This window comes from Pseudomonas sp. CCC4.1, from assembly GCF_035019225.1.
GTDB lineage: Bacteria > Pseudomonadota > Gammaproteobacteria > Pseudomonadales > Pseudomonadaceae > Aquipseudomonas > Aquipseudomonas bubulae.
In genome coordinates this window covers 1-57,671 of the sequence record NZ_JASJWL010000026.1, presented here as the reverse complement: position 1 = coordinate 57,671, position 57,671 = coordinate 1, and the positions used below count along the sequence as shown (strand labels likewise).

Here is a 57,671-nt window from a genome sequence, read left to right as displayed (position 1 = left end):
GGCCGGTGAGGGCGATACAGATATCCAGATAATCGGGGTACTTGAGGGTGCGTGCGCCGAGCACGCTGTTGGCGTAAACCACCGCGTTGGATTCGGCCCAGACAATCTGCTCGCCGGCCTTGGGCGCACTGTCGAGCAGATAAGGCGCGCAGGTGAAACTCAATTGTGCGCCCATGGCCATATAAGCATCGCCCAGCGCGCTGGCGGGTACACCGAGCGCCGGGTCGATACCCAGTTCGCGCCAACGGCGCTGATCCACGGAAATCGAATTGAGGGTGGTGGGTACCCGCACCTTGGCACCCCATGCCACCAGTTGTTGCGCAAAGCGCAAACTCGCCGGCCCGGTATAGATGCAGCCGTCGATATGGGCCTGGGTGATGTCCACCAGATATTTGGCGCCCTGGATATGCGCCATGCGCAAAACGATCTGCATGGCCACCTGAGCGGCCTTGCCTTGGCTGCCGTCGAGCAGTGCCCGGTCGTGTGCGGTCAGCTCGATCGAGCTGTGTGCATCTTCGGTTGGCCTGTCGTTGCGTGGTGCCGGAGTATCGTCAGGCGTTGAATCGTAAAGGCTCAAACCGGTGCCATCGACCCTGGCGAACGCCTTGCCGCGCAATTGGCCAAAGGCTTCCTTGCCGATGCACAGCACCGGCAGGGAACGTTGGAACAGGGTCTGTGCCACCAGCACGCCAAGGGTCAGGATCTCGTCGGCCTCGGCCAGCACCAGCGCAGCAGGAGCATGGCCATTGCTGATCAGTTCCATCAGCACACTGCTGCCGGTACAGGAGCCGCGCCCGCTGGGGATTGCCAGCACACGGCCGGCCAGGCATTCGCCGCTGAGCGGGTGATGGCGGTCGATCACCTCGCCGCTGAACGGGTCGACGCCGCCCCAGAAACTCAGGCCGACCTCGGCGTGCAGCAGCGGGGCGGATGCACAACCATCAACCAGGCTGCGGCCTTCAAGAGAACTTATCCCGGACATGCTGGATACCTCAGTAATAAACGTGAGGTACGGTCAGATCAGCCGGTGGAATCTCGGTCCCGACCCATTTGGTCCACAGCTCCTTGTAGCGTCCGGTGCGTACTTGCTGGTTGACGAACAGGTTCAGGTAGTTGAGCAGGCCGTACTCGTTGCGCTTGGCGCCCAGGGACACGTAATCGACCACATAAGGCGCGTTACCGGCGACCTTGAGGTTTTTGTACTTGCCTGATTTAAGGGTAGCCGCAGCCACGGTGTTGGTGACCACGGTCGCCTCGATATGGCCCTGGGCAACGGCCAGCAGGGTGTCGTTCTGCGACTGATAGGCGCGGAATGAACCGCTGCCCCAGTTTTTCACGTCTTTTTCCAGGGCGATGGCTTCATAGGTGCCGCTGGTGTTGCCCAGGGCCTTGCCCTTGAGATCTTCAAAGCTGTTGATACCGGTGTTGTCGCGGGTCAGCACCACCATCTGGAAGGCAAAGTAAGGAATGCTCAGGCCAACGGTCTTGGCCCGTTCCAGGGTGTCGGAAGTGGAGGCCACAATGACATCGGCGCGCCCGGAGACCAACGCCGGAATCCGGTCAGGGAAGGGGGTTTCAACGATTTCGGCATCGACACCGAGCACTTTTGCCAGATCGTTGCAGTAGTCCACATCAAAGCCGACGGGCTTGTTGGCCTCGTCACGGGAGCCCATGGGCGGGAAGTCCAGGGTGACGGCGCAGCGCAACTTACCCGAACCGATAATATCGTCGAGCTTGTCGGCCTGCGCCGTGGCAATAAAGGAGGTACTGAGAACAGCGCTGAGAGCTACGGCAAGTACGGGGTTTTTCATGGAAGCCTCGGAGTCGTTGAAGGGCTGTTGATTAACGGTCTTTGGATTTCGTATACGATATTTGTTTTGCAAGGCGTGTGCCGATTTTTGCCGCAGGCCGCAATAAGTGAGCGAGTGCGGTATTTGCAGGCTTGCGTGATGGCACTCTGGTACTGGAGGGGTTGAGCGGTAGCAGGGGGGTGTTACAGAAGGGAGCATTACTGTGGGAAATGCCCCACAAAGGAACACTTGCTGGCTTTTTGGCGGTATTGGCTATTTTTTGCCCTGCGGGCAGTATGGGCTAGGTACTTTTTTTGGGAGTGTGAAGCCTATGCCTATCGATGATGACTGCTGGGTGTACTACATCAATACAGACCTGATGCTCACGGCTCCGGTGAATCTGGCGCCCTTGGCACAAGCCATGGCGCCTGGAGATCTGCCCGAAGAATCAATCAGTTGCCTGCATGACAGTCAGGCTGACGGCGACCTCTATCATTCTGTTTTTGAAGCCTTTGGCCCGCAAGGCAGTTACCCCACCCCTGATGAAAGCATCAGGGCCTTGCTCGATGCCATTGAGCAATTGCCGCAAGCACTGCAGCCGTTATGGCACGCCTGTACAAAAAAGACCCTGGATATTGGCTACAACAGCGGAGTTACACCACGTTCCGTCAGCCACCCGATCCCGATCGATACGTTGCTGCGCATGCAGTCATTGGGGATCGACCTGTGTATTACGGTGTACTCGGTGGGGGAGTGAAGAACACGAAATCTTGTCGCCGCTGAGGAGCGCAGCGAGGCTGCGATCGATTGCGAAGCGGTCGTAAACCCTGAGCCCCGGATGTACTTGGCCCAACGCATTAACCGATTTTACGACTGCTGTGTCGCAGTGGCGCACCAAACCGATCGCAGCCTCGCTGCGCTCCTCAGCGACTACAAGCTAAAGCGTTGCGTACAGGCTCAATGGCTTTGCGGCAAATGCTCGAACAGGGTTTTGCACACGCCGGCAATATGCTCATCCAGCAACTTGACGGCCAGCTCAACATCGCCAGCGCGGCAGGCGTCAAGGATCTCCCGGTGTTCGTGATCGGCACGGTGTTTACCTGCCGACAAACTCATTTGCATACGCAGGTAGCGTTCCAGTTTGTCATTGACTGAGCGGATCAGGCTGATCATGAACGGTCGCTGCGCCGGCTCGTACAGGCAGGCGTGCAGTTCCCAGTTAAGCTCGGCCCAGCGGCCCACGTCATCTTCCCCGACAAACTCCTGGCATATGCGTTCGGCACGGGCAAAGGTGTCTGCGGTCATGTTGGGAATGGCCAGGCGCAGCAGTTTGTCTTCAAGGAGCATGCGCACTTCGAACATCTGCGCCAGTTCGGCCTCGGAAATGCGCGTGACCATGGCGCCGCGGTTGCGCTGGAACATCACCAGCCCTTCAGCTTCAAGTCGCTTGAGGGCTTCGCGCACGGGGATTTTGCTGACATTGAACTGGCGGGCGATATCATCCTGGCGAATCGGTTCATCTTCAGCGAAATGCCCGGCGACAATCGCATCGCGCAAATGCAGGGTGATGATTTCCGATGTGGAAGGCGAATTGCCGAGGTCGGGTGCATTGAGTTTTGGATGGGCCACGGTGGTCATCATTCGCTTGTAAAAGATATATGGTATACGAAACTCAGAGGGTAAGCCTTGTGCCAGTCGCCCTGCGGCCTGTTACCTGGCACGGGTCAGCCTGCAAATGCCAGCACATTACAGGCTAGCCTGAGCCCGACTGAAGGCTGGCGACGTAGTCGGGTTAATCCTTAACCTGCTTGATGTCCTTGCGCAGGGGTTCCCCTGCAAGGTGTCAAAAAAACACCTGATCAGGCACCGGGTCATCGCGACCTGATATGAGCTTCCAGGCCCTGTCCATTGCTGCTTTCCTGAGCCATGAGCTTGACAGCGAAGCTGTAGGCATCCGTAATAGGAGAAAATGTTAACGTTAACTTAAATAAGAACAAGAGGGACACCCATGCAACGGACGGTCAAGCGTGATTACTGGCTTATCAGCGGTTTGCTGTTTTTTTTCTTTTTTTCATGGTCTTCCAGTTACTCGCTTTTTTCCATCTGGTTGCATCAGGTCATCGGCCTCAATGGCGCGCAGACCGGCTATGTATTTGCCGCGAATGCAATCGCAGCACTGCTGATCCAGCCGTTCTACGGGGCATTGCAGGACAAGCTCGGCCTGTCCCGCAAGCTGCTGGTATGGATTGGCCTGCTGCTGTGCGCCGCCGCACCCTTCGCGATTTATGTCTATAGCCACTTGCTGGCTCAGAACGTAGTGCTCGGCGCAGTGGTGGGGGCGGTTTTCCTTGCCTTTGCCATGCTGGCCGGGGTTGGCGTGATCGAAAGTTATACCGAACGGTTGTCACGGCACGTGGGTTTCGAGTTCGGCACCAGCAGGATGTGGGGTTCCCTGGGCTGGGCTGCGGCCACCTGCATTGTGGGTGTGGTGTTCAACATCAACCCCAATATTGCCTTCTACATGAGCAGTGCTGCCGGCGTGGCGTTTTTGCTCATTCTGTTTCGACTGGACCTGAGCCGGTTCAACCAACCCGGCTGCGCCAGCGGCGCAAGTGGCGCTGCGCCCGTATCTGTCGGTGATCTATGGCAATTGCTCAAGTTGCCGCGGTTCTGGGCCTTCAGTGTCTATCTGACCGGGGTGTGCGGGATTTACATGATCTACGAGCAGCAGTTTCCGGTGTATTTCTCGTCGTTTTTTGCGACCCCGGAACAGGGCATTCAGGCCTATGGTTACCTGAACTCATCCCAGGTCCTGCTGGAGGCCGGCTTGCTCCTGGTTGCCCCTTGGGTGGTTGGCCGTACCGGTGCGAAATACGGGCTGATCCTGGCGGGCAGCATCATGTTTTTTCGCATTCTGGGTTCCGGCCTGGCTACAGAAACCTGGGCCATCGCCGTGTTCAAGATGCTGCACGCGGTTGAGGTGCCGATCCTGCTGGTCTCGGTGTTCAAATATATTGCGTTCAATTTCGACCCGCGCCTGTCTGCCTCGATCTATCTGGTGGGCTTTCACTTCGCCCAGCAACTCACCGCCATGCTGCTGTCGCCCTTGGTTGGCTACGGTTATGACCAATACGGATTTGCCGATGTTTACCTGGCCATGTCCGCTCTGGCTGGCGCCTGCCTGCTGCTGTCCTGGACCCTGCTGCGCAACGATCCACGGCAACCACCGGGCAAAAACGCTGTTGCCGAAGCGCTGGCATTACCCGCCATCACTCAATCAGTTACCCGTTATGAACCCTGACAAGGACCACCCCATGCACGCTGCACGGCTGGACATGGCCCATCGCGCCATTGAACAAACACTGCCCGAACGCGGCAACGACTATCGCCTCGCCTATCACCTGGCCCCGGCAGCCGGGTGGATGAACGACCCTAACGGCCTGGTGTTCTTTCGCGGCCAATACCACATGTTTTATCAGCATCATCCTTTTTCTGCACAATGGGGCCCCATGCACTGGGGGCACGCCAGCAGCGCCGATCTGGTGCATTGGCAGCATTTGCCCATCGCCCTGGCACCGGGTGACAGTTATGACCGTGATGGCTGCTTCTCAGGCTCGGCAGTGGTACTCGATGACACCCTGTACCTGATCTATACCGGTCACATCTGGTTGCAAGAGCCGGGTGATGACCAGCACATCCGTCAGGTCCAGTGCCTGGCCAGCAGCACCGATGGCATTACCTTTATCAAGCACGGGCCGGTCATCGACACACCGCCTGACCCGGCCATCATGCATGTTCGTGACCCAAAGGTGTGGCAGCGCCACGGGGCCTGGTGGATGGCGCTGGGGGCACGCCTTGGGGATGACCCGCAGTTGCTGCTCTATCGTTCAGATGATCTGTTGCACTGGGACTTTCTGGGCTGTGCGCTGCAGGGGCAACGTGAACTTGATGGGTATATGTGGGAGTGCCCGGATATTTTCGAGCTGGAGGGGCGCGATGTGTTGCTGTACTCGCCCCAGGGCTTGAAGCCCTGCGGATATGACAATTGGAACCTGTATCAGAACAGCTACCGCATGGGGCAACTGGACGACAAGGGTGTGTTCAAACCCGGTGGCCCGCTCCATGAACTCGATCATGGCCACGATTTCTATGCTGCCCAGACCTTGCTCGCACCAGATGGTCGTCGCTTGTTATGGGCCTGGATGGACATGTGGGAAAGTCCGATGCCCAGCCAGGCCGAGCACTGGTGCGGGGCGCTGACATTACCCCGTGAAGTCAGTCGCGACGGTGATCGACTGCTGATGCGTCCGGCCCGCGAGCTGATTGCATTGAGGCAGGCGGGGCAGGTGCTGCAGATAGGTGCGCTGAAGTCTGCCAATCAGTTGCTGGATACCTGGGGGGCGCTGCTGGAGATTGAACTTGAGCTGGATATTGCCGCCAGCAGCGCTGAACATTTTGGTCTGGCATTGCGCTGCAGCAATGATCAGCAGGAGCGTACCTTGCTGTATTTTGATGCCATGGCCCGGCGCCTGGTGCTCGACAGGCAACATTCCGGCGCCGGGGTGAGCGGAGTTCGCAGTGTACCGATCGCGGCAGGGCAGACACGTATTGCCCTGCGAATTTTTCTCGATCGCTCATCCATCGAAGTGTTCGTCGACGATGGCGCCTGGAGCCTGAGCAGCCGAATTTACCCAAAGACTGACAGCCTTGCGCTGCGGGCTTATGCCGTCAATGGCACAGGCCATTTTGGCGAGGCCCTGGTGTGGGGGCTGGCGGATCTGAAGCTATGAAGTCAGGCCTTTTGGCGCAGGGCGCGCCGTCCTTGCTCATGCTGTTCTGACGCTATCAGGCATGACATCATGCCCGGTCAGACACGTATGGCGCGTACCCATGGCTTCAGTAAAAGATGTTGCACGGCTGGCGGGGGTTTCCCTGATGACCGTTTCCAGGGCCCTCAACACCCCGGGAAAGTTGAATCAGGAGACCCTGGCAAAAGTGCTGCAGGCCGTCGAGACCCTGGGTTATGTGCCCAGTCTTTCTGCGCGCAAGACCCGCGGCGGCCACTCCAGTGGCAAGACCATTGGCATCTTTGCCCTGGATACGGCCACCACTCCTTTTGCCGTTGAAATGCTGCTCTCGATGGAGCGTACGTCCCGCGAGCATGGCTGGAACGTGTTTATCCTCAACGTGTTTGAAGCCCCGCCCTGCCAGAAGGCCATCGAGTTGATGCTCTCCCATCAACCGGACGGCATCATCTTCAGCGCCATGCAGCTTCGCCGGGTGGAAATTCCGCAGGTACTGCGCAGCATACCGCTGGTTCTGGGCAACTGCGTCAGCACCGAAACCGGCATTGCTTGCTATATATCAGACGATGAAGACGGGCAGTATCAGGCGGTACGCCAAGCGCTGCGACAGGGCTACCGCCGTCCGCTCTGCATAAACCTGCCGCAAAGCAGTATGGCCTGGGGGTTGCGCCAACGCGGACTGGCCCGCGCTCTGGACGAGGCCGGGATCAGTGCCGCGCAACTGCCTCAGTTCGACCTGCCCGACGATGACGGCTATCAGCACACCCTTGTGGTGCTGGAGCAACAGCTGCTAGCGGGTAATGGAACTCCGCCCTTTGACCTGCTGATTTGCGGCAACGACCGGATTGCCCTGGTGGCGTATCAGTATCTGCTCAGTCGCGGCTTGCGTATTCCGCACGATGTGGCGGTACTGGGGTTTGACAATATGGTGGGGGTTGCCGAGCTGTTTTACCCACCCTTGAGCACCGTGCAGTTGCCGTATTACGAAATGGGTCGCCGCGCGGCACTGCATCTGATCGAAGGCCGGGACGACTGCGCCATCCACAAGATTGCCTGCCCGCTGGTTGAGCGCGACTCCTGCTGACCCGTTCGGGGGGTAAATCCAGGCATGAAATCTGGTAAGGCCAATTCATTAAAAAAATAATTGGTCTTGCCAATATTTTTTCCTCCGTGTAGTTTTCGAGCCGCACCCATTGTGGTCTCGCCAATACCCGGTAGCCCTTGCGCTATCGACGGAGAATAAAAAATGCTGACTGTGATCTGTAACGAACCCCGCTTGCTCACCACCCTCGAAAGCCCTATTCCCGAGCGTCGCCCCGGTGAAACCCTGATCAGGATCAAACGCGTGGGTGTGTGCGGTACCGACTTGCACATCTTTACCGGTAACCAGCCGTATCTGGAGTACCCGCGGGTGATGGGCCACGAATTTTCCGGCATCGTCGAGGCCAGCGAAGAGGGCAGCGCCCTGGTGCCGGGCGATGTGGTCTACGTGATGCCTTACATTTCGTGTGGTACGTGCATCGCCTGTCGGCAGGGCAAGACCAACTGCTGCTCGCGCATCCAGGTGCTGGGTGTGCACTGTGACGGTGCCTTTACCGAGTACCTGAGTGTCGCCCATCAGTTCATTCACAAGGCCGTCGGGGTGACCCTGGACCAGGCCGCAATGATCGAATTCCTGTCCATTGGCGCCCATGCGGTGCGCCGTTCGAACCTTCAGGCCGGGCAACGCACGCTGGTAGTCGGTACCGGTCCGATCGGCATGGCCGCGGCGATTTTTGCCGGCTTGCGCGGAGCGCAGGTCACGGTGCTGGATACCCGTGACGACCGTCTGGATTTTTGCCGCAAACATCTGAATATTCACGCAGCGGTGAAGATTGGCGACGGCGATAAAGATGCGCTCGCCGACCTGACCGATGGCGATTTTTATGATGTGGTTTTCGATGCTACCGGCAACGCCCGGGCCATGGAGCGTGGCTTTGAATTTATCGCCCACGGTGGCACCTACGTGATGATCTCGGTGGTGCGTGACACGATCACCTTCTCCGATCCCGAGTTCCACAAGCGCGAAGCCACCCTGATGGGCAGCCGCAATGCCACCGTCGAAGATTTCCGCTATGTGGAGCAATGCCTGCGCGACGGCCTGATCCCCGATCAGGCGCTCAACACCCACCGTATTCCCCTCAACGAAGTGGCCAGCCGTTTCTCCACGCTGCTGGATCCGCAGCAGGGCGTGGTCAAGGCCATTATCGAGTGCTAGCAGCGCACCCTAACCGTTGAGGAACCAGCATGAAAATGAGCAACCCTGGATTACTTGTACTGACTGGCGGTGATGATGTGGCGGTGGCGCGCGGCGACATTGCCAAGGGTCAGCAACTGTTTGCCGATGGCCTGAGCGTGACTGCGTTGGCCGATATCCCTGCGGGGCACAAAATCGCCCTGCGTGCCGTTGCCCAAGGGCAGTTGGTGCGCAAATACGGGCAGTCCATCGGCCAGGCGAGTGCAGCCCTGCACCCTGGTGATCATGTTCACGTGCACAACCTGCAGATGCCGCAGACCAGCACGAACCACACGCTGGCCAACGTGTACCAACCCACCGTCCAGGATGGCGGCGGTGCCCGCTTTGCCGGGTATGTCCGTGCAGACGGGCGTGTCGGTACGCGCAACTACATCGGGGTGATTTCCAGCGTCAACTGCTCGGCAACCGTATGCAAGCAGATTGCCGCGGCATTTGATGCGGGCTACCTGCGCGACTATCCCAATGTGGACGGCGTAGTGGCAATCACCCATGACAGCGGCTGCGGTATGGGCGCCAAGGGCGAGGGCATCGAGATTCTCAAGCGCACCCTGCGTGGCTATGCCGATCATGTCAATTTCGCCGGTGTACTGGTGATCGGCCTGGGCTGTGAAGTCAATCAACTGGCCCCGCTCATGGAACAATTGGCCGAGCGCAACGCGGTGCTCAAAGCAGGCCTGGTGATCCAGGACGCCGGCGGTACCCGCGAAACGGTGCAACGCGGCAAAGAGCTGGTCAACGCCATGCTCGATCAGGTCAACAGCCAGCAACGCAGCAGCGTGTCGGCCAGCCACCTCACCGTAGGCCTGCAATGCGGTGGCTCGGACGGTTATTCGGGGATTACCGCCAACCCGGCGCTGGGTGCGGCGGTCGACCTGTTGGTGCGCCACGGCGGTACCGCCATTCTCTCCGAAACACCGGAGATCTATGGGGCAGAGCATCTGCTGACGGCCCGCGCAGCGTCAGCGCAGATTGCCGACAAACTGATGGGCCGTATCCACTGGTGGGAGGCCTATGTACGCCAGCATGACGGCGACATGAACAACAACCCTTCACCGGGCAACAAGGCCGGAGGCATAACCACCATCCTCGAGAAGTCCCTGGGTGCAGTGGCCAAGGCGGGGTCTACCGGCTTGATGGCGGTCTATGAATATGGCGAGACAGTCCAGCGAAAAGGTCTGGTGTTTATGGACACGCCCGGCTATGACCCGGTGTCTGCCACTGGCCAGGTGGCGGGTGGTGCGAATCTGATCTGCTTTACCACTGGTCGTGGTTCTACCTATGGCTATAAACCGACGCCATCGCTGAAAGTTGCCACTAATACCCGCCTGTTTGAGCGCATGGCGCTGGACATGGATTTCAATGCCGGAACGATTGTCGATGGCGAGGAATCGGTGATCGAGGCGGGCGCACGCCTGTTCGCACTGATGCTCACAACCGCGTCAGGCGGCAAAACCTGCAGCGAGGAAAACGGCCTTGGCGACAACGAATTTGTGCCCTGGCAAATTGGCGCGGTGATGTAACACTCACACGTCCAAGGGCTGGCTCCAAGCTTTGTGCAGCGCACCCGGGCCTGTGTGGTAGCCTTTGGCATCATTTTTTGGACGCTGCCTCGATGGTCTCCACCTTTGCTCCTTCAGAGCGCAAGCTCTATCAGAAAATCGCCGACCGATTGCGCGACTACATCGTCCAGGGTGACTTCAAGGTGGGCTCGCGCCTGCCTCCCGAGCGCGATTTGACCCAGTTGCTGGGCGTCTCGCGCCCGTCGTTGCGCGAGGCCCTGATTGCCCTGGAAATCGAAGGCAGCATCGAGATCAGAATGGGCTCGGGGGTCTATGTGGCTGCCCGACCGAGCGAAGGCGGCGCCCGTACCGGCACTCATGGCGAGAGCCCGACTGAACTGATGCAGGCCCGCGCGCTGATCGAGGGCGAAGCGGTGGTGCTGGCCTGTATGCACGGGAAAAAGAGCGACTTCCGCTACCTGAAGGAGTGCATTGATGCCATGCGCGCGAGCATCGAAGCGAACCGTCCGCCGCTGGAAGACGACCGAAAGTTTCATCATCGCCTGGCAAAGATGACCGGCAATGGTGCGTTGGTGCGCATCATTACTGCGCTGTTCGATGAGCGTCACAGCCCGATTTCTGCGCAGTTGAGCGAGCGTTCGGAAAACCACGGCACCTGGGATGCCGCGGTGGTCGAGCACGAGGCCATTTTGCAGGCCCTGGAATGCAAGGATGTGATTGCTGCCCAGACTGCCATGCGCCAGCATTTGCTGTGTTCCCAGGCGCGCTGGCTGGGAACGCTGGAAGCCCGGACAGGGGATTAGAGACAGACCGCAAAGCCGTGTAGAACCCAGGCGCGCAGTTTTACTGAAACACCGCAAAGCTCTTCAGCGACTACAACGTCTTAGTCCGGTAATGCATAGGCAATGATGTAGTCACCCACATCAGGCGAGTGGCTCATGCCGCCCGCCGAGATAAGCACATATTGCTTGCCCGTGGCCGGCGACTTGTAGATCAACGGCGCTGCAACCGCACCCACCGGCAAACGTGCCTTCCACACTTGCTCACCAGTTTCTGCGTATTGAGATCAATCGCACTCATGCTGCCGAACGTTCGGATGTTTTTTGGGAGAAATCCTCAGGCCTGAGAAACATTGTTGGTAAAGCAGCAATAATCCGGTGTGGCTACAAGGCTATCGACGAACATGAAATTTCGTCCGAGTGCGCAATCGGCCACAGAAAATATCCTATGCAGGCCTTAATCTTGACGTTTTTGTCGTGTACGCGGATTGCTCATGTCTTCAGTTGTCGATGGTTTGCCCAGTAACAAACGCCTGCCTGCCGTGATCGCGATCTCCCTGGGGATTGGCATGGCGACCCTCGATACCGCCATCATCAACACCGCCTTGCCAACCCTGGCCGAAGGCATCGGCACTGACTCCGCCTCGGTCATCTGGGTAGTCAACGCTTACCAACTGGCGACCATTGCCGCGGTGTTGCCGTTTGCTTCCCTCAGTGACGTGTTGGGCCATCGCCGGGTTTTTCTCGGCGGCCTGCTGGTGTTTATCCTGGCCTCCCTGTTCTGCGGGCTGGCGTGGTCGCTGCCCACGCTGACTGCCGCGCGGGTGGTGCAAGGGCTGGGCGCTGCGGCGATCATGAGTGTGAATATCGCGTTGTTGCGCCACATCTATCCGGCAAAAATTCTGGGCAGGGGGCTGGGCTATAACTCGCTGGTGGTGGGGCTGGCTTTCACTCTGGGGCCAACGGCTGCATCGGCCATCCTGTCGGTGACGACCTGGCATTGGCTGTACCTGATCAATGTGCCTTTGGGGCTGCTGGCCGTTGTACTGGGCTTGCGCTCGTTGCCGGAGATTCCCAGAAGCGGACACGCGTTTGACCGGCTGGCCGCGATATTGTGTGCCGGGCTGTTTGCCTTGCTGGTGCTGGGGCTGGGTTCGGCGGTACATGGCGCCGAGGGCGATTTAAGCCTGGGGCTGATCGGCGTGGCGCTGGTGTGCGGGGTATGGCTGATGCGCCGTCAGGCTGCGCATCCGGCACCGATGCTGGCGATTGATCTGTTCAAGCGGCCACTGTTTGCCTTGTCCTCTCTGACCGCGATCTGTGCGTTCAGCGCCCAGGGGCTGGCGTTTGTTTCGCTGCCTTTTCTGTTGCAGACGGCGCTTGGCCACAGCCAGGTGGCTACCGGTTTTTTGATGACGCCGTGGCCCGCGGTGGTGGCGATCATGGCGCTGATTGCCGGGCGTCTGGCGGACCGCGTATCGCTGGCACTGCTGTGCGGCATCGGCCTGTTGATGTTGAGCGCAGGCATGGCAGCGCTGGCGTTATTGAACGAAGGCGCTTCGACCTTTGATATTGGCTGGCGCATGGCGTTGTGTGGCGCCGGTTTCGGGTTTTTTCAGTCGCCCAACCTCAAGGCGATCATGACCAGTGCGCCGCTGGCCCGCAGTGGTGGAGCCAGCGGCATTGTCGCCACGTCGCGGTTGCTGGGGCAGACACTGGGCGCGTCACTGGTGGCGCTGTGCTTTCACTTGTCTGCGGTCGGCGGCCCGTACCATGCATTGTGGCTGGGCTGCGCTTTTGCCCTGGCGGGTGCGTTGACCAGTGGCCTGCGTTTGATGCAGCAGCCCGGACAGGCTTGAGGTGCGGCAGAGTCAAAAGTAGGACTCTCGCGGTGGGCTATTGATCCGGCAAGCTTTCTCAGCCGTCAGAGCGCCATGAGCATTTCATGCCAGGCCATGCCGCCATGCCCGGAGGGCGATGGCTGGACGTACTGATAGTCCATGCGGGTATAGAGAGGCACATGCTGTTGTTTGCACATCAGATGGATCGAGTGCTTGCCCTGGTTGCTCATCTGCCTGACAAACTCATTCATGAGCAGCCTGGCAAAGCCCTTGCCCTGGTGTGCGGGGGCAACCACTACGGACATGATTACCACATTGGGTGCAACAGGGTCGTGGCCGATCAGCTCCTTGAAAGCCTCATCCGACATCACGACGTTGTAGGCACAGCCGCTATTGATAAACCCGACGATTTCCCCAGCCTGCTCAAGCACAAGAAACCCTTGGGGATACTGGGCGATTCGCGTTCGGATCTTCTCCAGGGTGGCTGCTTCATCGCCTTCATAGGCCGAAACCTCGATCTGATAGCAGGATTCGGCATCCTGGGGCGTTGCCTGCCTGAAGAGGGGCTCGGGCATGACCATGGCTTAATCCCCGGTGGTTGTTGTGGTGTCCTGCTCCGATTGCTCGGCCAGCTTCAGGCGGTCAGCCTTGCTGATGTACGGGTTCTTGTTCTTCGGGGCCAGCTTGGCGTTGGCCTTCTTGGCATTGGCCTTCAATATCTGGTTGATTTTTTTACGACGATTCATGGTTGCTGCTCGGTGTGTGGGGCGTAGGGCAGCGATTTTACAGGGGTTATGCAGCGCTCTGAGTATTATTGTCTGAAAATTTGTTCAATGGCCGCAATTGGGTATGCGTAACGCAAGCATGGGCTCGCGTGACTATAAATAACTCATCGTAAAGGTCATGGACGTATTGGCGGTGCCAAACCCCAGCGTTTGATCTTCGAGGTGAATATAGGCGGCGCTCAGCGGGATCTTGAAGTTGCCGCCCTGTACATCGTAAGCGCTGAACACATGCGCCTTGTCCAGAGCCAACGGGGTGCCATCACCATCCATTATCCGTAGCCCGACGCCCTTGGCGCCGGACGCGCCGTCCAGCGCAACCAGGCCATTTTCCCTGTCGATAACGGGGGTATTGGCTTGCAGCGAATAGGTCACCTTGTCGATGCCTTGGGGGCATGCATTGAGGGCAATATCGAAGTTTACGGGGTGTGTCTGGCCTCGACTGCCTGTGACTTCACTGGCCACATAATCGCCCATATTCACTGAGACATCGGGGGTTTTGCAGGATGATGCGGAGATGATCAGGCTGCCGGTCATGGTTACGTTATGAGTGACCAGTGTCCCGTAATTGATCGTACCGACTGTAAAAGGACCTATAACCGAGCCGTGTTTGATGGTGCCGATTTTCACAAATCGGTAAATAAACCTCACCCCGTAAGCACTCCCTACGTTTGTCGGACGGTGGGTTCTGTCGCCAAACACATTGATTGTGTATTTGGGGTCATCGTAGGAACTGAACATCTGCAGTGCAATGCCGCTGTTTTTTATCGGGAATATATACCCGCTCGCCGGCGCCGGCCCTAATGCAGGATTTGGAATCAGGCCGATGGGCGTAATGCTGTCACACGTTATATTGTTGGTTTCACGCGCTATATAAGAGCTTTCATAGACCGTACGGTCATGTTCCAGGTCGGCAGGGATACTGATAATACCAGGGCCTTTGAGAAGAACTTCAGCTGCTGTGAGCGGGTTGTTTCCGCGATTGAAATGGCAGTCAGCGAATGAGTCTGTGTACCCGAAGAGTAAAAGCAGGGCCAGTAACGGCAAGAGCTTTACATGACTTGTTTTTTGTATTGCACCTGAGAGGATGCGTGTTGTTGCATGTGTGTGGATATATGTTTGTCTGCGCTGCACAGTAGCTCCAGGGTAGTTCATTCAGATCGCAGGATGCGAGTTATAAATAGCTGATCGTAAACGTCAGGGATGTATTGGCGGTACCAAATCCCAATGTTTGGTTGTCAAGTTGAATATAGGCGGCACTCAGCGGGATTTTGAAGTTGCCGCCTCGAACATCATAAGCGCTGAAATCATGTGCCTTGTCCAAAGCCAGAGGTGTTCCATCGCCGCCCATTATTCGCAGCCCGATGCCTTTGGCGCCGGACGCACCATCCAGTGCGACGAGGCCAGTTTCCCTGTCGATAACAGGCGTGTTGGCTTGCAGCGAGTAAGTCACTTTGTTGATACCGTCGGGGCATTCATTGAGCGCAATATCAAAGCTTACGGGTTGGGTCTGGCCTCGGCTGCTCGTCACTTCACTGGCCACGTAATAACCCATGTTCACCGAAACATCGGGGCTTTTGCAGGATGATGCGGAGATAATCAGGCTGCCGGTCATGGTCACGTTGTGAGTGACCAACGTTCCGTAATTTATCGTCCCGACCGTGAAAGGGCCGATTACGGTGCCATGCTTGATGGTGCCGATTTTTACAAACCTGTAAATAAACCCTGTCCCGTAAACGCCCCATGAGTTTGTCCGGTACACGGTTCTGTCGCCAAACACATTGATTGTGTAATCGGGTTCTGCATAGTTGTTGAATATCTGCAGAGCAACGCCGCTGTCGTTAATCGGGAATAGATACCCGCTCGCCGGCACCGGCCCTAACGCAGGATTTGGGATCAGGCCGATGGGCGTAACGTTGTTACAGCTAATACCGTTGGTGCCGCGTGCTATATAAAAGCCTTCATATATCGTACGGTTGTTTTCAAGGTCGGTGGGTATGCTGATAACGCCGGGGCCTTTTAGCAGAACCTCAGACGGCGTGAGGGGATTTCTACCTTCATTAAAACGACAGTCTGCGAATGCGTCCGTGTGGGTAATGAGTAAAAGCAGGGCAAGTAACGGCAGGAGCTTTATAGGTTTTATGTGTGTGTTGTACATAAGCGTGCCTTTTCCAGTTTGAGAATCAACGCCCCTCGGTGCCGGGCAAGCAAATCAGCTTGAAGCGTTCGTAGTTCACCTTTTCCTGCTTTGGTGCCAGTGCATAGGCCGCCTGGCATTGCTTGCCTTGCCATTTGATGGTCAGCGTGGCGCTGTCGTCCTCGACCATGGCCAGGGCTTTGCCCGTAGGGTCGGAAATCGCCAGTTGCACACCCTTGGCGTCTTCCACCGAGGCACCGAACGGGATTGAGCGGTTTTGTGCATCGACCAGTTCAAACTGAATCCGCCGGCCCTTGCGGCCCTCGAAGCGTGCCACCACCACCGCGCCTCGGCGCGGCACCAGTTGTTGGGTGGCGCTATCAAGTTCAACGTCACCGCCCAGGTTACGGGTGTCCAGGCTCAACCAGTTCACCCGGTATGGCTGGGTGTTGGGAATAACGGCGTAACCGTTGTTGCCGGTCGTGACCCCCGAGTGCGTGCTGATCTCGACGCCGGATATTCCCGCGACTTCGACCAGGGCGAAGGTTTCACCTACGGTTTGCCCAAGGTTGACCCCGCCGCCGTGGGCGATTACCGAGCCGGAGACGTTCACGTTTTGGGAGTCAAAGCCCCTGCCTTTGCTGTAGCCGACACTGATGTCGGCTATCGATGTGCGGGTGTTCACACTGAGAGAGCCGGATTCACCACCCTGACTGCTGTCACCGGCCTGGACTGAGTAAAACGAATCACTGTTGTCCGACAGATAACCACTGACCCCTAATTGTGTGCTGTTGCCGCTGCGGTCACTTGTGGTGGACACAAAGGCCCGTGGCGACCGGGGGCGAGAGCCCAGCGGGAAAGAGACCGAGAGGTTGACCTGATTGTCCGTGTTCGACACGCCGCGTTCATCAATATCCAGGCTCCTGCTCGCACTCAGGCTGTAGTTGAGTTCGCCCCAGTTGTTGCTGTAACCCGCAGAGAAAGTGCGTGAGCCACCCCGGTTCCAATAGCGCTGGTCGGTGCCGTTGATATAGAGCGAACCATATTGTCGTGTCCCACCCAGGGTCTGGTTGACGGTCAGGTCGGTGCGGGTTTTAGAGCTGCCACTGCGCGGCCTGATGCCCTCACTGATGTCTTCAACATGATCGCTGAAGCTGCGATAGCCTTCTGTGGAGTAGCGATAGGCGGCCAGGGTGAAGCTGGTATCGGTGCCGGTGAATGTTTTTGCATAGAGCGCCCGCACGCTGTTGCCCTGGGTGGTTTTACCCTGGGCGCGGCTGGATGACTGGGTGAGATCGAATGAGACCGCGCCAAGGGAAGTGTTCTTCGCGGCTCCGAGCGAAAACGCCTGGAAATTTTCACTGGCTTGCAGGCCCGCAATACCTGTCAGGTTGCTGTTTATGCCATAGGCGGCGGTGCTGCTGACAAAGGAGGGCGATGCTGCGCCCTCGGCGTTGCTGGCGTATTGGCCAGCAGACACACTGTATTTGAGCTGCCCTTCGCGAACCATCGTGGGAAGCGCGGAAAAAGCCTGTTTGCTGATTCTGCGACGACCGTCGGCTTCGATAATCACCACCTCCAGATCACCGTTGGAACCCGTAGGGTATATATCGCTGATCTCGAACGGACCAGGCGGCACGATAGTGGTGTAAAGAATGTAGTTGTCCTGACGAATCTCGACCACCGCATTGGAATCGGCGACACCGCGAATGATCGGCGCATAACCCCGTTCGCTGTCGGCACGCATGCCTTCATCCGAGGCCAGTTTTACCCCGCGATAACGCACGCTGTTGAACAGCTCGGTATCGGAGAAGATCTCCCCGGCACTGAACTGCCCCTTGAGAGCGGTAACGTCACGCTGCACGTAACTGCGATTACTCTTGAATGTGTTTGCATGACCGGTGCGGGTGCTCAGATTCGACTCGTTGCGCAGGCGCCATGCGCCCAGGTTGATGCCATTGCGCATGCTCAAGTTGTTGGAGACCTGTGTGCTGAACTCAGTGGAGCTGCGGTTGCTGTTGAACTGATAGTTGATAAACCCGGCCGGAACACCTTCGTCCCATAGTTCTGGGTCCACAAAACCACGCAAGCCTCGAGCCATTGCCAATTGCGGCACGCTGAAATAAAGCCGTAAGCGGCTGGAGTCGTAGCGCCACGTAGCTTTATCAATCATGGACGTCAGGTCATGGCAGGCTTGCGGTAACTCGGGATCAAGCAACCCCTGGTCTTGCAGCTTTTGTAGATCAACGCCAAGTTGTTGAATCAGATCAACCGTCATGCACGGCTCGACCTTGCCGTTGTGCGCGTTGGGCGCGAACTCGATATCCCTGCGACCCACCAGTACGTCATTACTGTATAAGTCGACCCGGTATTTTCCTGGTAATACACGGTGGGTGCTCAACAGTGTGTGCAGGTCCACCGAGGCTCCACCCTGGAAAAAAGTGGTGTTGTAAACTTCTTCTTGTGGCTGTGCCGGTTCTTCGCCCCAAGCCATGCTCGACAGTGTGATAGTAACGACCAAATACAGCGGGTGAATAGTGCTGATTGTAGGGGAGGCATCTGTGCGGGCGCGTTTTTCTACGCAACTATCATGCGTGTGATTATTGGAGAAAAACATATGGATAGCCTATGTCGTCAATATGACGTATGCCGTCATAAAGTGTGCGAATAATAAAGCTCGAGGCATAGCCGTTGGGGCAGGTGATTTATTGTTGATCTTGGACTTCTGCTGGGGTTGCCGAACTCATTGACTGGAAGTTCACGGTTGTTTCAAATTTCTGCAGGGCGCCATAATCATTGATGCTTGCAAATCGCAATGAAGGCGATAAAGACAGGGGCGCAGCTTTTAACTTGAACGTTCTGTCCTCGCCAGGAGCGATCATGGTGGCGCCGATAATCAATTCGGCTTTATCGCTCTTGCCCACTTCAAGGTCAGCTAATGACACATGGTAATGGCCAGGATTATTGACCTTTAGAAGGGTTTGCCCGCCCTCGTTTTGCAGTTTCCATTTTAGTTGCGCAGGCGCTTTGGCTGCTTCGCCAGGTAAATCCGCTGGCCGAAAAAAAATTTTGACCCGTTGACGCACGGCTAATTGCAATATGTTGGCGTCGCTTGCACTGGCTTGCGGTATTTCCTGAACGTTGAGCCATACGACCGATTCTTTGTCGATCGGCATGCCTCCACCTTCGTAAAGAATACGCAGTAATTGTTGTTGATTGGCCGCGACACGGGCCAGCGGTGGAGTGATAGCAAATGGCAGCGATGTATTTTCAGCCAGGTCGCTATCGATCCATGACTGCACCAACACGTTTTGCCCCCCATTGCGTACCGTGATATTGGCTTCTTTGCGTGAGCCATCAAATATCACCCGTGTTGCACTTAACGAAATGCTCGCGAATGCTTCAGTGGTGACAAACAGACTGATAGCACTTAGAAAAACAGGGATTGAACGTCGCATCATAGGTGTGGCCCAAAAAATGTAAGTGGGGGAAGGGGAGGCCCGACAGCCTCCGCCCTGTATCCAGATTTATTCGTACTGAAGTACAAATGGCAGTGTTGCGTTACCTGTACCGGCAACGGCGGTTGCTGCATCACCCGTGGTGACGTAGGCAGCGGCGAATGACAAGGTGCCGTCACCACCGACGGCTTTCTCGCCGCTAAGACCGGTTGTGACCAAGGCAGTGGTGTCTGAGGTCAGGTCTATCAAAGCACCATCACTGTCAAGCAGGGCGATACCCACCCCTTTGGCCGCATCTGTGCCTTGCAGCTTCAACACTTTTTTACCTGTAACCAGGCCAGAGCCGCCGTTGAGGCTTGGTTTGAACACCATTGATACTTTGGTGCCAGCATTACAGTTGACCTTCAAGTTAAAGTCATTGGCGCTGATGCGCCCGGCGTTAGGGGCTGTATCGCTGCCCATGTCCTTGATCGATACGTTGCCCATATCAACAGAAATAACTTTGTCTTTACCGGTGCTGCCGTCAACAGAACAAGCATCATTGTTAATGAAGCCCATAAAGTTGATCTGGCCACTGCCACCTTTAACTGTAACAGGCTCTGCAAAAGTAGCGCCGGAAGCGGCGAGAGCCGACAGGCTGAGAATGGCAAGGTAGAGATTTTTCATGTTGATATCCTTAAGGTTGTAGTGTGTTCAGCGAACTGCGGAGTCCATGTTAGGGGGGCGTTCTGCTGCTGTCTTTGAGGATTGCCTTAAAATAATATTTCAGGCGGGGCACAACTTTATATATAAGCAAGGTGCCGTGCAGCCATGATCGTTTTGAGGCAAATCCTAGTGTGTATTCCAGGTGCGCTCGTTATATTGATCTATGCGTCGCAGGCGCTGTCCGATCGTCGACGTGCATTAGAACAGGCGTATCAGAAACCGCTTTTATGAATATTAAAATTATCTTTTGAAGTTTTCCTTCTGTCTGCTCCAGTCAATGCGGCGGGCAAATTGGCTGATAGGTTATGGAGCCTTGCAATGTTTAAGTCCATCAGGGTAGGTGTTCTGGATACCCATGAGATAGCCCGTTATGGCTTGTGTTTGCATCTTTTCGAACAGCCGTGATATCACGGTTGTTGGTTCCTATGGACGTTGCGATATCGCTATGCGTGGTGTTTCCGAGGATGAGTTTGACTTGCTGCTGATAGGGCACTTGTCAGAGGGGAATGATACGGTTGCGCTTATCAGGGCACTCAGCATAGAACAGTCGACACTGAGAATTCTGGTTTTGCTGGATCAGCCGCATCTGCCGACAGCTGTATTGCTCATGGCATCAGGGGCTCACGGCATTATTTGCAAGACACAACCACTGGATAGCTATGTAACAGCCATTCGCAGCCTGGCCAACGGAGAGTTTTATTTCTGCTCCAGGTTGATTTTGCAAGCGACCTTCGACATGCCGGTCGGTACCCATGCAGGTGATGGAAGTGCAACGCGGGTGTGCCTGTTGGATCGCGTAATGTTGACGTCACAAGAGCGAGAAGTGCTGCATTTGTGTGTGGCCGGATTGACCGACACACAAATAGCGGCGGGCTTCACAAGAAGTGTCAAAACGATCAACGCTCAGAAACGTGCAGCCTATAAAAAGCTGGGCTTGAGAAATGATCTTGATTTGTTCCGGCGTCTGCCCCTGCGTTTCTCTTGAACAGTTGTATTTCAAACGGGAAAGATGTTTTGAACACACTGCGTTTGCTGATGTTTGAGCGTCACGATTTACAGCGTGCTGTTGCAGTCAATACGTTGCTTGATATGGGGTGCATTGATGTCTTGCAAGCCTCTTGCGGGGAGGCCGCCCTGTCATTGCTGCACCTGCACGGAGGCGTTGATATCGTGTTATGTGATTTGCAGACCCTGGCAACCGATGGGTTGTGCTTTTTGAGTCAGGCACGTGAGGCAGGTTTGGTCAATGCGGTGATTATCTGCAGTTCGATACCCGATGAGCTGGTGTATACCGTGGAGCAAATCGTAAGGCTGCAGGGCTTGGAGTGGCTGGGCAATGCAGTCCGGCCACTCGTGGCAGAGGAGCTTGCCCTGTTGTTGCAAGCTTACTGTGCAAGCGGTCGAGCCAGTCAAACCGGTATTGGACAGCCCTGTGACTCGGGATCTGAACCTGATGATGAGGACATACTCGAAGGCATCGATCGGCAAGAGTTTTGTGCCTGGTTTCAGCCAAAATTCCATCTGGGCAGTGGATTGATCCAGGGTGCCGAGGTGTTGCTCAGATGGCAGCGGGCGCAGGGTGACATGTTGTCGCCGGAGGCATTTCTTCCCGCTGTCGTTCAGTTGGGGTTGCTCGATAAGGTCTTCTTCAGAGTATTTGAGCAAGGGCTGCGTTTGCAGCAGTTTATGCAGGCGGGTGGAAATGGGTTCAACCTTGCGTTCAATCTGGATACAACGCAACTGGAATGCCCGCGCTTCGTTGACCGGATCAGGCAGGTGCTGAATAAACACCATGCAGCACCGGCAAGCCTGACGTTTGAACTTACGGAAACCGGTCTTTTGCTAGCCCCCGGGAGGTGCATGGCGAGCATGTTTGGGCTGCGCATGTTGGGTTGCAACTTGTCGATGGATGACTTTGGTGTCGGCTACTCATCGCTTGAGCGGTTGTGCCAGTTGCCGTTTAACGAGGTGAAACTGGATGGCGGTTTTATCCGCGACTTTAAGCGCAATCGCTCAGTTGCAGTGATCAGGAGTGTCCTGCACTTTGCGCGGTCGTTGGATATGCAGGTGGTTGTCGAGGGGATAGAAACCGTAGCGCAATTACGCTGCCTGCAAGGCATGGGTTGCCAGTTGGGGCAGGGGTATTTGTATGCCCGACCAATGAGCGAGGCAGAGTTGATGACCTGGACCTTTTCAGGCGATCCGTCGATATGGCGCGCAGCTTTGCACCCTGCGGGGTGAACTATTTTTACGCCGAACCCTCTCAGCGGCTGATTTTGAGGCAATCCCTATATGCATTGTCTTGTGCATCGTTCAGACTTTTCCTATGTTTTTAATGATTAAAACGTGAGCGATCCGGAGACAAAGAATGCAGTTTTCTGTTGTCACACCCTTACGTGTTGCCGTGCTGGATGATCATTCTCTTATTCGACTGGCCTTGAACTCGCGGCTGAGCCGGGAGACTGACCTGGCGGTGGTCGGCGTGTACAGCGCAAGCGCCGAGTTGATTTCGGCCCTGCGGGTGCAGACGATTGATCTATTGGTACTGGACTATCAATTGCATGATGGCGAGCTGGATGGTCTGAACCTGATTCGCTTGCTGCGAAAGCAATATCCGCAACTGCTTATCCTCATTTCTTCTTCGGCGGAGAAGCCTGCAATAGTCAAGCTAGCCATTGGCGCAGGCGCGAATGGTTACTTGGGGAAGTCTCAACCGGTTGACGATCTCATCCTGGCCATTCGCACCGTGGCATCGGGGCAGTTGTACCTGTCGTCGATGATGGCCCATGAACTCGACAAAAAGCCGATTCCTGGCCATGAGCGCCCCTGTGACACGGGCGAAGACCCGGCTGGCGATACCTTGCTCGTCGGTAACGTTGCGCTTTCACCCAAAGAGCGTGAGGTGCTGCGGTGTTGCCTGGAGGGCATGCAGGTTTCGCAGATTGCACTCAAATTCATGCGCAGCCCTAAAACCATCAGCGGGCAGAAGCAGGCGGCCTTCAGAAAGCTGGGTATACGCACCGATCTTGAATTGTTCAGGTTGCAACACAACCTCGATCAGCAGTGATTGCACCCTGGTTGATACACAACGGAGTTGTAACAGGGGTTGCGGTATCACTTGGCGCTGCCATTAAACGCGCGGTGTTAGCGATCGTTGTGATGCATTTTTTTCCATATGATCCGCTGCTTGCAGCCACCGACGAGGGGCTGCTGCGGCTGGAGGAACGTGATTACTGCCCAGCGGCGCAAGTCTCTCTTGCCAATGATGACTGGCAGTGGCTCAGGCAAAAGCGTGCATTGGTGATTGGCGTCGCCCAACCCGATTACCCGCCTTTTGAGATGACCGCGGGTTCCCCGTTTTACGAGGGTATTACTGCAGACGTAGTGTGCTATTTGGGGCAAACACTTCATATCGATACAAAGCTTCGCCGCTTTGCTGATCGGGGCAGTGCGTTGGCCGCACTCGAACGTGGCGAAATTGATCTGTTGGGCAGCTCCAGCGCTCTTGAGGTGCTTGGCAATAATGCGCTACTCAGTAAACCTTATGTGCAAGACCAGCCAGCCCTGTTTGTCCGTTACGCAGATCAGCAACCGTTGCCGTCCAACCTGGCAGGAAAGCGCATAGCGGTAGCTGCGGACTATCTCCCCTACAGCCAGCTTGCAATACGGTATCCCGATGCCCGGTTTATTGCTTACGCATCACGCAACCTGGCTTTGGCTGCGCTCGCGTTCGGCGGTCTTGATGGTTACCTGGGAGACGGCTTGTCGAGCAACTATCTGATCAACTTGAATTATTTCAACGATGTGCGTCTTGAGCGTTTTGTCGATGTGCACAGTGGCGGCTTCGCGTTCGCCATCCAGCCTGGCAACACACGGTTGAAAACGGTGCTGGACAGTGCAATCAGCGCAATGGACGAAAATAGTCTGCAGCAGATCGTGAAACGCTGGTCCGGGGGTGGGGCCATGCTATCGGCCCGGCAAATTGACCTGTCCATCAATGAGCAACGCTGGATAGAGCGTCACCCGGTTGTGCGTTTCGTGGTTAATGATGACTTGGCGCCTTTTGCTTTCTTTGATGCCGAGGGGCGTTTTAGTGGAATGAGTTCGGAACTGCTGGAGTTGATTAACAGGCGCACGGGGGTGCAATTTGTAGCGGTTCGCACTGACAGTTTTGCCAGCCTGCTCAGCTCTCTGTCGGATAACAGCGCGGATCTGACCCTGGCTGCGCACACGGCTGAGCGTGAGAGCAGCCTGCGGTTCAGCAAGCCCTTTATGTTCAGTTCGTTTGTGATTGTCACCCGTGACGTGGCCGACCCGCCTTCAAGTCTTCAGGGTTTGCGTGGCAAGCGGGTCGCTGTGCCGATGATGGCGGCCGAGCGCAACGTGCTGGGTACCTACAAGGATATCGAAGTCATTGACTCATCTACCATTCTCGAGTCCCTCGCGATGGTTGCCGATGGGCGGGCAGACGCGACCTTCGCCACACTGCACGGCGCCCGCTACTACCTTCAGCATCTGTACCCAGGCAAGTTGCGCATCAGCAATATCCTGCAAGGTGAGTATGGCGCCCTGGCCTTTGCGGCCCAGCGCGGTGAGACCGAATTGATCTCAATTATCGACAAGGCGCTTCGCAGTATTACCCGTGACGAAATTAATCTGGTACTTAATCGCTGGCGTCCCGTTGCAGTGTTTGAGGTCATGAAATGGAGAAACTATAAAGCCCTTATTTACCAGATGGCTGGAGTCGCCTTCCTTTTCGTTTTTTGCTCATTGGTCTGGAATATTTACATCCGCCGACAGATTCGCGAGCGCAAGCGTGCACAGTTGGCCCTCAGTGATCAGTTGGCCTTTATGGAGGCACTGATCAACGGCACTCCGCACCCGATCTACGTACGTGATCGTCAAGGCGTAATGGTGACTTGCAACACTCATTACCTGAAAACATTTTCTGTCGCCCGTGAGGAGGTTATCGGCAAAACCGCGCTGCAAAGCGCCAAGCACAACAGCGACGAGGCCATGCAGTTCCACGCCGGTTATATGCGGGTCATCCAGCAGGACGAGCCCTACGTGGTCGATCGCACGTTACACGTGGGTGACTCGAAACAGATCATTTACCATTGGATTCAGCCATTTCATGATACTGGCGGGCAAGTTCAGGGTGTTATTTGTGGCTGGATCGATATCAGTGAACGACGCGAACTTATTGAGCAATTACGTGCGGCCAAGCACCAGGCAGACAATTCAAACAGGGCCAAGACCACCTTCCTGACGACCATGAGTCATGAGATTCGCACCCCGATGAGTGCCGTCATCGGCATGCTTGAGCTCGCATTGAAGCGTGCCGAAAAAGGCGACTTCGATCGTGGCTCCATCGAGGTGGCATACACCTCGGCCAAGGGCATGCTTGAACTGCTCGGCGATATTCTGGATCTCGTGCGGATTGAATCAGGGCATGTCAGTCTTTCGCCCAGAAGGGCGAATTTGCGGGAGCTCGTCGAGTCGGTTGTGCGAGTGTTTGAAGGTCTTGCCAGGCAGAAAAACCTGATCATGAAGCTGGATATCGACGCCAGTGTCGGCTGTGACGTGCTTGTCGATCCAGTGCGCTTCCAGCAGGTGCTTTCTAACCTGCTGGGTAATGCGATCAAGTTCACGGACAGCGGAGAAGTCCGCATTTCGCTTCGCGTCGAGCAGATCGTAGATGAGCGTCTACAGGTGATACTGAGGGTTGAAGACACCGGAATCGGTATTGATGCTCAAGATTTGCAGCATTTGTTCCAACCTTTCTCTCAGGCCAATCATGGCGCAGCTTCCAGGGGTGGCACGGGGCTTGGGCTGGTTATCTCGCGCTCATTGTGCGAGCTGATGGGCGGTAGCCTGCAAATCTGCAGTGCAATAGGTCAGGGGACGACACTCGAAGCGTCATTCTTATTCAATAAACTAAGTGCTGTGCCTCTTTCGCCGCCACAGCGCGAACAAGGCCTTGGGGCTGCTCGCGCCTTGAAGGTGCTGGTGGTAGATGATCAGCCTGCTAACCGTTTACTTCTGGTCCAGCAATTGACGTTCCTGGGCCAGTCGGCAAGCGATGCCGGGGATGGGGTGGTTGCGTTGCAGCTTTGGCGGGCAGGGCACTTCGACATCGTCATCACTGACTGTAATATGCCGTTGATGAGTGGCTACGATCTGGCTCAGCAGATCCGTCAGGATGAAGCACAGCGGGGTATGGTTGCTTGCCTGATAGTGGGCTTTACAGCGAGCGTCCAGCCAGAGGAAAAGACCAGGTGCCTAAAGGCAGGCATGAATGATTGTTTATTCAAACCTATGAGCCTGAAAGCGTTGTCGACACTTTTGTCGAGTTGGCAAGCGCCACTGGCAGAGAGTTTCGTTTCCGGGCATGACATTCAGGTTTGTGCCGATCAGGTATCCATCACGGCACGTCTGCATGAGTTGACTGGCGGTGATGATGAGGCAGTCGCGGGGCTGATTCATGAGGCGCTGCGCAGTAGCGAAAAAGATATGGCAGAGCTTCGCGATCTGCTGGCCAGGCATGACACGTCAGGATTTGCGGCCCTGGCCCATCGTATCAGGGGGGCGGCGCTTATCGTGAACGACCCGCTTGTTATCAAGTGCTGCGAAATGCTGGAACAGGCTTGCAGTGCATCGCTGGTTGTACCTGCACAGGTGCTCCACTGCGCCGGATTACTTGAACAAGCACAGGAAAAGCTGGTGAAAAACTTGCGTGAAATATCCCATGCCTCTTGCGTGTGATTAGCTTGCTTGCAGCGACATATTGATGTCGTTGAGAGCTTTGGCCAGATCCTTTACGGCCTGACGTATTGATTCAGGTTCGCCATTATTGGCAGTCAGTTCTTCCAGGGTGATGCACAGCAACAGCAAGCCCTGCGAATTGAGTACGTAGGCAGTGCCTTTGAGCTTGTGGGCAATACGTGCCAGTGCATCGCAATCGTTTTGGCCCAGGGATAGTTCCAGCGCCAACAATTCCTCATTGTTGCTGGTGATGACGTGTTCAGCTATCTCAAGCTGTACCTCTTTCGCCAGGTCGGATTGTGTCTGCGTTTGCTCTTTGTCATCACGGTTGAGTGTGGGAATAAATCGATTGAGCCCGGCAAGGTTGATGGGCTTGGCGAGCGCTTCATCCATGCCTGAAGTCAGGCATTGTTCGAGCGCTTCACGCTGTGCATCGGCAGTGATGCCTATGATGATGCAGGCTTTTCTGCACAGGCTGGATTCGAGGTCACGAATGGCGCGCGTCATTTCATAACCGTTGAGGTGCGGCATGTTGCAGTCGGTCAACACGATGTCGATGTCGTGTTTTTGCCACAGCGCAATACCTTCCTGGCCATTGTTGGCAATGACCGCATGGTGCCCCAGGTAGCTGATTTGCTGTTCAAGCAAGTACTGGCTTGGCAAGTGGTCTTCGACTATCAATATGTTCAGTGGCGAATCGATAGGTGCCGGAGCGTGTGTCAGAACCTCATCGCTCCCTGCGCTGTCCGCGCTCACACACTGAAAACGTGCATTGAAGATCATCGAGGTGCCAACACCCAGCTCGCTTTCGACACTTAGATGGGCATCCATCAACTGGCTGAGCACCTGGCTGATAGACAAGCCGAGACCGGCACCGGCATTGGGGGTGTTCACTGCGCTGTCGAGTTCAAAGAAAGGCGTAAATACCTTGTCGATTTGTGACGCTGCAATACCTCTGCCGGTGTCGGTGACGCTGATACGCACTTGCACTGCGTGTTCGCCCTCGTAGTTGCCGCGACAACGGATCACGATGCCGCCTTTATCCGTGAACTTGATTGCATTACTCAACAAGTTGGACAGTACCTGTTTGAATTTCAGTTCATCGATCCACAACCGCTCTTCAGCCGTTTGATCCAGCTCCAGGCAGATACTAAGATGCTTCTGGCGTGCCAGACCGATGAATACGGCGGTTACCGATTCGATCAACTGCTTGAGCGTGGATATTTGCGGGCGCAGGGTCAGCTTGCCTGACTCGATGGTGGATATATCGAGGATTTCGCCGATCAACCCAAGAAGACTGTGTGCGCTATCGTAAGCAATATGCACTGACCGGGTATTGAGGGAGGGATCTTCTTTACGGGTCAATACCAGCTCCAGCATGCCGATAATTGCGTTCAGCGGTGTGCGAATTTCATGGCTCATGGTCGCCAGAAAAACCGACTTGCTGCGGTTGGCCTTTTCCGCAGCCTCTTTGGTGACCTCCAGTTCATCAAGAATAAGCTGGCGCTGATGCAGGTCTAGCTGCTTGCGTATGATCCGCCGCCGTTGGGCGACGATCAGCAATGCCGCCACGATGAGCAGCACGCACAGTGCGCCCAGGGTACTCCAGGTGGTGGAGGCTAAACCTTCCCAATGTTTGTCGTCAGTTGCCGCGTTGGCCCGCCAGCGACCGGTTATATGTATGACTTGCTCCGGGGTTATTTCAGCCAGTGCTTTGTCTAGAATCGACATTAGCAAAGGGGCTTTCGACGGTGTGGCGAAGGTGACCTGTGCATCATTATGGTTAATCACACCGTTTATTTTCAGGCTGTTCTCATACTTATAGGACAGGTAGTAGCGCGCCATATTAGCGGGTACCAGGGAGAAGTCCGCTTCGCCGCCGCGCACTCGATTAAGTGCATCGGCGGTCGTAGTCGCCTCTATCAAGCGAAGGTGTGGATAGTTGTGGAGCAACTCGGGCGGCACTTGGTTTTTGGCTACCGCCAGTGAGGCAGCAGTGTGTGCGTGCAGTGCGGTGAGTGAAGTGTCTTCTCGTCGGGTGACGATCAGGTAGGGGGCGGTCACGAAAGGCCGGCTATACAGATAAGCCCCCTGTGTTGCACTGGTATGGAATAAAACGCTGAGGTCAGCTTCACCCTGGCTGAGCAAACCCAGTGCATCACTCAGGGAACTGACGCGAATGATCTCAAAGCGGATGCCGGTTTTACGTCGCACGATATCCAGAAGTTCTGAGGCAATACCGTTGAGTCTGCCCCTGTTGTCAAAAAAACTGTAAGGCGCCAAATCTTCACTGATGGCCAGCTTGACCACACTTGCCTTGTCGAGCCAGGCCACTTCGGGCTTGCTGAGGTGCAGGCGAAAGCTGCTCATGTCGCATCCCTCTGAGTCACCCCAGATGCGCATGGCAGCGACCAGGTAACATCGCGAGAGGCCGCCCAGTGTTTGATTCAACACAGAACCGAGCATTGTGTTGGAGGCGTTGAAGGCAAAGCCCACTGGGATTTCTGCCAGGCGGGTACTCTGATTGACAACCAGCTGATTGCTGAACAATTGGGCAGACAGATAGCGACTGGAGAAAGTATCACCTATAAAGGCTTGGGACTTTCCGCTCAAGACCGCTGACATGGCATCGCGAATTGAAGGGTAAAGGGTAGTGGTACCCTGACCGCCAGTCTGTTTGTACAACTCCTGGAACTGTTCGTCGGCGAAGGCAATTTGGGTGGCACTCGCCTGCATGTCGTAGTCGTGCAGATCTCCGGCTTCGGTGAACAATGCCAGCTCGGTAAACGCGTAGGGCGGGCTTGATTGCACCTGATAGTGTTTGGCCTCAGTCGAAGTTGCGACGGCCACCAGGTCTATCTGGCCTTCGCGCAAGGCTTGGTACAGCGCATCGGTTGAAGTGAAGCGGCGAATGACCAGCTTCAGCGCCAACTCACGCTGCAAGGCCGACAGATAGTCGGCGGCAATGCCTTCCAGCTCATCGCGCGCCGTAATGATTTTGTAGGGTGGATAATTGCCCTCTGACACGCCGACAATCAGGGTGTGCTTCTCCAGTACCCACGCTTTTGTCGCCGCATCCAGATGCACCTTCAGGCCCTCCAAGGGCTGTCGCGCATGGATTCCAAGGGGGTTGCCATCGGCCAATGAACTGCATGAAACCAGTAACAGCAGAAACATCCCGAAAACGTGTTGCAGTGGCAGTGATTTCAAGTTGTCACTCTTGGGCAGGATTGTTCAACTGAGCCAGGTTTTCTCTGGCGGCTGAATGTGCGGGCACAGACAGTTCTGATCGTTGCGCTTATCCGCAATTAATACACAATAAAACTGTACTCGGTAACAGAAAACCTCAGTGTTATGAGGGTTAAATTCGGTTTGAAGCGGGCATCTGTGCCAGAGATGAGTATGTGATATGCCGCTGAGGGTTAATGATCGTTAGCGCTGATTTGCCTGCGATGGGCACGTCACTGCCTGCCAAACGCAACCAGACCCAGCTCGCCGGACGCCGCTTTGGCTGTAGTCCGGGGTAAATCGGTTCAGGCATGGCTGGACGTTTTTGTCAGGCAGTACCGCGGAACGTCGAAGAACTCGCCCGGCGTGTCGATTACTGCCACGGTGATTGATACCCGCAACGACAGGAAGCGCCTCTACAGATTGCTCTCATCCACATCCAGCGCCTGGCCGATAGCGTAGTAATGTCCTCCGGCGATGTAATGCAGGCTGCGCAAGGTCGGGGCGGCCGTTTCAAAGTGCCAGTGACCTTCGCTGAAAACGCGAGTGTCGGCCCAGGCCCCAACCACTTCCCCGATAAACAGGTCGTAAGTTTGTTGGTTGTGCGGTTCGGGGATCAACTTGCAGGCCAGCCAGGCTGAGCAACCTTCAACAAATGGCAGGTCATGGGCAGGCATCTCGAACAGTTGCACCGCGCAATGCTCGAGTTTGTCCGGGTCATCGACCAGGCTGACGCTGCCGACCAGGCTGGTCAGCCTGATTTGGGCTACGGTAGGTACCTGGATCACAAAGACCCCGCTGTTTTCCACCAAGGCGCGGGTTTTCACGTTTTTATCCAGCACCACGGTCAACTTGGGCGGGTCGAAGTCCAGGGCGCATGCCCAGGCTGCTGCCATGACATTCTGCACCCCTGCATGGCGGGACGAGACTAGAATCGTCGGGCCGTGGTTAAGCAGTCGGTAGGCTTTGTCCAGAGGGACGGCTGCAATATGTTCGTGCATTGTGGCTCCGCAATCGGGCAGTTTTAAAGTGCGGTCAAGGCCGCCGGCTTTGACTTATCGCCAGAAGGATACGACGCTGGATTCTTTATCTGAAGCGTCTTTGAACAGGAATAACCATGGCCAACCCTTACCGCGAACTTCTGGCAATACCTGGCGTCATGGGGTTGGTGGTGGCAAGTTCGATTGCCCGTTTGCCGCAGGCAATGATCGGCATCGGCATCATCACCATGCTGGTGCAGCAAACAGGGCTTTACTGGCTGGCCGGGGCGGTGGCCGGAACCTTTACCCTGGCCAATGCCCTGGTGGGGCCGCAGATATCAAAACGCGTCGACCGGTTGGGTCAGCGCCGGGTGCTGCCGGTGTTCACCGCATTCAGCATCGCCATGCTGCTGGCGTTGATCGCCGCAGCACATCTGCGTGCCGACGCACCGTTGCTGTTTGTCCTGGCGGCACTGGCAGGCACCATGCCAAGCATGCCGGCCATGACCAGAGCGCGCTGGACCCAGCTTTTTCGCGGCAAGTCGCTGCTGCATACCGCGTTCTCCCTGGATACCGTGCTAACTGAAATGGCCTTTATCCTGGGGCCGCCCCTGGCGATTGGCCTGAGCACCGGGCTGTTTGCCGAAGCCGGGCCCCTGGCGGTGGCCGTACTACTGGCGGTGGGCGTTACGGCGTTTGTGATGCAGCGCCAGACTGAGCCACAGATCATCAAGTCGGCCAGCACTCATACAGGCTCGACCTGGCGTCTTGCGGGCCTGCCTACCATTGTCCTGGCCTTGCTGGGCATGGGCGTTATCGGCGGCTCCGTCGATGTGGCCGTGGTTGCCTTTGCCAACGCCCATGACTGGCCGGCATCTGCCAGTTTTATCCTTGCCGCCTATGCTCTGGGGTCATTGATTGCCGGTCTGGCCTTTGGCGCTTTCAGAATTGCCATGCCCATGGCACAGCAATTTTTTATCGGGATTCTGGTCACGGCCATCACTGCGGTATTGCCGATTTTTTCATCCGGTGTCTATGTCCTGGCCCTGTTGCTGTTTGTTTCCGGGGTGTCTTTCGCACCAACCATGGTGATTGTCATGAACCTGGGCACGCTTATATTGCCGCCGCAGCGGGTCACTGAGGGTCTGACCTGGATGTCCACTGGCATCAGCATCGGCGTGGCATTCGGCGGGGTGGTGGCAGGCCTGGTGATCGACGCCTGGGGCGCCCGCGCCGGTTTTGCCGTTCCTATTGTCGCCGGAGCGGTGATGGTGCTGATTGTATTGCTTGGCCTGCGCACGCTGAATGTTGCAGCACAGGCTCAGTCACAGCAGGATTTTGCCAGGTGAGTGGTAATTGCTCCTGCGCCTTGCAGGTGTCAAAGGCTGTCCGGATCTCCGAAAAACATCTGAATCCGTGATCGCAACCAGCGCTCCCCGGGATCGTTGTCCTGGGCGCCGCGCCAGGCCATATGCAGCTCGAAGCTTTGGGTGTCCAGCGGCGGGTCTTCGGCGCGCACGCCACCCGCCGCGGTAAGGGCTTCGGCCGTATAGTCGGGCACGGTGGCGATGATATCGGTTCCTGCCAGCAGGGTGCTCAGGCCATTGAACTGCGGTACGGCGAGCACCACATGACGCTTGCGGCCCATTTTTTCCAGTTCGGTATCGATAAACCCGCTCAGGTCACCGGCGAACGACACCAGTGCGTGGGGGCGTTCGCAGAAGTCGTCCAGGCTCAGGGGGCCGGGCATGGTGTCGGCACGTAACAGTTTGGGACGGCTACGGCGCAGTACTTTGCGCTTGGCGTTGGCAGGCAGGTCGCTGGTGTAGCTGACGCCCACCGAAATCTCGCCCGAGGCCAGCAGTGGCGGCATCAGTATGTAGTTGACGCGGCGGACAACCAGGACGATACCCGGTGCTTCTGCACGCAAGCGCTTGAGCAGCAGCGGCAGCAGGGCGAATTCGACATCGTCCGACAAGCCGATGCGAAACACTGAGGTGCTGGTCGCCGGGTTGAACTCTGAAGCGCGGCTCACCGCCGTGGAAATCGAGTCAAGGGCAGGCGAGAGCAGGGCAAAGATCTCGATCGCCCGGGCAGTCGGCTCCATGCTGCGCCCGGTACGGACAAAAAGCGGATCGTCGAACAGATTGCGCAAGCGTGACAGCGCCGCACTGATGGCCGGCTGGCCCAGAAACAGCTTCTCGGCTGCACGGGTCACACTGCGTTCATGCATCAGGGTTTCAAAGACGATCAGCAGATTCAGATCGACGCGACGCAAGTCGTTACGGTTCATCGGGCAGGCTTCGCAGTCGGTTCAACAGGTAGTGAGGTAACGGATCTTACTGGCAAAACTGTTTTTTCGTCACTCGGTAGATTTTCTTTCTTGCTTGACTGTAGGAGGTTTAACTCCTGTTTATGGTGGTTTCCCCGGTTTTTCAGGGCTTCTGCTCGCTGTAAACCTGTCGGCGGATCAATGCCAGGCATGTCGACTATTAATGCTGTCTGTTAGTCTTGCGCACAAAGCCCGGATAAAGTCCCGTGGTATTAGCGATTAATTAGGCGAGGTTGGTAATGTCGCGCACGATCCGTTTTCACAAGTTTGGTCCGGCCGAGGTGCTCAAGTGCGAAGAGCACGAAGTCGCCGCGCCTGCTCCCGGCGAAGTGCAGGTCCGTGTTCAAGCCATTGGCATCAGCTGGTATGACGTGCTCTGGCGGCAGAACCTGGCCCCCAGCCACGCCCGTTTGCCTGCGGGTATCGGCCATGAAATGGCAGGTATCGTCACCGCCGTCGGTGCCGGGGTTGATGATCTGGCGATTGGTGACAAGGTCGCCAGCTTTCCGGGCCAGAGCGCCAATGACTACCCGACCTATGGCGAGCTGATTTTGATGCCACGCTCCACGCTGACCCGCTACCCGGACGTATTGTCTGCGGTAGAGGCCAGCGTACATTACACACCGCTGTTGATCGCCTATTTCGCATATGTCGATCTGGCCCAGGTCAAGCCCGGGCAGACCGTACTGATCACCGATGCCAGCCATTGCGCCGGTCCTTCGTTCGTGCAGTTGGGCAAGGCGATGGGCCTGAAGGTGATTGCTGCGACCAAGGACGCCAGTGAGCGCGAGTGCCTGCTGGCACTGGGTGCCGACAAGGTGATTGTCACCGAAGAGCAGGACTTGCTGATGCAGATCAACAAGATCACCGACAACAAGGGCGTGGATGTGGTGCTCGATGGTCTGGGTGGCCCGCAAATGTCAGTGCTGGGTGATGTCCTGGCGCCTCGTGGCAGCCTTGTTCTGTATGGTTTGCAAGGCGGTAACCAGACAGGGTTTCCGGGCTGTGCGTGCTTTCAGAAGAACATCAAGTTCTTCGTGCACTGCATCGGTAACTTCACTGGCAAGCCCGAGCTGGGTATCGCACAGGACGAAGAGGCGATGAAACGTGCCTTGCGTGATATCAACCAGCTAACTGCTGACCGGGTGCTCACACCGTTGGAGATCAAGGTGTTCCCTTTTGAGGACTTTGTAGAAGCCCATCGTTATATGGATGGTTGTCCGTGCCGGGGGCGAGTTGCTTTGCAAGTGTCAGCGACCTGAAGCCTGACAAGGCTGCGCAAAACGTCCCGTCTCATAAACGCGGCCCTGAACATAGTGTTCAGGGCCGCGTTTTTTATTGCCTGATCCCAGCGGACTTTTGGATTGCTTTATCCAGAAAGAAAGTGCGACTGAAGAACATGTCATAAGAGTGCAGCATAAGAAAGTATGTATTCTATTGAGTGGTTTTTGTAGGTTTGTTCCTGTGCGTATGTGCGTCTCGTCTCTTCCGGGTCCAAGAGTTGCAGTAAATCTGGGCGCGTCTAATTGGGCGTGCTGATAATAAGAAGCTCGATCCGGAGGATAATCCATGAACAACTTTCATGAACAGGCCATGGGCTTTGTGTATCAACAAGTTCTGCATCGGCTTCTGGGGTGTTTCAGTCGTCCCGAGCGCATTGCATTGCAGTTGTTGATTCAACGTTTATTAGTGGCGGCCGGTGGCGTGGAGCGCATAGGGAATTACCGGGTAATGGTGGTTCATGAGGGCGGCAAGGAGTGTGCCTATACATTGGCTTTTTTACGCGCCGCACAACTGAGTATTGCCGGGCGCTCGCCAGAGACGTTCAAGTTGCGCATTGCGATACTGCGCCAGCCACGCATGACCGCCAATGTGATGGAGCGAATTCAGACCCAGTGCAACGAGTTGTTTATCTATGAAGATATGCGTGTCGAGTTGTTGATTGTCGATGAGCAGAGTACAACCAGGCTGCATAAACAGACGGTTTTCGAGAGCCTGCCTTCGGTGATGAATCGTACTCAGGTGCTGATGTCAGGACACCTGACCCAAGGCGACGCCAGAGCGACATTCTTTTATTCCGACCTGCTGGCCCGGGCCAAGCTGTACCGTCAGGCTTGCAGATGGGGCGCCAGGGTGGACGCCCTGATTGACCGGCGCCCGCCCAGCCATCTGGGGCAATACGTGACGTGGATCCAGCAGGTTGCAGAGCAGCACGGGCATGCACCGCCGGGTGATGACCATGAAAGCTTTGAAAACGCAGTCAAGTTGTGCAGCAAGCTGGATGATGACTATAAAGAGTTCTTGAAATTGCCTCCCGCGTATCGGGGTGAGTTTTCTGCAATCAGTGGCGGCAGCAATGATATTGACGTGATCAATATTTTTGATTGTTTATGCCACGAAGCGGACGTGTTGAGTTCTCAGGTACTGATGTTTGTGGAGGGGCCATGGAATATAAAAATGCTGGACATTGAAGAGCCGCAAGCGGCGGTCGTGTTAGTGGCTGCCCACCTCCAGGGTTTGCGTGGCACTTACCAGTACGGGGTGGAATACAGTGTCGGTGCGGATGCTTACTTGCGCCGTGCATCGCTGGAAAATCAGTGCAATGAACGGTTTAAAGGTCAATTGATAAAGAGGCTCGGCGCTTCGTTCAATACACCGAAACGAATTAGAAAGTTGCACGGTGTCGCCACTCAGTACCTGGGTGAACTGCACGGTGTCAATAATGAACAGTTGGGCTGCTTTATATGTTCGCCTTTTGTTAATAAAGCCGATGACCTGGAGTCCTTTCTACAAAACTGCTACCCCGAAAAATTGCAATACATCCACGAGTTTCGACGGGTACTGATGGACCCGGACAGCTCTTCGCAGGTCGATATCGCCTGGCTGGAGTCTGTAAGCGGGCTGCCCCTTGCATCGTTGCAAGCGCTTTATCAAATGGAAAAAACAGACGTGAGAACAAGCAACACCCTGATTGCCACATTGTGCGCTCACGACCCAAGCAAAAAACCCTGGCACCCAGTACTTGCGGGCTAAGGCAGGTGGTTTGGGGGCGGGTGAGTACCACCCCGGCCTGCTGGCGAGGACCCGGCGAACGCACCGCTCATCCAATAGCATTTGCCAGAGCCCCGGGCAAACTGATATCTGTACGCATATCCAGTATTCATGCTCAGTGGTTAGTTCTGCCTGTGATTTCCAATCCCCTCGAAGACCCGTTTTACTACCTGAAAAACTTCCGGCATGTGCTTGACTGGATCGCTGCCCGTTATGAAGACGTGCTGACTGTCGACGAGCAACGGTTTATCGCAGGTTTTGCCCAATTACCCGGCCCCTCGCAAGCGCTGTGGGTGCGCATGATCATGCGCAAGGGCGATCACTTCCGGGCCGGCAGGCTCAATTACCCGGAAATCGGTGATACCGCGCTGGCGGCGGCCCCCTTGCTGGCCCTTGGCTGGCTGGATAATCAGGCGCCCTTGGCCTTGGCCGACGTGTTTGACGTACTGCAAAAAGCGGAAATCCTGGCCTGTTTCAGTGCCCGTATCACGCAACCCAAGGGTAAAAAAACGGACTGGTTCGAGCAACTGGCTGCCGACTTTACCCAGCGCCAACCCCTTTCCCAATGGCATCCCGGCCTTACCGAGCCGCTTTACACCCTCAACCACCGAGCGCTGTGTGACCGCCTGCGGCTGATGTTTTTTGGCAACCTGGGGCAGAGCTGGTCCGATCTGGTACTGGCCGACCTCGGCCTGTTTACCTATGAGAAGGTCGATTTCAGCCACGAGTCCCGTGCTCTGGGGTGCCGGGCCGATATAGAGGGCTATTTGCAGCTCCATGCCTGTCGCGAGCAATTTGAGCTCAGTGGCGATGCCGCTGCCGTGCTGCAACAGGTGCTCGACTACCAGGCAGGCAACCGCTGGCTGCAACGGCGCCGCGGGCGCTTGTTGTTTCAGCTGGGTCAGCATCTGGAGCGGGCAGGGGATCTGACGCGGGCACTGGAGGTCTATCAGCACAGCCTGCACCCCGAGGCACGCCAGCGCAGCATTCGCGTGCTCGAACGTCAGGCGCACTATGCACCGGCATTGCAGCTGGCCGAAGACGCGCAACAGGCCCCACTGACTGATGCCGAGCTTCAGCATCTGCGACGAATCATCCCGCGCTTGCGCCGCAAGCTGGGCTTGGCGCCATTGCCCGTGGCCCAGGCAATGGCACCCGACCGGCTCGACCTGAGCCTGCCACGGGACGAAGCGGCCAGTGTCGAGCTAATGGCTGCCGCGCACTTGCACAGCGCTGCAGCGCCTGTGCATTACGTGGAAAACACCCTGGTTAACGGGCTCTTCGGTCTGCTGTGTTGGCCGGCGATTTTCGCACCCTTGCCGGGCGCCTTTTTTCACCCGTATCAGAGTGGTCCGGCAGACATGCTGGAAGATGATTTCTATCAGCAGCGTGCCGACAGGTTCGAGGCTTGCCTGGCGCAGCTCGATGATGGCCGTTACCTGACCACTATCCGCGACACCTATGCTGCCAAATTTGGCGTGCAGTCTAACTTCGTGGCCTGGAATCACCTGAATCAGAACCTGCTGGAAGAGGCATTACGGTGTTTGCCCCCTGCGCACTTGAAACTTTGGTTTCGCCGTCTGTTGCTGGATATCAGGGCCAATCGCAGCGGTATGCCCGACCTGATCCAGTTTTTTACGGCGCAACACACCTATCGCATGATTGAGGTCAAAGGCCCGGGTGACCGTCTGCAGGACAACCAACTGCGCTGGCTGGCCTTTTGTGAAGAGCACGGGATGCCGGTGACCGTGTGTTATGTGCAATGGCAGGAGCTGCAAGGGTGAATTATCGCGTTGCAGTGCGTGCCTTGTGTGAATTCACCGCCAAGACTGGCGATCTGGACTTACGATTTACCCCTTCGCCCACGGCGCAACAGGGCATAGCCGGGCATCGCACGGTTGCCTCGCGGCGCAGCCCGGAGTATCAGGCGGAGCTGAGCCTGGAAGGACAGTTCGGCGCCTTGAGCGTACGCGGTCGTGCAGACGGTTATGACCCCGCAGCCAATGTCCTGGAAGAAGTGAAAACCTTTCGCGGCGAATTCACTGCAATACCGGCCAACCACCGTCAACTGCATTGGGCTCAGGCGCGGGTCTATGGCTGGTTATTGTGCCAGAGCCTGCAGTTGCCACAGGTTGACCTGGCGCTGGTGTATTTTGACATTATCAGTGAAAAGGAAACCCGCCTGCAGGAAACCTGGTCAGCATCGGACCTGCAGCAATTTTTCGAGCTGCAATGCGGGTTGTTCCTGGCCTGGGCCGAGCAGGAAATGGCCCATCGTGCGGCCAGGAATGCTGCCGCCCGTGCCCTGGCCTTTCCCCATAAGCAGTTTCGAACCGGGCAGCGGACTTTGGCAGAAGCGGTATACAAGACCGTCAGCACCGGGCGCTGCCTGATGGCCCAGGCACCTACCGGGATCGGCAAAACCATCGGTACCCTGTTTCCGTTGCTCAAGGCCATGCCCGGCCAGCAGCTCGACAAGCTGCTGTTTCTGACGGCCAAGACGCCGGGGCGCAAACTCGCCCTCGATGCGATGCAGGTGCTTTTTCCCGAAGGGCAGGACGCTCCGTTGCGTGTGCTGGAGCTGGTGGCGCGAGACAAGGCCTGTGAATACCCGCAAAACGCCTGCAATGGTGACTCTTGCCCTTTGGCCAGAGGCTTCTACGATCGTTTACCCGCTGCGCGAAGGGCTGCGATTGGCCAAACCCCCCTCGATCAGAAGAGCCTGCGCAATGTCGCGTTGGAGCACGAGGTCTGTCCTTATTACCTGAGTCAGGAAATGGCGCGCTGGGCTGATCTGGTGATTGCCGATTACAACTATTACTTCGACTTCAGTGCCTTGCTTTATGGTCTGGCCCAGGCCAACCAATGGCGGGTCGGGACCCTGGTGGATGAAGCCCATAACCTGGTCGAGCGGGCGCGCGGGATGTACAGCGCAAGCCTCGATCAGCAGACCCTCAACAGCGTACGGCACACGGCTCCGGCACCGCTGGACGTACCCTTCAAACGCCTTGACCGCGAATGGAGTGCCCTGCACAAGGCGCAGGCGGGCCCCTATCAGGCATACCCGCAACTGCCAGCCAAATGGCTGAATGCCTTGTCTTCCTGCATCACCGCCATAGGCGATTACCTCAACGATCACCCCCATGGCCTGGCGGGAAACCTGCAGGCGTTCTACTTCGAAGCCTTGCAGTTCAATCGGGTGGCGGAGTTGTTCGATGACAATTTCCTGTTCGACGTCAGCCTGGTTGAAGGCGGCAAGCGGCGCCTCTCGCAACTCAATCTGCGCAACATTGTGCCTGCCGGTTTTATCGGCCCGCGTCTGGCGAGTGCTCACAGCAATGTGCTGTTTTCCGCCACCCTCAGCCCGCAAACCTATTACGCCAATCTGTTGGGCTTGCCGGAGGATGCGCTGTGGATGGATGTCGAATCGCCATTTGGCGCAGAGCAACTGGACGTGCAGGTGGTGAGCCGCATATCCACCCGTTTTGTCCATCGTCAGGCTTCGCTGGAGCCGATTGTGGAGCTGATTGCCAGGCAGTTCGGCCAGCGTCCGGGCAACTATCTGGCGTTTTTCAGCAGTTTTGATTATATGCAACAGGTTGCCGAACTACTGGCCGAGCGCCATCCGTCGATATCACGGTGGCTGCAGGCACGACGAATGGACGAAGCAGCACGTCAGGACTTTCTCGACCAGTTCACCCTGACCAGTCAGGGCGTCGGTTTTGCCGTGCTGGGCGGCGCATTCGGTGAAGGCATTGATTTGCCTGGCGCGCGGCTGATCGGTGCTTTTGTCGCCACCCTCGGTCTGGCCCAGTTGAATCCGGTCAATGAACAGATCAAACAGCGCATGGCGGCACGGTTTGGCGCCGGTTATGACTACACCTACCTTTATCCGGGTGTGCAGAAAGTGGTGCAGGCAGCCGGCCGGGTAATTCGCACCCAGAGCGATCAGGGGACGCTGTTTCTGATTGATGACCGTTTTGCCGAGCCGAAGGTGCAGCAACTGCTGCCGCGCTGGTGGCGACTGCAGTGACCGAAATCTCGAGTACCCCAAACCCTGTCTTCGAGGGTGCCGTCAGAGGGCAGGGGGCTGTTCAGTCGCGGTAAAAGACTTGCACCAAGTGATAGCCGAACTTGCTCTTGACCGGGCCATGCACCACCCGCAGCGGTTTTTTGAAGATGATCTGGTCAATGATGCCAACCATCTGCCCGGGCCTCACTTCGCCCAGATCGCCGCCGCGTTTGCCTGACGGGCAGGTGGAGAATTTTTTCGCCAGCACATCGAAGGCTTCGCCTTTGGCGATGCGTTGTTTGAGCGATTCGGCCTCTTCGGCTGTTTTCACCAAAATATGGCGGGCTTGAGCTTTCATGTGATCTGTACCTTGGAACAGTGGGGCATAGTGCGCGGTCGCGGATTATGCCTGAGTTTTCGCCTCCGGGTGATGATGGCGCGGCAGGTACAAGCACACACGGGTGCCGCATCCGCTCAGGCTGTTGATGCTGACATGCCCGCCGGACTGCTGGGCAAAGCCGTAAATCATCGATAGCCCAAGCCCGGTTCCCTGGCCCACGGGCTTGGTGGTGAAAAACGGGTCAAAGGCCCTGGCGAGGACCCGCGGGCTCATACCGGTGCCGTTGTCACTAACCTCGAGCATGACGTAATCCCCGGAGCTGACTGATTCCAGAGTGCCGAGATCGCTGGCATTGAGGTAATGATTGGCGGTTTTGACTACCAGGGTGCCACCGTCGGGCATCGCATCCCGGGCATTGATCATCAGATTGAGCAGGGCACTTTCGAGCTGGCCGCTGTCAGTATTGACCGGCCAGATGTTTTGCCCCAGTTCCAGGATCAGGTCGATATTCGCGCCTTTGCTGCTGCTGAACAATTCCTGCAGTGATTTCACCAGCTGATTGGGGTCCAGCGGCTTGCGATCCAGCGACTGGCGACGGGAGAACGTCAGCAAGCGGTTGGTCAGCGCGGCGGCGCGCTGCGCAGAGTTGACGGCGGCATCGGCAAAACGCTCGACCTCATCAATACGGCCTGCCGCGATGTAGCGTTTCATCAGGTCCAGGCTGGCGATAATGCCAGTGAGCATATTATTGAAATCATGGGCGATGCCGCCCGTCAATTGCCCTACCGCCTCCATTTTTTGCCCGTGGCGCAGGGCTTCCTCAGCACGGGCCCGCTCCTGTATCTCGAGCTGCAATTGCATATTGGCCTCGGCCAATGCCCGGGTACGCTCGGCCACACGCTCCTCAAGGGTTTCGTTAAGCTCAAGCAAAGCTTGTTCGGTGGCGCTGGCCTGCAAGCGTTGGTGGCGCCTTGAACTCTTGATTGGCATGGTAGGTCCTGAATTTGAATCTGTAAGTCGGTCTGTTTAAGGCCGCATACCGGTACAAGGCTGTCAGCCTTGCTGCAAAGCCCGGTCTTGACCGTGCGACTAAGGTCGAATGAGGCTCCAGCTTAGCCTTTCGTACAATTGCGCCCCTTTTTTTGATTGAGGACGCTCACTTTGTATCCGAGCGTGTCTTCGGTCGTTTTCACCCTGCCAATGATTGGCTGCTGGAGCTTGTACATGGTTCATCCTTTTTCATTGTTGGCGCATCGCCGGGTAGCACACTTGGGCGCGCTGGCAGTGTGTGCCGGCTTTGCCGCACCGTCACAGGCCGGCGGCTTTTTTGAAGACAGCAGCGCCAGACTGGAAGCACGTACGGTGTACTTCAATCGCGATTTTCGCGATGGTAGCAGCTCAAACCCCCAGGGCGCCTCCAAGCGCGATGAAACGGCGCAAGGGTTTATCCTCAATCTGCAATCGGGCTATACCGAGGGCACCGTCGGTTTTGGCCTGGATGCACTGGGCATGCTGGGCCTGAAGCTGGATTCCAGCCCGGCCGACAGCAATAGTGGCCTGCTGCCTTCGACCGGCAGCGACCCGCGTCGTTCCAAGGATCAGTACGCCAAATTTGGCCTGACAGCAAAAATGCGCGTATCCGACACCGTGCTCAAATACGGCGCGCTGCTGCCTGATCTGCCGTTGCTCAAATACAATGATGGCCGTTTACTGCCAAACATGTTCAATGGCGCCATGCTGGTATCCCAGGAAATCAGGGATCTCAAGTTCATGGCCTCGCGCCTTGACCGTTATACCGCCCGGGACTCCACCGACTCCCAAGACCTGCGCCTGAACTGCAAAAACAAGCGTTATGGCTGCAATATCACCGCTGATCACTTCAGCATGTACGGTCTGGATTACAAGGTTAACGAGCATCTGACTGCGCAATACCACTACGGTGAATTGCAGGATATCTATCGCCAGCAGTTTGTCGGTTTGCAGGCCAATCAACCGGTCGGTCCTGGTGTGTTGTCCGCCGATGTGCGCTTGCTGAAAAGTGATGACTCGGGTTCGGCCAAAGCTGGCACTATCGACAACCGCGCATTGGGCGCCATGCTCGGCTATGCACTGGGCGGGCACAAGATCAGTGCTGGCTGGCAGCGCATGAACGGCGATACTTCAATGCCGTACCTGGATGGCAGCAACCCGTATCTGGTCAACTACCTGCAGGTCAACGACTTTGCCAACGCTCAGGAGCGTTCCTGGCAACTGCGTTACGACTACGACTTCAAGGCCATCGGCATCGACGGTCTGTCGTTCCTGACCCGTTATGTCAACGGCGACCATATCAAGGTGGTGGGCAGCAGCGAAGAGGGCAAGGAGTGGGAGCGTGACAGCGAGCTGAAATACATCGTGCAAAGCGGTACGTTCAAGGACGTCAGCCTGCGCTTGCGTAATGCCACCTACCGCACCAACTACTCCCAGTTTGCCCGTGACGTGGATGAGACCCGTTTGATCGTCAGCTATAACCTGTCGATCTGGTAAGGGCTGTAGCCGCTGAGGAGCGAAGCGAGGCGGCGATGGGTTGCGCAGCGACCCTGAAATATTGAAGGTCCTGCGGCCCTTATCGCTGCCTCGTTCGCTCCTCTGCGGCTACAACGGTTATAGCAGCTGTTCGCGGTAGGGCAGGTCCGGGCCGGTTTTACTGCAGGTCAGGGCTGCGGCACGGCTGGCGAAGTCGAGCAGGGCGTCCAGTTGCACCGCACTCAGGCCCTGTATGCCTTCGATCGAGTCCAGCCCATGTCCGGTCAACCATGCAATCACTGCGGCCTGGAAGGTATCCCCCGCGCCCACGGTATCGGCTACATCCACCAGGCTGGCGGGCACCGAACGCTGCCCATGTTCGCGACTGAACACACTGGCGCCCTGACTGCCCCGGGTCAAAAACACCAGTTGGCAACGATGGTTGAGCCATGACCGGGCAATCTCCTGCGCGTCCTGTCCCGGGTACAGCAGCTCCAGGTCTTCATCACTGACCTTGATCACATCGGCATAGGGGATCAGTTCCTTGATCCGCTGACGCCAGCGTTCGATGTCCGGCTCTGGATTAAGGCGCACATTGGGGTCAAGGCTGATCAGCCGTTGCCCGCTCTCGCGCTTGACCAGTGCCAGCAACGTATCGCCCACCGGCTGCACCACCAACGAAAAAGACCCCACATGCACACCCCGCACCTCGGGCCCCAGCAGCGGCAGGTGATGGGCGTGCAATTGCCGGTCGGCGCAGCCCTCACCGCGAAAGCTGTAGGCGGGCGAGCCGTTGGCATCCAGCGCGACCATGGCCAGCGTGGTGGGCGCGTCCAGATCATGCAGGTATCGCGTGCTCACGCCTTCATTGACCAGCACCTGTTTCAGCCGCTGGCCCAGGTAGTCGGTCGACAGCCCGGCAAACAGTGCGGTGTCGACGCCCAGGCGACGCAGGCCCACCGCCACGTTGAAGGGTGAGCCGCCAGCAATGGCCTTGAAGTCCACCTGGCCCGTCGGCGTACTCTCAGGCGACCGGGCAAAAAAATCGAATAAGGCTTCTCCGCATACCAGATACATAACATTTACTCGGTTAAGGCTGCGACCTGTAGTCGGTAGCGTTGATAGAAGTGTTCGTAGGCCCGGACGTTATCGGCCTCGGGCCGGGTTTCACCCGCAGGATCCAGGCGCACGCAACGCCGGCACAGATCAGCCAGTGTCGGTGAGTCAGCAGCCACACACCAGGCAGCCTGAATTGCAGCCCCCAGTGCGGCTGCTTCGCTCTGCTCAGGGCAGACTACCGGGGTGGCCATGATATCGGCCACTAACTGGCGCCACAGGGGGCTTTTTGAACCGCCGCCTACCAGGCGGATGACGTGGCTTTGCAGGCCGTTGCGGCGCAGCAGATCGAGGCCATAGCGCAAACCATAGGTGGTGCCTTCAATGGCTGCGCGGCACAGATTGGCCTGGGTCATGTTGGTCAGTGTAAGGCCCTGAAAATTGCCGGTGGCATCGGGCAGGGCAGGCACCCGCTCGCCGTTGAGGAAGGGCAGCAGACTGACGCCCTCTGCGCCTGCGGGTGCCTGCCTGGCCATCTGGTTGAAACCCTCCACAGACAAGCCGAACAGCTCGCGCACGGCACCGGTGACATTGGTCAGGTTCAGGGTACAGATCAGCGGCAGCCAGCCGCCGGTGCTCGAGCAGAAGTTGGCCACTGAGGCCTCAGGGCGGGCCTGTGGCTGCGGGTCAAAGGCATACACCGTACCCGACGAGCCCAGGCTCATGGTGATGATTCCGGGTTCGATATTGCCGGTGCCGATGGCTGCCATCATATTGTCGCCGCCCCCGCTGGATACCACGGCATCGGGGTTCAGTCCCAGCAGCTGCGCGATAAGCGGGCGGATACGCCCGACCGGTTGGCGGGGCTCGATCAGCTCGGGCAGCGCCTGCTCCAGATGGCCGTCGGGATCGATATGATGCAACAGTTCGCGATCCCACTGGCGAGTGCGCACGTTGAAATAACCGGTGCCGGACGCATCACCGTATTCGCTGCAGCAGCGTCCGGTCAGCCAGAAATTCAGGTAGTCATGGGGTAACAGGATATGGGCAGTGCGTGCCAAAATCTGAGGATGATGGTGTTTTGTCCAGAGCAGCTTGGAGACCGTGTAGCCTGGCGCGATCACCAGGCCCAGCCGCTCCAGGGAGCCGGTTTCGCCGCCCAGCCATTCTAACAGTTGGTTGTTTTCGCCAGTTGACTCGGTGTCACACCACAGTTTGGCCGGGCGCAATACATCGCCTTGGCTATCGAGCAGCACCAGTCCGTGTTGTTGTGCGGACACGCCTATGCCCTGAATCTGCTGGCCGCTGATGCCGGCTTGGGTCAGGGCCTGGCGGGTGGCGTGTTGCAATGCATCCAGCCATTGCCCGGGATCCTGCTCGCGCCGCCCCTGTGCGCCCTGGATTAACGTGTGTGGGGCGCTGCCCAGCCCGAGCACCTGGCCGGACTCGCTGTCGAGGATCAGGGCCTTGGTGCCCTGGGTGCCGCAATCGATGCCCAGGTATAAGTGGGTTGTGCTCATGGGAACCTGCTCTTAGCCAGATCAAAAGCCTCTAACAGACCCTTTCCGCAGGGATAAGGGACTGATCGGGGATAACGGTGCACTTGCGACTGCTCAATTCAGCACCCTCTGCCAGAGAGGGCTGGGGTGGGCTTCAAAGATGAAGCAGATTTTCCAGGGTTTTGCTCACCCCGACATCACGCAAGCTGTTCAGGCACCACTCGAACGCAGCCACAAACTCGGCAGACCGGGGAATGGCGCTGCCAAAGATCTCTTCAACGCTCAATAATCGCTGCACGATCAACTCATCATCCGCCACCAGGGCCTGACAAAACTCCGCTCGCGGGTCGGGAATGGCATAGTGCAGCCCATTTTCATCAACTCCCTTGAGATACATCGCCCAGGCTGCAACCACCAGTGCCGCACGTTTCAACTCGCCACCATCGCTGATCAGCCGGTTGATGGCAGGCACGGTGAACTTGGGAAGCTTCGACGAGCCATCCGAGCACACGCGCTCCAACTGGTCGGCGATGGCCTGATTGGAAAAGCGTTCCACCAGGGTGTTCTTGTAGGCCGTCAGGTCAATGCCGGGCACCGGCGCCAGTTGCGGCGTTACGTCCTGATCCATATAGGCACGCATATACGTCACGAACAGGGGATCGCCCATGGTTTCGTGAACAAACCGATAGCCCTTGAGAAACCCCAGGTACGTCAACGCCAGATGACTGCCATTGAGCAGTTTGATTTTCATCTCTTCATAAGGCGTGACGTCGTCGGTGAGTTGTACGCCCACGGTTTCCCATGCCGGGCGGCCGCAGGCAAATTTGTCTTCGAGTACCCACTGGATAAACGGCTCGCAGACCACCGGCCAGGCGTCGTCTATACCCAGTTGGTCATGCAGTTGCAAACGATGGGCGTTACTGGTCATGGGCGTGATGCGATCCACCATGGCATTTGGAAAGCTGACATTGGCAGCGATCCAATCATGTAGTTCAGCACCGCGCAGCGCGGCAAAAGCCAGCAGGGCCTTGCGCGCGACAGCGCCGTTGTGGGGCAGGTTATCGCAGGACATCAGGGTAAAGCCCCGGATACCGCTGGCCTGGCGTCGGGCAAGGGCGGCGCATAGCACACCAAACACGGTTGTCGGTGCTTCGGGGTGGGTGAGGTCGTGCTGGATCTGTGGCAGTGCAGACATAAATTCGCCGCTGCTGTCATCGATGCAATAGCCGCCCTCGGTGATGGTCAGCGAAACGATGCGAATGGCCGGGCTGGCCAGCTTGTCGATCAGTGCATTGATGCCGTCTTCGGCCAGCAGCATGCCGCTGATAGAGCCGATGATGCGGCTTTGGGTGTCGTCGCTGTCGCCCAGTTCGAACAGGGTATAGAGGTAGTCCTGACCGGCCAGAGCGTCGCGCACCTTGCGGTCTTCGCCCCGCAGACCGATGCCGCAGATGCTCCAGTCCAGATCCTGGCCCCGGTTCATCAGGGCATCGGTGTAGTACGCCTGGTGGGCGCGATGAAATCCGCCCACGCCGATGTGGGCAATGCCCTGCCGGGTATCGCTGCCAAGGTAGGTGGGTTTGGCCACCAGGTTGGTAAGGGTGTCGAGGTTTCGGCGATTGAGTTTCATGGGGCAATCTCGTGGGTTCAGGCAGCTGCGCGCAATGGACGGGTCAGGGCCAGGCCCCCGGCATCGAATAAATGGCAATGTTCACTGTCCAGGTGCAACTGCAACTGCTCGCCATAGCGGCTGGCCATATCACCGCGCACGCGCATGGTCAGCGGCTCACCGCAGGCAGTATTGACGTGGCAATAGGTGTCGCTGCCCAAGCGCTCGCCGACATCGGCAGTCACGCTCAGGGTGCACTCACCGGGTTTGGCCAGGTTCAGGTGCTCCGGACGAATGCCCAGGGTGACCGGGCTGCCCAGGCTCAGCGCAGGGCTGCTCAGGGGTAACTGGATACGGGTGCCAGCGTCCAGCTCGACTTCGCAACCCTGGCTGTCAACGCGGCTGATCCGGCCTTTCAAAAAGCCCATTTTCGGTGTGCCGAGAAAGCCTGCAACAAACAGGTTGGCGGGGTGGTGATACAGCTCCAGCGGTGAGCCAACCTGTTCGATCCTGCCGCCATTGAGCACCACCACCTTGTCGGCCAGGGTCATGGCTTCGACCTGATCGTGGGTCACGTAGATCATGGTTGCTTGCAGTTCCTGATGCAGGCGTGCCAGTTCCAGACGCATTTGCACCCGCAGCGCGGCATCGAGGTTGGACAACGGCTCATCAAACAGGAAGATCTTGGGGTTGCGAACAATCGCCCGGCCAATGGCCACGCGCTGACGCTGACCACCGGACAGGTGTTTGGGCTTGCGCTCAAGTAAGGGTGCCAGTTCCAGAATGCGGGCGGCTTCGTTGACCTTTTTTGCCACTTCGGCCTTGGGCACGCCTGCCAGGTCGAGGGCAAACGACATATTTTTGCGCACGCTCATATGCGGGTACAGGGCATAGGTTTGAAACACCATGGCCAGGTCGCGCCTGGCCGGGCTGACTTCGGTGATGTCGCGACCGTCCAGCTCGATGGTGCCGTGCGTCACTTCCTCAAGCCCGGCAATCAGGCGCAGCAGTGTGGATTTACCGCAGCCCGACGGCCCGACAAATACCACGAACTCACGGTCGTTGACCTCAAGATCAATGCCTTTGATGATCGAGAAACCTTCAAAGCCCTTGTGCAGATTGTTGATTCTCAGGTTGGCCATAGTGGGCCTCCAATCAGTATTTTTATTTGACTGCGCCGAAGGACAAACCGCGCACCAGTTGCTTCTGGCTGATCCAGCCAAAAATCAGGATCGGTGCGCAGGCCAGGGTCGAAACGGCCGACAACTTGGCCCAGAACAGGCCCTCGGGGCTGGAGTAGGACGCGATCAGTGCAGTCAGAGGCGCGGCGCTGGAAGAGGTCAGGTTCAGTGACCAGAACGCTTCGTTCCAGCACAGGATCAGCGACAGCAGCAGGGTTGAAGCCAGGCCGCCCTTGCTGATCGGCAGCAATACGCGCACCACCTCCTGCCACAGCGTGGCGCCGTCCAGCCGTGCGGCTTCGAGGATGTCTTTGGGAATATCCTTGAAGTAGGTGTAAATCATCCACACCACGATCGGCAGGTTGATCAGGGTATAGATGATGATCAGTGCCGCCCGTGTATCCAGCAGGCCAAAGCTCTTGGCCAGCAGGTAGATGGGCATCAGTACACCCACTGGCGGCAGCATCTTGGTGGAGAGCATCCACAGCAGCGTGCCCTTGGTGCGCTTGGTTTCGTAGAACGCCATCGAGTAGGCCGCCGGGATAGCGATCAGCATGCACAGGGCCGTGGCAGTGAACGAGATCACCACCGAGTTCCAGGCGAAGTGAAAGTAACCGCTGCGCTGTTCGATATGCAGGTAGTTCTCCAGCGTGGGCGTGAAAATGAACTGGGGCGGCGTGGCAAAGGCGTCGAGTTCGGTTTTAAAACTGGTCAGGAGCATCCAGAAGATCGGGAAAAAGATCAGGATGGCGATAGCCCAGGCCAGGGTGCCCAGCAGCAGGCTTTGCAGGCGGCGCGATTGTTGAAGTGTCATCACTGAGCCCTCACGGCTTGTCTGTCAGGTTTTTGCCGAGCATGCGCACCAGAATGATGGCGGCAATATTGGCGATGACCACGGCGATCAAACCGCCGGCCGAGGCCATGCCCACATCGAACTGCACCAGCGCCTGGTTATAGATCAGGTACGCGAGGTTGGTGGATGCATAGCCCGGGCCGCCGTTGGTGGTGGTAAAGATTTCGGCGAACACCGACAACAGAAAGATGGTCTCGATCATCACTACGACGGCAATGGGGCGCGCCAGATGGGGCAAGGTCAGGTGCCAGAAAATCGCGGTGGGGCCGGCACCGTCCAGGCGCGCGGCTTCTTTTTGTTCCTGGTCCAGAGACTGCATGGCGGTCATCAGAATCAGGATCGCAAAGGGCAGCCATTGCCACGACACAATGATGATGATCGACAGCAGCGGGTAGTGCGCCAGCCAGTCCACCGGCTGGGCGCCAAACAACTTCCACACGGCGGCCAGGACGCCGGATACCGGATGGAAAATCAGATTTTTCCAGATCAGCGCGCCCACGGTCGGCATGATGAAAAACGGCGAGATCAACAGCACCCTTACGATGCCGCGGCCCATGAATTCGCTGGCTTCGAGCAGGGCGCTGATCAGTACGCCGAGCACCACGCTGATCAGCAGCACACTGCCAACCAGCAGCAAAGTGTTGGTTGCGCCGGGCAGGAAGCCCGAATCGGTGAGGAAGTAGGTGAAGTTCTCCAGCCCCACGAACTGGTTTTCGCCGGGATAAAGCAGGTTGTAGCGGATCAGTGAAAAGTACAAGGTCATGCCCAGTGGCACGATCATCCACAGCAACAGAAGCGCCACAGAGGGCGTTACCAGAAACCAGCCGGGATTGAACAGGCGCGGACGCCGCCCCGTTGGCGGGGCGTCGAGCGCGGCAATAACAGTCGAAGTCGTCATCGTCAATACACCTGAATTGCTTTGCGTGGGAGCGAGCCTCCTCGCGAAGGAGTCGACGCGCTATTCGCGAGCAGGCTCGCTCCCACAGACCAGAGTTTGGTGTTGGCAGTGCTACTTGGGATAACCCGCCCGCTTCATTTCACGCTCGGTGCTCTGCTGGGCCGCGGCCAGAGCCTGGTCCACGGTGGTCTGGCCAATCAGCGCGGCACTGAACAGCTTGCCAACCTGGGTGCCCACCGCCTGGAACTCCGGGATGGTGACCAACTGGATACCTACATAAGGCACGGGCTTGAGGGTCGGGTCCTGAGGGTTGGCAACTTTCAAGGACTCGAGGGTGACCCTGGCAAAGGGTGCAGCTTTCAGGTACGCCTCGGTATAGGTCGAGGCCCGGGTGCCCGGGGGGACATTGGCAATGCCGTCTTTTTCCGCTACCAGTGCACCGTATTCTTTGGACGTGGCCCAGGTGCTGAATGTCCTGGCGGCGTCCTTGGCTTTGGAACTGGTGGGTATGGCCAGTGCCCAGGAGTACAGCCAGGCACTGCCTTTATCGGTCACAGCATGGGGTGCGAAGGTAAAGCCGACATGCTCGGCGACCTTGCTCTGGCTACTGTCGGTGACAAACGAGCCAGCAACACTGGCATCGACCCAGATCGCACATTTGCCGCTGTTGAACAGCGCCAGGTTTTCGTTGAAACCATTGCTGGTCGCACCCGGCGGGCCTGAGGCTTTCAGTGTGCCGACATAAAAATTCAAGGCATTTTGCCACTCGGCCCCGTTGAACTCCGGTTGCCATTGCTCATTGAACCAGCGCGCGCCGTAGGCGTTGGCGATGGTGCTGATCAGCGCCATGTTTTCACCCCAGCCCGCCTTACCGCGCAGGCAGATGCCGTATTGTTCCTGGTCAGGTTTGTTGAGGGTGCGGGCAAAGCCGGCGATCTGCTCCCAGGTCGGATGCTCGGGCATGCTCAGCCCGGCATCCTTGAACAGGTCGGTACGGTAATAGGTCATCGAGCTTTCGGCATAAAACGGCAGGGCATAGAGCGTGCCCTTGACGGACAGGCCGTCGCGAACCGCCGGGAACACATCGTCGATGGCATAGGTGGCGGGCAGGTCGGTCATGGGCTCGAGCCAGCCCTTGGCACCCCAGAGTGCGGCTTCGTACATGCCGATGGTCAGCACGTCAAATTGTCCGCCCTGGGTGGCAATGTCCGTGGTCAGGCGCTGGCGCAATACGTTTTCTTCCAGCACCACCCAGTTGAGCTTGATCTCGGGGTGCTCGCTCTCGAAGGTTTTCGCCAGCTTTTGCATGCGGATCATGTCGCTGTTGTTGACCGTGGCGATGGTCAGGGTTTGCGCGCCTGAACTGATGCCGCTCAGGGTCATGCACGTGGCGACACATAACGCTTTGACAGGGATATTCATTGAGCACTCCACTTCAGCGGCCTGGCGGCTTTTGAAGGACGGTTATTGTTTTTATAGCGGCTCGCACGGGGCAAGCGCCTGGGCCGATTACAGCCCTCAATCACCGGCGTGACAAATCACTGGAAGCACATCAATCGATACTATTTTGCACTGCGCAGGCGTTCACCCGGCGCACGCTGGTTTTGCTCGGTCAAACGCTGCACCGCCAGGCGACGATAGTGTGACGGGGTCATTCCTTTGAGTTGCTGAAAGCGACGGTTGAAGTTGGAAATATTGTTGAAACCTGACTCGAAACACACATCTGTGACGGGCTTTTGACCATCGGCCAGTAACTCGCAGGACTTGCTGATGCGCAGTCGATTGACGAACTCGATGAAGCAGCGCCCTGTGGCTTGCTTGAATACGCGGGAAAAATAGGTGGGCTTCATGCCCATGTAGTCGGCGACTTCTTCTAGCGGCAGCTCGCGGGTGTAGTGGCTGAAGATATAGTCGACAGCCCGGTTGGTGCGGTCGATGGTTTGCTCGTCGGCCAGATTTCCGGCGGTGACCCCAGACAGCAGCTGGTAGTCATCACAGCCGGCCAGCAGTTCCAGCAGGATCAGGAAATGGCCAAGCCGGGTGATGCCGCTGGAGCCGGCAATTGCCTGCATCAGGTCCATAGCCTTGCGGATCGTGGCTTTACAGCGGAACTCGATCCCGTGGCGCGCCCGTTCAAGCATTGGCGTGAGGGACTTGAGTTCGGTGAGTACCGAGGCGGCGTTCTCAAGCAGTTCATCGGTGAAGTTGACCAGCATGTCGCGGGTGGGCACCACCTCGTCACCGGCCACCTGGCTGATCCAGTTATGAGGCAGGTTGGGCCCGGTGAGGAATAATGTTTCAGGGTGGAAATTACCGATATAGTCGCCCACAAACACCTTGCCGCTGCTGGCAACGATCAGATGCAACTCGTATTCCTTATGGAAGTGCCAGCGCACCAGCGGACAGGGGAAGCCATGCTGGCGATAGATGATCGACAGGCCATTGTGGTCGTCCATCAGTTCGTAGGACGGGTCTGTGGCGCGGGCGGGGCGGGTCATGGGCTGGGCCGTCGTCAGTCTTGTTATGGCGTGGATCATGCCGGTTCCTGCGGTTAAGTCCAGTCAGATTTGAGGGTATTACAGGATGAAAACACTGTTGTTGATCGGTATCGGCGCCGGAGACCCGGAGCACATCACCGTCCAGGGGATCAACGCGCTGAATCGCGCCAATGTGCTGTTTGTGCTCGACAAGGGCCAGGCCACCGAAGACCTGGTACGCATGCGCCTGCAGATCTGCCAGCGCTATATCCCTGAGCCGGGCTACCGTGTGGTGCAGGTCAACGACCCGCAGCGTGACAGCTCAACGGCGTGCTACACCGATGGCGTCGAGGATTGGCACCAACAGCGGGCCGAAGTGTTTACCCACTTGATCGAAGACCAACTGGCCGATGGCGAATGCGGGGCTTTTCTGTTGTGGGGCGACCCGGGGCTGTATGACAGCACCTTGCGTATTCTCGACCGTGTCCGGGCCGGGGGCTGCAGCGACTTCGAGCATGAGGTGATCCCCGGTATCAGCAGTGTACAGGCCCTGGCCGCGCGCCATCGCATTGCGCTCAACACTATCGGCCAGCCGATCCGCATCACCACCGGACGCAAGCTGGTGGCCGAGGATCTGGATAATGTCGTGGTCATGCTCGACGCACATTGTGCCTTTGAAGCCTTTGTCGATGAAAATGTCGATATCTATTGGGGCGCCTATATCGGCACTGCGGACGAGATTCTGATCGCGGGCAAACTGAGCGAAGTGTGCGAGCAGATCAAGCAGGCCCGCAGTACTGCCCGAGCAAGCAAGGGCTGGATAATGGACACGTATCTGCTGCGCAGGCGCACCCGCCTGAGTGAATAGGCAGTTGCGTCGAAGTCTTTTTCGTACATGTTTTGTAGAATTAGATTATGGCGTCAAGTTGATACAGCTGCCTACAGTTCGGCTCCTGTATTGCGTCGTTTACATGAGTCAGCTATGAAAGCCCATCTTGCCTGTTTGCGTTGTTACCGTGGGTTCTTGTGTGTCCTGCTTTTTGCAGCATGGGGGCTTGTGATGCCGGGCCCTGCCAATGCCACTGGCAGAGCCAGTTTTGCTGTCGCTCAGGGTACCTTCGATGTGAACCGGGCAACCCTTGAGGTGTTCTTGCTACGGCCCGGCAAAGCGCCCTTGTTGCTCAGTGGCGGTGCATTCAGGCAGGACAGCGAGGTCACTGAACTGGCTTCCGACAGCTGGACGATTAGCGAGGAGGGGAATCAATACCGGGTCGACATCAAGGTTGAGGACGACAGGTTGCGCGTTTCGATACAGGCGTCCCGCCCTGCAAGCTTGCGTTGGCCGCGCCTGCAAACCGACATTCGCGCCTACGCCATTCCTTTTGGCGAGGGTAGCTATATACCGGCCAATGACCCCGGCTGGCTTAACTGGCTGGTCAAGCGCTACTCCGGCGGGCAGTTGCTGGGTGAGTTGAGCATGCCGTTCTGGACTCAATTGCACGAGGACCTGTCGGTCACCTGGATAGTAGAAACGCCCTTCGACACCCTGTTTAGTATCAAGCGAGTCAAAAACACTGCGGTGCCGCAATTGCAGCATGACTTCAACCGGCTTGCACCTGATGCGCCCTTTGTGATCAGCATCGCCCCCGGCCCCGCACAACCGTTATATGGCGCAAGGCTATATCGCAACTGGCTCAAGAGCAACGGCCAGTTCGTTTCACTGACAGATAAAATTCGTGCGGTGCCGCAAACTGCCCTGCTCGGCGGTGCACCCCATATCTACGTTTGGGACGCAGGGCCGCTGAAAACCACAGACGTCCTCAACTGGGCAAGCTTTATCACGGCTTTTGACCGGGCGCGCCGTACCCCCGGGCATCTGGCTGCCAGTTTATGGGCAAGCTTTGATCCGCAAACCCGCAGCGTATTTGACATGAGTTTGTCGAGTACGCGCTCACGGCTACGAATGGTTTCACCGTTCAATCAACTGCAACTGGTTCGTGCCATCAACCAGGGAATGCGGCAGGTTGTAGCGGTACCCGCCAAGGAACCTCTGGACGGGGGGCATGATCCGGCTGGCGAGGTGCTGTGGGGGCAGGCAGCCAGAACTCAGCTGGTCGAGGCTTTCGGGCCTTACCTGTTACCGGCCGAGCGCTGGGGAGGAGGGCTGTCTGTGGATACGGTCAACGCGCTCAAACAAGCCGGGCTCACCCGTGCCTGGCTGGGTGCCAAGGACTGGCTTGATGCATTCTGGCACCCGCAGGCTGTGGCATTGGCCAAGCAAGCCGGGTTTCTGGTGGCGGTGTACGACAACTACGCAGACGCTCATGCACCCGCCGAACCGGAAACCTGGGCCGCTGCGCAAATGGGCGCGAACCTGGCCAGTGCAGGGCAGCATGATGCGAGCGGTGCTTCGAGCAAGGGGTTTAATGGCATTGGCGTCTTTGCCAATCCCCGGGAGGCCCAGGACTATGCGCGCCAGCGCATCAAGGCTGTGGCAGGTGCTGCCAGGCTCAACAGCTATTTTCTCGATGTCGATGCTGCGGTCACTGCACAGGCGGACTACACCCCCGGCCGGGAAACCAGTGAAAGTGAAAATGCCCGGGTGATTGCCCGGCGCCTGGGTTACCCGGGCGAGTCGTTGGGGCTGGTCACGGGCAGCGAGGGGGCGGTTTCTACGTTTGCAGCCAATATTGCCTACAGCCACGGCATTGCCACACAACCATTTGACTGGACCGACCCTGACATGTCCGGTAATCAACAGTCACCTTTCTTTGTAGGGCAGTACTGGCCCCCGGAGACGCCAACACTGTTTTTCAAGACTGTTCCGATCAAACGGCAACTGGCAACTTATGTCCGCTCCTGGAAGTACCGCTTGCCGCTTTACCAAATGGTGCTTCACGACAGTCTGGTCAGCACGCATCACTGGGCCTACCCATCGTTGAAATTTTCCAATGAGCAGCAGAACACGGCACTGCTGCAGCTGTTGTACATGACGCCGCCCATGTACCACCTCAATGCCGCCGTGCTGGAGCGCGACTTGCCCTTTATCGCGGCCTACAACGAGGTTTTTTCGCCCTTGCATCAACGGCTTTTTACCCAGGCACTGGTTGATTTTCAGGTGCTCAGTGCAGACCGGAGCCTGCAGCGCACGGTGTTTGATGATGGAACCCGAATTACGGTCAATTTCAATCCAGACAAGGCGCAAAGTGCCGACGCCATGCAATTTGCGCCAATGTCGGCAAGCGTCCAGATACCGGGCGAAAAAGACCGCATCATCATGATTGCCGAGATGTTCAAGGCGACGCGACTGGCACAGCCCTAGTCAAACCGTTCGATTCTTTGCCTCGATCCACTGCGACATGTACTGGGTACTTTTATGCTGGTGATGGCGCAGCATGGCACCGGTGAAGTTGTTGCGCCGATGCTGTTGCAGGCCGGCGCGGCAGGCTTCGATGCACTCGACCAGTGCCGGGCCGTGGGCACTTTGCATATAGCGCTGCGCCAGTAGTGCCGTTCCGTGCTGCTGGGCCTGATGCCAGGCGTCAGGGCTCTGATACAGCTGCACCGCAGCGGCAGCAATCGCACTGGCACTCTGTTCGATGGCACCTGCCCACGGCAGGTCGCCATGCATGCCTTCGGCGCCTACGGGAGTTGTGACGTTGGGCGTGCCGCAGAGCATGGCATCGGCGATTTTGCCCTTGATTCCTGCACCAAAGCGCAGGGGGGCCATGCAGATCCGCGCATTGCTCATCACCTCAAGCGCATCTTCGGCCCAGTTGAGCACGTGAAAACCCTGTGCCGGGTTGTGCAGCGCAGTGGCCTTGGGCGGGGTGTAAGCACCATAGACATGCAATTGCGCCGTGGGCAGTTGCTGACGGATCAATGGCCAGATCGCGGTTTTCATCCAGAGCACGGCATCCCAGTTGGGGGCATGACGGAAATTGCCGATGCTCAGGAAATGCTGGCGCTGGTCAAAGGGTACGAACTGCGCAGGTACGCTGTCGACCATCAACGGGCACCAGTGCAGCAGGGCTCGGGGCACCTTGAAGTGCTCTACGAGCAGATCGATTTCGTATTCGGAAATCATCAGGTTCAAGTCGCATCGATAAATCGCCGCGATCTCCCGTTGCGCCAGATCGGTAACGGCCATCTGCTCGAAGGTCTCCCGTTGTGCCGGGGCGAACAGGCTGCTGAAATCATCAGTGTCGGCGTCAAGTTTGAGGCGCGCCTTGAGCTGTTGCTGGCGGGCGTCGCGCAGGCTTTGCAGGTCGGAGGTTTCCAGTACGCGCAGGGCCTGCGGGCAATGCTTCTCCACGCGCCAGCCGAACTGCTCTTCCATCATGAAGCGGTCGAACAGCACGATATCCGGGGCCAGCTCGGTGATGAAGGTATCGAAGCTGCTGTTATTGAGCGCGATACTGACTTCATCAATGCCCAATGTCGCCAGATCAGCCTTGTGTTCGCCAATGCCTGCCGGGCTGCTGAAGGTGATGTGCCAGCCTTGCTGCAAGAAACTTTCGATGATCTGCATCATGTGTCCGCCCGCCGCCGAAGAGCGGGGCTCGGGCCACACGTAGCCAATAATCAGGACGCGGGTTGGGCGAGTGGACGGCATGGGCAGATCCTTGAAGCGCTGTGGCTGATAAAAGGCGGCAATTAGAACACAAGTTGCCTACAACACCTGTGGTCGCTGCCTCTTACCTTGTGAGCGGCTACAGGAATACTGCACCTGTGGGAGCGAGCCTGCTCGCGACTGTCTCTTATACACATCT

44 protein-coding genes and 1 pseudogene (1 of these 45 running past the window's edge) are annotated in these 57,671 nt (G+C 57.3%); 20 read left to right on the top strand and 25 right to left on the bottom strand.

Annotated elements, in window-relative coordinates; all coding sequences use genetic code 11:
* Together QN377_RS12655 and QN377_RS12650 are read right to left on the bottom strand one after the other, a co-directional pair.
* Positions 1-982, bottom strand: partial view of an aconitase X gene (locus QN377_RS12655; protein WP_095017988.1) — the 5' portion only. 785 nt of this gene lie to the left of the window's left edge; the window shows 982 of its 1,767 coding nt (coding positions 1-982); the start codon lies at positions 980-982; its stop codon lies off the left edge, out of view.
* Between the two features lie 10 nt (positions 983-992).
* Positions 993-1,811 carry a transporter substrate-binding domain-containing protein gene (locus QN377_RS12650; RefSeq protein WP_095026449.1) on the bottom strand — a complete coding sequence of 273 codons (819 nt, stop codon included), beginning with the start codon at positions 1,809-1,811 and terminating at the stop codon, positions 993-995.
* 310 nt (positions 1,812-2,121) lie between these two features.
* Between QN377_RS12650 and QN377_RS12645 the strand changes: the two genes are divergently transcribed.
* Positions 2,122-2,547, top strand: a complete 426-nt coding sequence (locus QN377_RS12645) for a hypothetical protein (RefSeq protein ID WP_179291882.1) — start codon at positions 2,122-2,124, stop codon at positions 2,545-2,547.
* Positions 2,548-2,747: 200 nt separating this feature from the next.
* Here QN377_RS12645 and QN377_RS12640 read toward each other — a convergent pair whose 3' ends face one another.
* Complete coding sequence (locus QN377_RS12640; RefSeq protein ID WP_086797300.1) at positions 2,748-3,428, bottom strand: GntR family transcriptional regulator; 681 nt, start codon at positions 3,426-3,428, stop codon at positions 2,748-2,750.
* Between the two features lie 370 nt (positions 3,429-3,798).
* On the opposite strand from QN377_RS12640, the gene QN377_RS12635 reads away from it, so the two are divergent.
* From QN377_RS12635 to QN377_RS12610, 6 genes are all read left to right on the top strand, one after another.
* A complete protein-coding gene (locus tag QN377_RS12635) occupies positions 3,799-5,091 on the top strand; it encodes an MFS transporter (RefSeq protein WP_095019982.1) in 1,293 nt (430 codons plus the stop codon).
* A 13-nt stretch (positions 5,092-5,104) separates the two neighbouring features.
* Positions 5,105-6,580, top strand: a complete 1,476-nt coding sequence (locus QN377_RS12630) for a sucrose-6-phosphate hydrolase (protein WP_322212947.1) — start codon at positions 5,105-5,107, stop codon at positions 6,578-6,580.
* Positions 6,581-6,680: 100 nt separating this feature from the next.
* Positions 6,681-7,679: a LacI family DNA-binding transcriptional regulator gene (locus tag QN377_RS12625; protein ID WP_095019980.1), complete on the top strand. Its 999-nt coding sequence runs from the start codon at positions 6,681-6,683 to the stop codon at positions 7,677-7,679.
* A 162-nt stretch (positions 7,680-7,841) separates the two neighbouring features.
* Positions 7,842-8,852 carry a zinc-binding alcohol dehydrogenase family protein gene (locus QN377_RS12620; RefSeq protein WP_095000323.1) on the top strand — a complete coding sequence of 337 codons (1,011 nt, stop codon included), beginning with the start codon at positions 7,842-7,844 and terminating at the stop codon, positions 8,850-8,852.
* Positions 8,853-8,881: 29 nt separating this feature from the next.
* Complete coding sequence (locus tag QN377_RS12615) at positions 8,882-10,411, top strand: altronate dehydratase family protein (RefSeq protein ID WP_322212946.1); 1,530 nt, start codon at positions 8,882-8,884, stop codon at positions 10,409-10,411.
* 92 nt (positions 10,412-10,503) lie between these two features.
* A complete protein-coding gene (locus QN377_RS12610; protein WP_095017984.1) occupies positions 10,504-11,214 on the top strand; it encodes a FadR/GntR family transcriptional regulator in 711 nt (236 codons plus the stop codon).
* An 80-nt stretch (positions 11,215-11,294) separates the two neighbouring features.
* Here the strand turns inward: QN377_RS12610 and QN377_RS12605 are convergent, their stop codons facing one another.
* Entirely contained in the window at positions 11,295-11,450 is a 156-nt protein-coding gene (locus QN377_RS12605; protein ID WP_153326233.1) for a hypothetical protein, read from the bottom strand.
* 234 nt (positions 11,451-11,684) lie between these two features.
* Between QN377_RS12605 and QN377_RS12600 the strand changes: the two genes are divergently transcribed.
* Positions 11,685-13,049, top strand: coding sequence for an MFS transporter (locus tag QN377_RS12600; protein WP_146540931.1), 1,365 nt, complete (start codon positions 11,685-11,687; stop codon positions 13,047-13,049).
* Positions 13,050-13,114: 65 nt separating this feature from the next.
* On the opposite strand, the gene QN377_RS12595 is transcribed toward QN377_RS12600, so the two are convergent.
* From QN377_RS12595 to QN377_RS12565, 7 genes are all read right to left on the bottom strand, one after another.
* The gene (locus tag QN377_RS12595) at positions 13,115-13,606 is read right to left on the bottom strand and encodes a GNAT family N-acetyltransferase (protein WP_322212943.1); all 492 of its coding nucleotides are present in this window, start codon (positions 13,604-13,606) and stop codon (positions 13,115-13,117) included.
* A gap of 9 nt (positions 13,607-13,615) precedes the next feature.
* On the bottom strand, positions 13,616-13,777 hold the full coding sequence (locus QN377_RS12590) for a DUF2986 domain-containing protein (protein WP_095031598.1): 162 nt from the start codon (positions 13,775-13,777) through the stop codon (positions 13,616-13,618).
* A 132-nt stretch (positions 13,778-13,909) separates the two neighbouring features.
* Positions 13,910-14,947 (bottom strand): fimbrial protein, encoded by a 1,038-nt coding sequence (locus QN377_RS12585; RefSeq protein WP_257011942.1) that lies wholly within the window; start codon positions 14,945-14,947, stop codon positions 13,910-13,912.
* 40 nt (positions 14,948-14,987) lie between these two features.
* Positions 14,988-15,971 (bottom strand): fimbrial protein, encoded by a 984-nt coding sequence (locus QN377_RS12580; protein WP_153326238.1) that lies wholly within the window; start codon positions 15,969-15,971, stop codon positions 14,988-14,990.
* A 25-nt stretch (positions 15,972-15,996) separates the two neighbouring features.
* Entirely contained in the window at positions 15,997-18,444 is a 2,448-nt protein-coding gene (locus QN377_RS12575; RefSeq protein ID WP_322212940.1) for a fimbria/pilus outer membrane usher protein, read from the bottom strand.
* 211 nt (positions 18,445-18,655) lie between these two features.
* Complete coding sequence (locus QN377_RS12570) at positions 18,656-19,411, bottom strand: molecular chaperone (RefSeq protein ID WP_133144570.1); 756 nt, start codon at positions 19,409-19,411, stop codon at positions 18,656-18,658.
* Positions 19,412-19,477: 66 nt separating this feature from the next.
* Positions 19,478-20,074, bottom strand: coding sequence for a fimbrial protein (locus QN377_RS12565; protein ID WP_314491765.1), 597 nt, complete (start codon positions 20,072-20,074; stop codon positions 19,478-19,480).
* Between the two features lie 484 nt (positions 20,075-20,558).
* Between QN377_RS12565 and QN377_RS12560 the strand changes: the two genes are divergently transcribed.
* From QN377_RS12560 to QN377_RS12545, 4 genes are all read left to right on the top strand, one after another.
* On the top strand, positions 20,559-21,098 hold the full coding sequence (locus tag QN377_RS12560) for a response regulator transcription factor (protein ID WP_322212937.1): 540 nt from the start codon (positions 20,559-20,561) through the stop codon (positions 21,096-21,098).
* 29 nt (positions 21,099-21,127) lie between these two features.
* Positions 21,128-22,354 (top strand): EAL domain-containing protein, encoded by a 1,227-nt coding sequence (locus tag QN377_RS12555; protein WP_240043213.1) that lies wholly within the window; start codon positions 21,128-21,130, stop codon positions 22,352-22,354.
* Positions 22,355-22,481: 127 nt separating this feature from the next.
* Positions 22,482-23,180, top strand: a complete 699-nt coding sequence (locus tag QN377_RS12550) for a response regulator transcription factor (protein ID WP_271351140.1) — start codon at positions 22,482-22,484, stop codon at positions 23,178-23,180.
* Positions 23,177-26,878 (top strand): transporter substrate-binding domain-containing protein, encoded by a 3,702-nt coding sequence (locus tag QN377_RS12545; protein ID WP_322212936.1) that lies wholly within the window; start codon positions 23,177-23,179, stop codon positions 26,876-26,878. Before QN377_RS12550 ends, QN377_RS12545 begins: the two co-directional genes overlap by 4 nt.
* Here the strand turns inward: QN377_RS12545 and QN377_RS12540 are convergent, their stop codons facing one another.
* Positions 26,879-30,088: a transporter substrate-binding domain-containing protein gene (locus QN377_RS12540; protein WP_322212935.1), complete on the bottom strand. Its 3,210-nt coding sequence runs from the start codon at positions 30,086-30,088 to the stop codon at positions 26,879-26,881. It lies immediately after the preceding gene.
* Between the two features lie 434 nt (positions 30,089-30,522).
* Entirely contained in the window at positions 30,523-31,107 is a 585-nt protein-coding gene (locus QN377_RS12535; RefSeq protein ID WP_095017978.1) for a flavin reductase family protein, read from the bottom strand.
* Between the two features lie 116 nt (positions 31,108-31,223).
* Here QN377_RS12535 and QN377_RS12530 point away from each other — a divergent pair, with 116 nt between their 5' ends.
* A complete protein-coding gene (locus QN377_RS12530; RefSeq protein ID WP_095017977.1) occupies positions 31,224-32,435 on the top strand; it encodes an MFS transporter in 1,212 nt (403 codons plus the stop codon).
* A 29-nt stretch (positions 32,436-32,464) separates the two neighbouring features.
* Here QN377_RS12530 and QN377_RS12525 read toward each other — a convergent pair whose 3' ends face one another.
* Complete coding sequence (locus QN377_RS12525) at positions 32,465-33,379, bottom strand: LysR family transcriptional regulator (protein WP_095000309.1); 915 nt, start codon at positions 33,377-33,379, stop codon at positions 32,465-32,467.
* 278 nt (positions 33,380-33,657) lie between these two features.
* Between QN377_RS12525 and QN377_RS12520 the strand changes: the two genes are divergently transcribed.
* The 4 genes from QN377_RS12520 (at position 33,658) to QN377_RS12505 (ending at position 40,502) form a co-directional block, all read left to right on the top strand.
* Entirely contained in the window at positions 33,658-34,680 is a 1,023-nt protein-coding gene (locus tag QN377_RS12520) for a zinc-dependent alcohol dehydrogenase family protein (RefSeq protein WP_095017976.1), read from the top strand.
* Positions 34,681-34,987: 307 nt separating this feature from the next.
* A complete protein-coding gene (locus QN377_RS12515; RefSeq protein ID WP_322212932.1) occupies positions 34,988-36,451 on the top strand; it encodes a hypothetical protein in 1,464 nt (487 codons plus the stop codon).
* 152 nt (positions 36,452-36,603) lie between these two features.
* Positions 36,604-38,253 carry a VRR-NUC domain-containing protein gene (locus tag QN377_RS12510; RefSeq protein WP_095019974.1) on the top strand — a complete coding sequence of 550 codons (1,650 nt, stop codon included), beginning with the start codon at positions 36,604-36,606 and terminating at the stop codon, positions 38,251-38,253.
* Positions 38,250-40,502: an ATP-dependent DNA helicase gene (locus QN377_RS12505; RefSeq protein ID WP_322212931.1), complete on the top strand. Its 2,253-nt coding sequence runs from the start codon at positions 38,250-38,252 to the stop codon at positions 40,500-40,502. Before QN377_RS12510 ends, QN377_RS12505 begins: the two co-directional genes overlap by 4 nt.
* A gap of 61 nt (positions 40,503-40,563) precedes the next feature.
* Here the strand turns inward: QN377_RS12505 and QN377_RS12500 are convergent, their stop codons facing one another.
* Positions 40,564-40,839, bottom strand: a complete 276-nt coding sequence (locus QN377_RS12500) for a peptidylprolyl isomerase (protein WP_083369510.1) — start codon at positions 40,837-40,839, stop codon at positions 40,564-40,566.
* 72 nt (positions 40,840-40,911) lie between these two features.
* Positions 40,912-41,763: pseudogene (locus QN377_RS12495) on the bottom strand (sensor histidine kinase); the annotation flags it as partial.
* Between the two features lie 282 nt (positions 41,764-42,045).
* Here QN377_RS12495 and QN377_RS12490 point away from each other — a divergent pair.
* Positions 42,046-43,347: an OprD family porin gene (locus QN377_RS12490; protein ID WP_095000303.1), complete on the top strand. Its 1,302-nt coding sequence runs from the start codon at positions 42,046-42,048 to the stop codon at positions 43,345-43,347.
* A 117-nt stretch (positions 43,348-43,464) separates the two neighbouring features.
* Here QN377_RS12490 and QN377_RS12485 read toward each other — a convergent pair whose 3' ends face one another.
* The 8 genes from QN377_RS12485 to QN377_RS12450 all read right to left on the bottom strand — a co-directional run bounded on the left by QN377_RS12485 (position 43,465) and on the right by QN377_RS12450 (position 52,920).
* Positions 43,465-44,403 (bottom strand): carbohydrate kinase family protein, encoded by a 939-nt coding sequence (locus QN377_RS12485; protein WP_095024700.1) that lies wholly within the window; start codon positions 44,401-44,403, stop codon positions 43,465-43,467.
* A gap of 5 nt (positions 44,404-44,408) precedes the next feature.
* Complete coding sequence (xylB, locus tag QN377_RS12480) at positions 44,409-45,902, bottom strand: xylulokinase (protein WP_322212927.1); 1,494 nt, start codon at positions 45,900-45,902, stop codon at positions 44,409-44,411.
* Between the two features lie 133 nt (positions 45,903-46,035).
* Positions 46,036-47,511 carry a mannitol dehydrogenase family protein gene (locus QN377_RS12475; RefSeq protein WP_322212926.1) on the bottom strand — a complete coding sequence of 492 codons (1,476 nt, stop codon included), beginning with the start codon at positions 47,509-47,511 and terminating at the stop codon, positions 46,036-46,038.
* Between the two features lie 17 nt (positions 47,512-47,528).
* Entirely contained in the window at positions 47,529-48,632 is a 1,104-nt protein-coding gene (locus QN377_RS12470) for an ABC transporter ATP-binding protein (protein ID WP_095019970.1), read from the bottom strand.
* A 22-nt stretch (positions 48,633-48,654) separates the two neighbouring features.
* Positions 48,655-49,488, bottom strand: coding sequence for a carbohydrate ABC transporter permease (locus QN377_RS12465; protein ID WP_095000298.1), 834 nt, complete (start codon positions 49,486-49,488; stop codon positions 48,655-48,657).
* Between the two features lie 7 nt (positions 49,489-49,495).
* Complete coding sequence (locus QN377_RS12460; RefSeq protein WP_322212925.1) at positions 49,496-50,422, bottom strand: sugar ABC transporter permease; 927 nt, start codon at positions 50,420-50,422, stop codon at positions 49,496-49,498.
* 111 nt (positions 50,423-50,533) lie between these two features.
* Positions 50,534-51,844 (bottom strand): ABC transporter substrate-binding protein, encoded by a 1,311-nt coding sequence (locus QN377_RS12455; RefSeq protein WP_095019968.1) that lies wholly within the window; start codon positions 51,842-51,844, stop codon positions 50,534-50,536.
* A gap of 140 nt (positions 51,845-51,984) precedes the next feature.
* Complete coding sequence (locus QN377_RS12450; protein WP_169916403.1) at positions 51,985-52,920, bottom strand: AraC family transcriptional regulator; 936 nt, start codon at positions 52,918-52,920, stop codon at positions 51,985-51,987.
* 85 nt (positions 52,921-53,005) lie between these two features.
* Here QN377_RS12450 and cobF point away from each other — a divergent pair, with 85 nt between their 5' ends.
* Together cobF and QN377_RS12440 are read left to right on the top strand one after the other, a co-directional pair.
* Positions 53,006-53,767 (top strand): precorrin-6A synthase (deacetylating), encoded by a 762-nt coding sequence (gene cobF, locus QN377_RS12445; protein WP_315262836.1) that lies wholly within the window; start codon positions 53,006-53,008, stop codon positions 53,765-53,767.
* Positions 53,768-53,959: 192 nt separating this feature from the next.
* Positions 53,960-56,221, top strand: coding sequence for a glycoside hydrolase (locus QN377_RS12440; RefSeq protein ID WP_322212924.1), 2,262 nt, complete (start codon positions 53,960-53,962; stop codon positions 56,219-56,221).
* On the opposite strand, the gene QN377_RS12435 is transcribed toward QN377_RS12440, so the two are convergent.
* Complete coding sequence (locus QN377_RS12435; RefSeq protein WP_322212923.1) at positions 56,222-57,514, bottom strand: glycosyltransferase; 1,293 nt, start codon at positions 57,512-57,514, stop codon at positions 56,222-56,224.
* Positions 57,515-57,671: the final 157 nt, after the last annotated feature.

Coding starts and splice junctions, on each gene's coding strand:
- QN377_RS12620 (WP_095000323.1), top strand. CDS start 7,842: ATGCTGACTGTGATCTGTAACGAACCCCGCTTGCTCACCACCCTCGAA.
- QN377_RS12645 (WP_179291882.1), top strand. CDS start 2,122: ATGCCTATCGATGATGACTGCTGGGTGTACTACATCAATACAGACCTG.
- QN377_RS12570 (WP_133144570.1), bottom strand. CDS start 19,411: ATGATGCGACGTTCAATCCCTGTTTTTCTAAGTGCTATCAGTCTGTTT.
- QN377_RS12600 (WP_146540931.1), top strand. CDS start 11,685: ATGTCTTCAGTTGTCGATGGTTTGCCCAGTAACAAACGCCTGCCTGCC.
- QN377_RS12490 (WP_095000303.1), top strand. CDS start 42,046: ATGGTTCATCCTTTTTCATTGTTGGCGCATCGCCGGGTAGCACACTTG.
- xylB (WP_322212927.1), bottom strand. CDS start 45,902: ATGAGCACAACCCACTTATACCTGGGCATCGATTGCGGCACCCAGGGC.
- QN377_RS12625 (WP_095019980.1), top strand. CDS start 6,681: ATGGCTTCAGTAAAAGATGTTGCACGGCTGGCGGGGGTTTCCCTGATG.
- QN377_RS12485 (WP_095024700.1), bottom strand. CDS start 44,403: ATGTATCTGGTATGCGGAGAAGCCTTATTCGATTTTTTTGCCCGGTCG.
- QN377_RS12460 (WP_322212925.1), bottom strand. CDS start 50,422: ATGACGACTTCGACTGTTATTGCCGCGCTCGACGCCCCGCCAACGGGG.
- QN377_RS12525 (WP_095000309.1), bottom strand. CDS start 33,379: ATGAACCGTAACGACTTGCGTCGCGTCGATCTGAATCTGCTGATCGTC.
- QN377_RS12590 (WP_095031598.1), bottom strand. CDS start 13,777: ATGAATCGTCGTAAAAAAATCAACCAGATATTGAAGGCCAATGCCAAG.
- QN377_RS12565 (WP_314491765.1), bottom strand. CDS start 20,074: ATGAAAAATCTCTACCTTGCCATTCTCAGCCTGTCGGCTCTCGCCGCT.
- QN377_RS12550 (WP_271351140.1), top strand. CDS start 22,482: ATGCAGTTTTCTGTTGTCACACCCTTACGTGTTGCCGTGCTGGATGAT.
- QN377_RS12595 (WP_322212943.1), bottom strand. CDS start 13,606: ATGCCCGAGCCCCTCTTCAGGCAGGCAACGCCCCAGGATGCCGAATCC.
- QN377_RS12440 (WP_322212924.1), top strand. CDS start 53,960: ATGCCGGGCCCTGCCAATGCCACTGGCAGAGCCAGTTTTGCTGTCGCT.
- QN377_RS12575 (WP_322212940.1), bottom strand. CDS start 18,444: ATGGCTTGGGGCGAAGAACCGGCACAGCCACAAGAAGAAGTTTACAAC.
- QN377_RS12630 (WP_322212947.1), top strand. CDS start 5,105: ATGCACGCTGCACGGCTGGACATGGCCCATCGCGCCATTGAACAAACA.
- QN377_RS12435 (WP_322212923.1), bottom strand. CDS start 57,514: ATGCCGTCCACTCGCCCAACCCGCGTCCTGATTATTGGCTACGTGTGG.
- QN377_RS12500 (WP_083369510.1), bottom strand. CDS start 40,839: ATGAAAGCTCAAGCCCGCCATATTTTGGTGAAAACAGCCGAAGAGGCC.
- QN377_RS12615 (WP_322212946.1), top strand. CDS start 8,882: ATGAAAATGAGCAACCCTGGATTACTTGTACTGACTGGCGGTGATGAT.
- QN377_RS12635 (WP_095019982.1), top strand. CDS start 3,799: ATGCAACGGACGGTCAAGCGTGATTACTGGCTTATCAGCGGTTTGCTG.
- QN377_RS12470 (WP_095019970.1), bottom strand. CDS start 48,632: ATGGCCAACCTGAGAATCAACAATCTGCACAAGGGCTTTGAAGGTTTC.
- QN377_RS12640 (WP_086797300.1), bottom strand. CDS start 3,428: ATGACCACCGTGGCCCATCCAAAACTCAATGCACCCGACCTCGGCAAT.
- QN377_RS12535 (WP_095017978.1), bottom strand. CDS start 31,107: ATGCACGAACATATTGCAGCCGTCCCTCTGGACAAAGCCTACCGACTG.
- QN377_RS12560 (WP_322212937.1), top strand. CDS start 20,559: ATGCGTGGTGTTTCCGAGGATGAGTTTGACTTGCTGCTGATAGGGCAC.
- QN377_RS12650 (WP_095026449.1), bottom strand. CDS start 1,811: ATGAAAAACCCCGTACTTGCCGTAGCTCTCAGCGCTGTTCTCAGTACC.
- QN377_RS12475 (WP_322212926.1), bottom strand. CDS start 47,511: ATGAAACTCAATCGCCGAAACCTCGACACCCTTACCAACCTGGTGGCC.
- QN377_RS12515 (WP_322212932.1), top strand. CDS start 34,988: ATGAACAACTTTCATGAACAGGCCATGGGCTTTGTGTATCAACAAGTT.
- QN377_RS12610 (WP_095017984.1), top strand. CDS start 10,504: ATGGTCTCCACCTTTGCTCCTTCAGAGCGCAAGCTCTATCAGAAAATC.
- QN377_RS12580 (WP_153326238.1), bottom strand. CDS start 15,971: ATGTACAACACACACATAAAACCTATAAAGCTCCTGCCGTTACTTGCC.
- QN377_RS12450 (WP_169916403.1), bottom strand. CDS start 52,920: ATGACCCGCCCCGCCCGCGCCACAGACCCGTCCTACGAACTGATGGAC.
- QN377_RS12520 (WP_095017976.1), top strand. CDS start 33,658: ATGTCGCGCACGATCCGTTTTCACAAGTTTGGTCCGGCCGAGGTGCTC.
- QN377_RS12455 (WP_095019968.1), bottom strand. CDS start 51,844: ATGAATATCCCTGTCAAAGCGTTATGTGTCGCCACGTGCATGACCCTG.
- QN377_RS12530 (WP_095017977.1), top strand. CDS start 31,224: ATGGCCAACCCTTACCGCGAACTTCTGGCAATACCTGGCGTCATGGGG.
- cobF (WP_315262836.1), top strand. CDS start 53,006: ATGAAAACACTGTTGTTGATCGGTATCGGCGCCGGAGACCCGGAGCAC.